Origin of the sequence: Stenotrophomonas sp. SPM (genome assembly GCF_003105135.1) — a bacterium.
In the GTDB taxonomy this organism is placed as follows: domain Bacteria; phylum Pseudomonadota; class Gammaproteobacteria; order Xanthomonadales; family Xanthomonadaceae; genus Stenotrophomonas.
Genome location: NZ_QETL01000014.1, coordinates 1 through 55,062 on the forward strand (window position 1 = coordinate 1; position 55,062 = coordinate 55,062).

Annotated in this window: 54 protein-coding genes, 1 tRNA gene and 1 pseudogene (1 of these 56 only partly in view); 29 read left to right on the forward strand and 27 right to left on the reverse strand. The window is 65.2% G+C overall.

The features are described 5' to 3' along the window. From DCO49_RS05405 to DCO49_RS05420, 4 genes and pseudogenes are all read left to right on the forward strand, one after another. A pseudogene (locus DCO49_RS05405) lies at positions 1 to 415 on the forward strand (SPOR domain-containing protein); the annotation flags it as partial. 40 nt (positions 416 to 455) lie between these two features. Beyond that, positions 456 to 531: transfer RNA gene (locus DCO49_RS05410), tRNA-Thr, on the forward strand. A 195-nt stretch (positions 532 to 726) separates the two neighbouring features. Continuing rightward, positions 727 to 1,035: an Arm DNA-binding domain-containing protein gene (locus DCO49_RS20495; protein ID WP_243402669.1), complete on the forward strand. Its 309-nt coding sequence runs from the start codon at positions 727 to 729 to the stop codon at positions 1,033 to 1,035. A gap of 473 nt (positions 1,036 to 1,508) precedes the next feature. Further along, positions 1,509 to 1,694, forward strand: coding sequence for a hypothetical protein (locus DCO49_RS05420; protein WP_116863149.1), 186 nt, complete (start codon positions 1,509 to 1,511; stop codon positions 1,692 to 1,694). 243 nt (positions 1,695 to 1,937) lie between these two features. On the opposite strand, the gene DCO49_RS05425 is transcribed toward DCO49_RS05420, so the two are convergent. From DCO49_RS05425 to DCO49_RS05440, 4 genes are all read right to left on the reverse strand, one after another. Further along, the gene (locus tag DCO49_RS05425; protein ID WP_116863150.1) at positions 1,938 to 2,372 is read right to left on the reverse strand and encodes a hypothetical protein; all 435 of its coding nucleotides are present in this window, start codon (positions 2,370 to 2,372) and stop codon (positions 1,938 to 1,940) included. Positions 2,373 to 3,323: 951 nt separating this feature from the next. Further along, positions 3,324 to 4,022, reverse strand: coding sequence for a hypothetical protein (locus tag DCO49_RS20110; RefSeq protein WP_133249390.1), 699 nt, complete (start codon positions 4,020 to 4,022; stop codon positions 3,324 to 3,326). Then, complete coding sequence (locus DCO49_RS20115) at positions 4,022 to 4,894, reverse strand: hypothetical protein (RefSeq protein ID WP_133249391.1); 873 nt, start codon at positions 4,892 to 4,894, stop codon at positions 4,022 to 4,024. The genes DCO49_RS20110 and DCO49_RS20115 overlap by 1 nt, the downstream gene beginning before the upstream one ends. Positions 4,895 to 4,931: 37 nt before the next feature. Next, positions 4,932 to 5,924: a Fic family protein gene (locus tag DCO49_RS05440; protein ID WP_116863153.1), complete on the reverse strand. Its 993-nt coding sequence runs from the start codon at positions 5,922 to 5,924 to the stop codon at positions 4,932 to 4,934. 1,204 nt (positions 5,925 to 7,128) lie between these two features. On the opposite strand from DCO49_RS05440, the gene DCO49_RS05445 reads away from it, so the two are divergent. The 4 genes from DCO49_RS05445 (at position 7,129) to DCO49_RS20120 (ending at position 11,643) form a co-directional block, all read left to right on the forward strand. Continuing rightward, positions 7,129 to 8,184 carry a radical SAM protein gene (locus DCO49_RS05445; RefSeq protein WP_116863154.1) on the forward strand — a complete coding sequence of 352 codons (1,056 nt, stop codon included), beginning with the start codon at positions 7,129 to 7,131 and terminating at the stop codon, positions 8,182 to 8,184. Further along, complete coding sequence (locus DCO49_RS05450) at positions 8,181 to 9,227, forward strand: hypothetical protein (protein ID WP_133249392.1); 1,047 nt, start codon at positions 8,181 to 8,183, stop codon at positions 9,225 to 9,227. Before DCO49_RS05445 ends, DCO49_RS05450 begins: the two co-directional genes overlap by 4 nt. A gap of 13 nt (positions 9,228 to 9,240) precedes the next feature. Then, positions 9,241 to 9,756: a hypothetical protein gene (locus DCO49_RS05455; RefSeq protein ID WP_116863156.1), complete on the forward strand. Its 516-nt coding sequence runs from the start codon at positions 9,241 to 9,243 to the stop codon at positions 9,754 to 9,756. Positions 9,757 to 11,415: 1,659 nt separating this feature from the next. Beyond that, positions 11,416 to 11,643, forward strand: a complete 228-nt coding sequence (locus DCO49_RS20120; RefSeq protein ID WP_133249393.1) for a hypothetical protein — start codon at positions 11,416 to 11,418, stop codon at positions 11,641 to 11,643. Positions 11,644 to 12,647: 1,004 nt separating this feature from the next. On the opposite strand, the gene DCO49_RS05485 is transcribed toward DCO49_RS20120, so the two are convergent. After that, a complete protein-coding gene (locus tag DCO49_RS05485) occupies positions 12,648 to 13,169 on the reverse strand; it encodes a hypothetical protein (RefSeq protein WP_116863162.1) in 522 nt (173 codons plus the stop codon). Further along, complete coding sequence (locus DCO49_RS05490) at positions 13,127 to 13,621, reverse strand: hypothetical protein (protein WP_133249394.1); 495 nt, start codon at positions 13,619 to 13,621, stop codon at positions 13,127 to 13,129. Before DCO49_RS05490 ends, DCO49_RS05485 begins: the two co-directional genes overlap by 43 nt. An 80-nt stretch (positions 13,622 to 13,701) precedes the next feature. Between DCO49_RS05490 and DCO49_RS05495 the strand changes: the two genes are divergently transcribed. The 4 genes from DCO49_RS05495 (at position 13,702) to DCO49_RS05515 (ending at position 17,300) form a co-directional block, all read left to right on the forward strand. Then, entirely contained in the window at positions 13,702 to 14,472 is a 771-nt protein-coding gene (locus DCO49_RS05495) for a DUF3011 domain-containing protein (RefSeq protein ID WP_116863164.1), read from the forward strand. 1,203 nt (positions 14,473 to 15,675) lie between these two features. Continuing rightward, positions 15,676 to 16,596: an arginase gene (rocF, locus tag DCO49_RS05505; protein ID WP_116863166.1), complete on the forward strand. Its 921-nt coding sequence runs from the start codon at positions 15,676 to 15,678 to the stop codon at positions 16,594 to 16,596. A 151-nt stretch (positions 16,597 to 16,747) separates the two neighbouring features. Then, a complete protein-coding gene (locus DCO49_RS05510) occupies positions 16,748 to 16,885 on the forward strand; it encodes an entericidin A/B family lipoprotein (RefSeq protein WP_079224917.1) in 138 nt (45 codons plus the stop codon). Positions 16,886 to 17,078: 193 nt separating this feature from the next. After that, a complete protein-coding gene (locus DCO49_RS05515; RefSeq protein WP_116863167.1) occupies positions 17,079 to 17,300 on the forward strand; it encodes a CsbD family protein in 222 nt (73 codons plus the stop codon). A gap of 79 nt (positions 17,301 to 17,379) precedes the next feature. Here the strand turns inward: DCO49_RS05515 and DCO49_RS05520 are convergent, their stop codons facing one another. After that, positions 17,380 to 18,192 carry a hypothetical protein gene (locus DCO49_RS05520; protein WP_116863168.1) on the reverse strand — a complete coding sequence of 271 codons (813 nt, stop codon included), beginning with the start codon at positions 18,190 to 18,192 and terminating at the stop codon, positions 17,380 to 17,382. Positions 18,193 to 18,300: 108 nt separating this feature from the next. Here DCO49_RS05520 and DCO49_RS05525 point away from each other — a divergent pair, with 108 nt between their 5' ends. The 4 genes from DCO49_RS05525 to DCO49_RS05540 all read left to right on the forward strand — a co-directional run bounded on the left by DCO49_RS05525 (position 18,301) and on the right by DCO49_RS05540 (position 22,916). Continuing rightward, positions 18,301 to 19,596, forward strand: coding sequence for a tryptophan--tRNA ligase (locus DCO49_RS05525; protein ID WP_099819623.1), 1,296 nt, complete (start codon positions 18,301 to 18,303; stop codon positions 19,594 to 19,596). A 172-nt stretch (positions 19,597 to 19,768) separates the two neighbouring features. Further along, entirely contained in the window at positions 19,769 to 20,065 is a 297-nt protein-coding gene (locus DCO49_RS05530) for a hypothetical protein (protein WP_099819624.1), read from the forward strand. 184 nt (positions 20,066 to 20,249) lie between these two features. After that, complete coding sequence (locus tag DCO49_RS05535; protein ID WP_116863169.1) at positions 20,250 to 21,182, forward strand: MBL fold metallo-hydrolase; 933 nt, start codon at positions 20,250 to 20,252, stop codon at positions 21,180 to 21,182. 81 nt (positions 21,183 to 21,263) lie between these two features. Next, positions 21,264 to 22,916, forward strand: a complete 1,653-nt coding sequence (locus DCO49_RS05540) for a M28 family metallopeptidase (RefSeq protein WP_116863170.1) — start codon at positions 21,264 to 21,266, stop codon at positions 22,914 to 22,916. Between the two features lie 89 nt (positions 22,917 to 23,005). On the opposite strand, the gene DCO49_RS05545 is transcribed toward DCO49_RS05540, so the two are convergent. Both DCO49_RS05545 and DCO49_RS05550 read right to left on the reverse strand, forming a co-directional pair. Further along, entirely contained in the window at positions 23,006 to 23,338 is a 333-nt protein-coding gene (locus DCO49_RS05545) for a hypothetical protein (RefSeq protein ID WP_243402670.1), read from the reverse strand. A 31-nt stretch (positions 23,339 to 23,369) separates the two neighbouring features. After that, on the reverse strand, positions 23,370 to 24,704 hold the full coding sequence (locus tag DCO49_RS05550; RefSeq protein WP_116863171.1) for an MFS transporter: 1,335 nt from the start codon (positions 24,702 to 24,704) through the stop codon (positions 23,370 to 23,372). A 312-nt stretch (positions 24,705 to 25,016) separates the two neighbouring features. Here DCO49_RS05550 and yedA point away from each other — a divergent pair, with 312 nt between their 5' ends. Both yedA and rarD read left to right on the forward strand, forming a co-directional pair. Further along, a complete protein-coding gene (gene yedA / locus DCO49_RS05555; RefSeq protein WP_116863172.1) occupies positions 25,017 to 25,922 on the forward strand; it encodes a drug/metabolite exporter YedA in 906 nt (301 codons plus the stop codon). A 10-nt stretch (positions 25,923 to 25,932) separates the two neighbouring features. Further along, positions 25,933 to 26,859, forward strand: a complete 927-nt coding sequence (gene rarD / locus DCO49_RS05560) for an EamA family transporter RarD (protein WP_116863173.1) — start codon at positions 25,933 to 25,935, stop codon at positions 26,857 to 26,859. 100 nt (positions 26,860 to 26,959) lie between these two features. Here rarD and DCO49_RS05565 read toward each other — a convergent pair whose 3' ends face one another. From DCO49_RS05565 to DCO49_RS05585, 5 genes are all read right to left on the reverse strand, one after another. After that, on the reverse strand, positions 26,960 to 29,785 hold the full coding sequence (locus DCO49_RS05565) for a TonB-dependent receptor (RefSeq protein WP_116863174.1): 2,826 nt from the start codon (positions 29,783 to 29,785) through the stop codon (positions 26,960 to 26,962). A gap of 358 nt (positions 29,786 to 30,143) precedes the next feature. Further along, on the reverse strand, positions 30,144 to 31,460 hold the full coding sequence (locus tag DCO49_RS05570; protein ID WP_116863175.1) for an ABC transporter permease: 1,317 nt from the start codon (positions 31,458 to 31,460) through the stop codon (positions 30,144 to 30,146). Between the two features lie 12 nt (positions 31,461 to 31,472). After that, complete coding sequence (locus tag DCO49_RS05575; protein WP_116863176.1) at positions 31,473 to 32,630, reverse strand: FtsX-like permease family protein; 1,158 nt, start codon at positions 32,628 to 32,630, stop codon at positions 31,473 to 31,475. Between the two features lie 14 nt (positions 32,631 to 32,644). Continuing rightward, complete coding sequence (locus tag DCO49_RS05580; RefSeq protein WP_049480023.1) at positions 32,645 to 33,334, reverse strand: ABC transporter ATP-binding protein; 690 nt, start codon at positions 33,332 to 33,334, stop codon at positions 32,645 to 32,647. 104 nt (positions 33,335 to 33,438) lie between these two features. Beyond that, entirely contained in the window at positions 33,439 to 34,689 is a 1,251-nt protein-coding gene (locus DCO49_RS05585) for an efflux RND transporter periplasmic adaptor subunit (RefSeq protein WP_116863177.1), read from the reverse strand. A gap of 203 nt (positions 34,690 to 34,892) precedes the next feature. On the opposite strand from DCO49_RS05585, the gene DCO49_RS05590 reads away from it, so the two are divergent. The 4 genes from DCO49_RS05590 to DCO49_RS05605 are packed head-to-tail and all read left to right on the forward strand — an operon-like array spanning position 34,893 to position 38,394. Next, positions 34,893 to 35,801, forward strand: a complete 909-nt coding sequence (locus DCO49_RS05590) for an ABC transporter ATP-binding protein (protein ID WP_116863178.1) — start codon at positions 34,893 to 34,895, stop codon at positions 35,799 to 35,801. Beyond that, on the forward strand, positions 35,798 to 36,574 hold the full coding sequence (locus tag DCO49_RS05595; protein WP_116863179.1) for an ABC transporter permease: 777 nt from the start codon (positions 35,798 to 35,800) through the stop codon (positions 36,572 to 36,574). Before DCO49_RS05590 ends, DCO49_RS05595 begins: the two co-directional genes overlap by 4 nt. 6 nt (positions 36,575 to 36,580) lie before the next feature. Continuing rightward, entirely contained in the window at positions 36,581 to 37,795 is a 1,215-nt protein-coding gene (locus DCO49_RS05600; protein ID WP_116863180.1) for a sensor histidine kinase, read from the forward strand. After that, entirely contained in the window at positions 37,792 to 38,394 is a 603-nt protein-coding gene (locus DCO49_RS05605; RefSeq protein ID WP_116863181.1) for a response regulator transcription factor, read from the forward strand. The genes DCO49_RS05600 and DCO49_RS05605 overlap by 4 nt, the downstream gene beginning before the upstream one ends. A gap of 84 nt (positions 38,395 to 38,478) precedes the next feature. On the opposite strand, the gene DCO49_RS05610 is transcribed toward DCO49_RS05605, so the two are convergent. The 9 genes from DCO49_RS05610 to DCO49_RS05650 form a co-directional block, all read right to left on the reverse strand. Further along, positions 38,479 to 39,015 (reverse strand): cytochrome b, encoded by a 537-nt coding sequence (locus DCO49_RS05610; RefSeq protein ID WP_116863182.1) that lies wholly within the window; start codon positions 39,013 to 39,015, stop codon positions 38,479 to 38,481. Beyond that, on the reverse strand, positions 39,012 to 40,118 hold the full coding sequence (locus tag DCO49_RS05615; protein WP_116863183.1) for a catalase family peroxidase: 1,107 nt from the start codon (positions 40,116 to 40,118) through the stop codon (positions 39,012 to 39,014). Before DCO49_RS05615 ends, DCO49_RS05610 begins: the two co-directional genes overlap by 4 nt. A 141-nt stretch (positions 40,119 to 40,259) precedes the next feature. Continuing rightward, positions 40,260 to 41,627: a M17 family metallopeptidase gene (locus tag DCO49_RS05620; RefSeq protein ID WP_116863184.1), complete on the reverse strand. Its 1,368-nt coding sequence runs from the start codon at positions 41,625 to 41,627 to the stop codon at positions 40,260 to 40,262. A gap of 3 nt (positions 41,628 to 41,630) precedes the next feature. After that, positions 41,631 to 42,353 (reverse strand): HAD family hydrolase, encoded by a 723-nt coding sequence (locus DCO49_RS05625; protein WP_116863185.1) that lies wholly within the window; start codon positions 42,351 to 42,353, stop codon positions 41,631 to 41,633. Between the two features lie 31 nt (positions 42,354 to 42,384). Further along, positions 42,385 to 43,491: an AI-2E family transporter gene (locus DCO49_RS05630; RefSeq protein WP_116863186.1), complete on the reverse strand. Its 1,107-nt coding sequence runs from the start codon at positions 43,489 to 43,491 to the stop codon at positions 42,385 to 42,387. A gap of 67 nt (positions 43,492 to 43,558) precedes the next feature. Next, complete coding sequence (locus DCO49_RS05635; RefSeq protein ID WP_116863187.1) at positions 43,559 to 44,005, reverse strand: protein sip-5; 447 nt, start codon at positions 44,003 to 44,005, stop codon at positions 43,559 to 43,561. Then, positions 44,002 to 44,472, reverse strand: coding sequence for a phage holin family protein (locus tag DCO49_RS05640; RefSeq protein WP_116863188.1), 471 nt, complete (start codon positions 44,470 to 44,472; stop codon positions 44,002 to 44,004). Before DCO49_RS05640 ends, DCO49_RS05635 begins: the two co-directional genes overlap by 4 nt. Before the next feature lie 8 nt (positions 44,473 to 44,480). Beyond that, positions 44,481 to 44,843, reverse strand: a complete 363-nt coding sequence (locus DCO49_RS05645) for a hypothetical protein (RefSeq protein ID WP_108767457.1) — start codon at positions 44,841 to 44,843, stop codon at positions 44,481 to 44,483. Positions 44,844 to 44,944: 101 nt separating this feature from the next. Then, positions 44,945 to 46,378 (reverse strand): Do family serine endopeptidase, encoded by a 1,434-nt coding sequence (locus tag DCO49_RS05650; protein WP_108767458.1) that lies wholly within the window; start codon positions 46,376 to 46,378, stop codon positions 44,945 to 44,947. 447 nt (positions 46,379 to 46,825) lie between these two features. Between DCO49_RS05650 and DCO49_RS05655 the strand changes: the two genes are divergently transcribed. Both DCO49_RS05655 and DCO49_RS05660 read left to right on the forward strand, forming a co-directional pair. After that, positions 46,826 to 47,743, forward strand: coding sequence for a histone (locus DCO49_RS05655; protein ID WP_116863189.1), 918 nt, complete (start codon positions 46,826 to 46,828; stop codon positions 47,741 to 47,743). 106 nt (positions 47,744 to 47,849) lie between these two features. Further along, the gene (locus DCO49_RS05660) at positions 47,850 to 48,530 is read left to right on the forward strand and encodes a hypothetical protein (RefSeq protein WP_116863190.1); all 681 of its coding nucleotides are present in this window, start codon (positions 47,850 to 47,852) and stop codon (positions 48,528 to 48,530) included. A gap of 28 nt (positions 48,531 to 48,558) precedes the next feature. Here the strand turns inward: DCO49_RS05660 and DCO49_RS05665 are convergent, their stop codons facing one another. After that, the gene (locus tag DCO49_RS05665) at positions 48,559 to 48,918 is read right to left on the reverse strand and encodes a DUF1428 domain-containing protein (protein WP_108767461.1); all 360 of its coding nucleotides are present in this window, start codon (positions 48,916 to 48,918) and stop codon (positions 48,559 to 48,561) included. A 286-nt stretch (positions 48,919 to 49,204) separates the two neighbouring features. Between DCO49_RS05665 and DCO49_RS05670 the strand changes: the two genes are divergently transcribed. Next, complete coding sequence (locus tag DCO49_RS05670) at positions 49,205 to 49,777, forward strand: Ax21 family protein (RefSeq protein WP_116863191.1); 573 nt, start codon at positions 49,205 to 49,207, stop codon at positions 49,775 to 49,777. 189 nt (positions 49,778 to 49,966) lie between these two features. Continuing rightward, positions 49,967 to 50,644, forward strand: a complete 678-nt coding sequence (locus DCO49_RS05675) for a response regulator transcription factor (RefSeq protein WP_116863192.1) — start codon at positions 49,967 to 49,969, stop codon at positions 50,642 to 50,644. Between the two features lie 9 nt (positions 50,645 to 50,653). Here DCO49_RS05675 and DCO49_RS05680 read toward each other — a convergent pair whose 3' ends face one another. Continuing rightward, positions 50,654 to 51,043, reverse strand: a complete 390-nt coding sequence (locus tag DCO49_RS05680) for a DUF6165 family protein (RefSeq protein WP_079224964.1) — start codon at positions 51,041 to 51,043, stop codon at positions 50,654 to 50,656. Between the two features lie 187 nt (positions 51,044 to 51,230). Here DCO49_RS05680 and DCO49_RS05685 point away from each other — a divergent pair, with 187 nt between their 5' ends. After that, on the forward strand, positions 51,231 to 51,929 hold the full coding sequence (locus DCO49_RS05685; RefSeq protein ID WP_116863193.1) for a TorF family putative porin: 699 nt from the start codon (positions 51,231 to 51,233) through the stop codon (positions 51,927 to 51,929). Here DCO49_RS05685 and DCO49_RS05690 read toward each other — a convergent pair. Then, positions 51,926 to 53,074: an MFS transporter gene (locus tag DCO49_RS05690; protein WP_343126020.1), complete on the reverse strand. Its 1,149-nt coding sequence runs from the start codon at positions 53,072 to 53,074 to the stop codon at positions 51,926 to 51,928. The genes DCO49_RS05685 and DCO49_RS05690 overlap by 4 nt on opposite strands. 157 nt (positions 53,075 to 53,231) lie before the next feature. Here DCO49_RS05690 and DCO49_RS05695 point away from each other — a divergent pair, with 157 nt between their 5' ends. Continuing rightward, entirely contained in the window at positions 53,232 to 54,119 is an 888-nt protein-coding gene (locus DCO49_RS05695) for a LysR family transcriptional regulator (RefSeq protein ID WP_116863195.1), read from the forward strand. Here the strand turns inward: DCO49_RS05695 and DCO49_RS05700 are convergent. Continuing rightward, a complete protein-coding gene (locus DCO49_RS05700; protein WP_079224971.1) occupies positions 54,088 to 54,555 on the reverse strand; it encodes a DUF1456 family protein in 468 nt (155 codons plus the stop codon). The two genes, DCO49_RS05695 and DCO49_RS05700, sit on opposite strands and share 32 nt — an antisense overlap. An 84-nt stretch (positions 54,556 to 54,639) precedes the next feature. Here DCO49_RS05700 and DCO49_RS05705 point away from each other — a divergent pair, with 84 nt between their 5' ends. Next, positions 54,640 to 55,062: the 5' portion of a hypothetical protein gene (locus tag DCO49_RS05705; protein ID WP_116863196.1), read on the forward strand. Its footprint extends 81 nt past the window's final position; 423 of the gene's 504 nt are visible here — the first part of the coding sequence; its start codon is at positions 54,640 to 54,642; the stop codon falls past the right edge of the window.

Consider the following 55,062-nt stretch of genomic DNA (forward strand, 5'->3'; position numbering starts at 1 on the left):
CGTGGCCGCACAGGGCCGTGCCGGCAAGCTGCTGGCCCCGGCGCGCCTGCGCGAACAGCCCGCCGCCAGCGGCAGCACCCGCTACCGCGTGCTACTGCCGGCCGCTGCCAGCCGCGAAGACGCCCAGGCCATGGTCAAGCGCATCGTCGCTGCCGGCCTCAGCGATTACTACATCATCAGCCAGGGTGAAGAGAGCAATGCCATCGCCCTGGGCCAGTACCGCAACCGCGAAGGCGCCGAGCGCCGCATCGCGGCCGTGCAGGCGGCCGGGTTCCAGCCGCGCCTGGTGGCCAGCGGCGATGCCGGGCAGTGGTGGCTGGAAGGGCAGCTGGCTGCCGGCAGCGAACCGGCGCAGGCGCAGCAGCGCAGCGGTGCCGCGCAGCAGCGGTCGCTGGAATGCACGCGACTGCGCTAGAATCGCCCCACCGCGGCGCTGCCGCCGGTGAAGCCCCCATGCCGCTTTAGCTCAGTTGGTAGAGCAACTGTCTTGTAAACAGTAGGTCATCCGTTCGATTCGGATAAGCGGCACCATCCTCCGATCCACTGGCATCCACGGATGTCCACGGTGCACAATCAACCCGCTGAAATAGCGGGTTTTTTTGCTTTTCTGTCCCCGGCCGTCCATGAGCATCCACCCAGACTGGGTCTGCAATTGGGGGTACATGGGGATTCAAGCAAGAGAGATAGGACGATGTACCCCCAACGGCCCATAAGTCGTTGACGGATATGGCTGCAAGGAACGCAAAGGGCAAAGAGAAGCCCTACAAGCTTGCGACAGGAGCAGGGCGCTACCTGCAGGTCATGTCCAATGGGAATCGCTACCGGCGAATGAAGTACCGCCATGCGGGCAAAGAGAACTTGCTCTCCATCGGGGTCTACTCGGAGGTGACTCTGAAAGAGGCGTGTGACAGGCGCGACGGCGCGCGTGCGCAGCTGCGAGACGGGAAGGATCCTTCTGAGGAGAAGCAGCTTGGAAAGCTGCGAGTGGATGCTCGAGACATACGCGTTCCCATGGCTGGGCAAGCGCGCAATTGAAGACATCAGCACTGCAGAGGTTCTGTCAGTTCTTCGCCGGCTTGAGGCTCAGGACAAGATTGAGTCGACCCAACGACTGCGCTGCGTAGGCTGGGCTACGGGACAGACGACATGACAGGTCACGGATTCCGGAGCATGGCGTCCACGCTTCTGCACGAAATGGGGGGGGGGGCGTCGGATGCGATTGAGCGGCAATTGGCTCATGCGGAGCGGAATCCAATCAAAGCAGCTTACAACTGTGCTGAGCATCTTCCGGAGCGGCGGCGAATGATGCAGGCATGGGCTGACTACCTGGACAAGCTGAAGAGTGGAAAAGCGAAGCCAGTGCTGCGAGCAGTTGCTTAAGTACGCCAGATGGTATGTGGCCCGTAGTCAAGAGCGTCCATCGCGCTTATCCGCCGGTCTACCGGTGGCTTTGCCGACCCGGACGTTCGCTTTCGGCCACACCCCAACATAGCCCAGGCCTTGTTCCCATGTCGGAGAAGCATGACCGCGGCCTCTCTGGCTTGGATGCCTACTACACCGGCATCCAGGCGCTTGACGAAAATCCTTGGCGTCGACGCAGCCGCCCGTATCTGGAAATGGAAGCATTGGGAGAGACTGTGCTGGAAAGAATCAGACTGTTCCTCAACCTGGAAAACATCTTCAACGTCCGCTAGAGCATCCACAACCCGACGCCTTGGCCTCGCCGCGCCGACGATGGCCAGTGGACCTTGGATGTATGACCGCTGGAAGAGGCTGTGGTGGATGGTGGTGTTGGGATGACGTCCTAGGGTGTGGCCCCGCCCGGAGCGGCGACGTCCGCTTTCGGCCAAAAGCAGACCTTGGTAACCGCCTGAAGCCAGTCGCGCCGCGAAGCGGCGTCCACTTGAAGGAATTGTCAGGCCCGCGCCAGAGGCCACCTACTCCGACACAAGAACCTTGAGTACAACTTTGGAGTGCGTTTCAAGCTCGCCGGTTGGACCAGGCGTGGGATTCTTGAAGGGATCGAACATCATTTCGAACTCGATGCGCTTCCCAACTTGATACGCGGAGAGATCCTTTCTCCGATTTGCTAAGCAGCCGTATGTGAAGAGCGTTCCGTCATCAAGGGACATCTCAAAACCCTGACTCTCATTGTGCATTCCCTCGCGATAGATTCGAGTAATTTCCCCCGCGAGGATTTGAACCGGCGCGACTCCTCGCTCGATGTTGGTCCACCACTCTGGTGAGCCAAAGAGTCCGTAGGTGCCATTGAGGCCGAATGGGCGGCGCTTGTCCAAAGTAAGCGCCTGCGTATCAGCCACCCGCTGCGGATGTGCGCCCAGGTCTTCTTGAAGTGAGTAGATAAGCCTCATTTTGGCATAATGTCCGAGGTATTTCGATTGGCGAAGCCGGTTCGGCTTTACTGAGTTGTCAGGTGGGCACAATCACTTGGCCCACGGCTTGGGTAAGGATTGACACAGCCGCGAGTACGGCACCAATGGCGTTCCACTTGGATTGAGCGGCCAAGGTCTCCCGAACCTCCCACACATCAAAAGTTACTCCAGAGAGATCAGGGGCGTTGCCACTTTTATCAGCAGCGCGACGGCGCCGCAATAGTGCTTCCTCGCGCGAAACCTTTACGCGGCTTGCATGGAGCCAAGCTCCGGCCGACGCAAATGCGACTCCGATTGATATGACCGTCAAGAGACTCATGAGCTTGATCTCACGCCCAACTACCTAATAGTCGCATTCCTGGATCCGGCTATGCGACTTGTCCATAGCGCACCGTATGGTGGGCTATCCCCTTGATACGACGCGATCTTAGTGCGACCTGGTCCGGCTAACAAGCCGACCTATGGCAAGACACATCAAGATGCAGAGCATGTGCGGCGGGGAAAGTCCGCTACGGGGCGGATGCTGCCATGTCGAGCCTACGACTGCTATCGGCCAGGAGCGGACGTCGCAACGAAGAGACAAGTATGGCCTGCCAGGTCACGTCACCCTTAAGACTCCGCGAGGCAAGCTACGTCGACGTTGATCGACGGAGGAACTGCCGGCTCCGCCTATTGGCACCAATCGTGCCTGGAGGGAAGGAGCTTGCTGCTGACTCAGGCATGAGTGCGCAGATACCGTAAATGCGATTTTCTGCATCTACAGCGCTCACTCAGAGCCGTGCTTAGGGTGTGTGGCACGCGGCGGCAACCGCGGCTTTACCGCTCCCAGCCGACGCGGGAAGACAAGAGCTGATTTTCATGCTAATGATTTTGCTCGACAGGAAAGAGGGGCGCCGAATAGGCGCCCCTCTGGATCGATCAATGGGATAATTAGCCTTGGGGTCTAGGATCGGGCACCTGGTCAGCAACAAATCCCTTGTACAGCAAGGTTGCTCTTCTATCAGCAGCGTCCAACTCAGCCGAACTCAGACCCATCTTTGCAATTTCAGTGGCTGCCGAGTAGTCACCCATGAAATGCGCCAGCCTCAGATAAGCAGCCCCATCCACGACACTCGGAACCTTCGATTCTCGGAAAGATTCGGAGATCGCATACAGGGCATAAGTATTCCCCGCCAGAACCTGATTGCGGAGCATTACCTGGCCATCCATAAAGTTCTTCTCAAGGGCAATCCGCTTACCCAGAACCACTGCAGCAGTGGAATCGCCCAATGAAACCTTCTGCTCCAGCGACTCAGTGGTATCTGCACGCAGTTTTTCTAGCTCCGCCTTCGAAGGATAGCGATGATGGATCAGCCATTCAGCCTCCTCTTGCGACCTTGCGTCCAGCGGGCCTGCATCACGGCACTGATCTTTACACATCCTCTCGGCTATGGATGTTGAATCTGCCGTAGCCTCCGAGCGTGCTACATCGCGCCTCACTGCAGTAGATGACTCCGGGCCAACAGACGGCTCGCTGACACCAGCGGCAGCTGCACCAGCGGAACTACCACCATCTGGCGGCGCGCTGTCTTGCGAGCACCCCGCCAGCGCACCCGAAAGCACCAAAGCCAGAATTATCTTCGAACTCATTACTGAACTCCGCACATGTTAGTCTGGACCTGAGTCCACCACTTCGAGCATGCAGCATCCTCTGTTACGGAGCGCCACTTCTCGCCAATCGAATTCCTCGTATCTACAAGAGATACTAAGCCATAAGGAACGTAGTTCTCAAGAGGAACCCCGATGGTGCGCTGGTGCTCGATAAACCAATAAACGAAATTCTGGTTATCGTTCGCTTCTGCATCAAAAGCCTTGAGCATCTGAATACAATACTGCTCCGGCTTCGTGAGCGTCCCGCCCACTCTGTAGTTACTTGATGCGCTGATTTGCATGTCGCAGGTCAGCCCGAGGTGAATTCGCATTCGCGCGTTGGTATCTACCAGGCTGGCCCCTCTAGCAAAGGCATCTACCTGATCTTGCAGGGCTGATTGCAAGAACCAAATCGCATTGGAATCCATCTGAATCGGAGTTCCTTCCCAATATGCTTTTCCGTTGACAAAATTGTGCGCCATGCGCATTGAGGATTTCTGCCCAGCCGGCACCCTATCATCGCCATATAGCGGATTGGTAGGAAGCGGAATGGGATTGGGGCACGCCGCGGGACGCGTGGCAATTAACAGAGCACATGTCTGCGCTTGATCACTACCTGGTGAGCCGCCACCGCCACCGCCAGCACCGCCGCCACCCGGGTCGTAAGCCCCCCAATCGGGCTGCTCTGGCGGCTCATACTCTATTGGCGGAACTGCATCCACGGTGGGAAGATTGCTTGTATCCGCCATGCCAGGCTGCACCGCAAAAAAAGTGCCCGACATAATCATTGAAATCTTCAGCACATGCTTGATTGATTCCTTGAGGTTGGCGCCCGCCACCATCTCCTCACCAAAAATACGTTTGAGCTTCATTTTACCGTCCTGGCATCATCCAATTTTTTTGTTTGATTTATTCCATTACCACGTCTTTAAGTGCTTCAATCGTTTTTGATATAGCCTCCCTGGCTCTAATTGCAAGTTCAGAAGCATCCCCGCTCGACGCAGTCGCCGCAATTTTTTTTGATAAGCCCGCCGATATCCGAGAATTTGCACGCATAATCGCGCTCTCGGTAGGCATGCCGTATGCTAGAAGTGCGTTAAGAGCCCTTCTGTCCAGGCCGCCACACAATAATTCTTGCGCTAACCGGCCAAAATCTCGCGCATGCGAGCACCATTTATGAAAATGCGTAGCATCTGGCTGCGGACGGCCAGTGGCCGCTAGCTCGCGCCACAACTCGGCTGTGCGTACTCGGTCAAACATTAACCGCCATGCGAAATACAGCGCATACAAAGAGCCCGTGCGCAGGGCGATTTGGATCATCAGCGTCCTCGTCAAACGACCATTTCCATCTGCAAGCGGATGAATTGTCAGAAGTTGATACGCAATTGCTTCGATGGTCTCAGGATCACCGCTCGACTGTTGCGCAAAGAGCACCTTAATAAAGTCGGACAATAGATCGGGAATATAGTGCCGATTTGGTAGGGCCAGAGATGATTCAAGAGGAGACTTCCCCCCGACCCACGCTTGACTAGACCTGATTCGGAAGCGAGGTATACCTGCTTGGCGCGCAAGGCCTTCAATAAAAGCGATTGGGTCAACACGCATAGTTATTGAAAGCGGCTTAAGTCCTAGCAGAGGAGGATCGCCCTGTGACGGCTGGAGATTCAGGCCGCTGTTCAGAGTTCCATGGTGCGTACGATTAACGCGTGCTGTGAGGAGGCAAAGGATCGCTATTAGATCCGGATCAAGGTTACCGTCAGGCAAAAACGGTTTGAACGAGCGCTCAGCGAGGGAAGCAGGCATTGCAACAACTACGTTGTTGGCCCCCCATGTGCTCTCATCTGCCAACTGTCGAATGTACGGGGCGGGCGCAAAGTAAGTGCCGACAGGACGTCTTTCCATGACAAAGCTTGTTCATGATCTTGAGCGAGGACTGAATGGTAGTTGTTCTAATCTGTCATGATTGGTCATGCATCACAGATTTGGCCCTTGCAATGGCGCAAGGCTCAGTTTAATAGTCGTACCCTCTCGGCCGGCGTCAGTCAACCAGCGCTTTTGGACCGCCTGACCAATGGAACGATGGATTTCGTTATCGTCTCATCGGCTCCAGCCCGCTTTCGTCACCCTCACGTGCCTTTTGTCCCAGCAACCTTCGTCGCGCCCCAGGTCGAGCGGAGCCAACGGAACGCTCCTTGGGATGCCGCGTTTCTCCAAGTCGGCCGCAGCAGAGCGGCGACCAGAGCCGCTTGTGCCGGATGGCTCAACTGCTCCCCAGCGGACACGGGCACCGGTGGAGACGAATCGCTCTCGCGAAGGCCTCGTCAGGAAGCTCAGAGCGAACAGCTGCTGCCAGGCACGACGAAATCCACACCAGACTCGAGGAGCCTGGAGCCGGTGCAGGGCGACACCCCCTAGGAGCACGAGAACTACCCTCAGGTCGGCGTTTTCAGCCAGTCGATACACCTGGCCTATCAGCAGAGGAGGTGGCATCCGCGCCGACTACGTCGGGACGTTGGCCAGAAGCACTAGGGGCCAAGCAGGATCAATCAGCGATTGCGACATCGGTATTTGATCGTAACGCGGACCGGTCACGGTCAAATCCAGCTGTTACAGTCCCGCGCACGAACTTATTAGGGGCTCGCCTGGTGCTACTGCGGTAGCCAACGATCGACATTGAGTGGCTCTAAGCCATCTCTACAAGTCCGGATCAAGATGGTTCGCCCCCAGACGTAATGCGCCGCTCGCGATCGACGTCCGCATTCGGCCAGAAGCGGACGTCCACCGGATCTGCCTGCCAGTCATCCTCGTCGCGCCGACTGGCGATGCTCGCGACTTTCGCGCCATAGCTGCACAGATGTGATACCACCCCGCAGCACGGTGCCGGCTGGATATGCCGCTTAAAACACGCCCCGCGAGTGCTTCACAGCTCTTGCGCAGCGGCCGGCCGAGCGCGAAGGCAGGAGTTATGAGTTGGGTTTGGCAGTGAGTTGCCATCGCCTGAATGCGTGTGGTAGAAACTGAACCGTAGCAGCCAGCAGTAGCGACGGAGCGATGATCTTATCTCGCTTTGAAATGGATCTTCGCTTTCTGAAAAGGAGGTTATGACGTGTCTCTGGATGAGCATCTTGCTCCTCGCACCATCACGATGATCACGACGTACGGCTGCACTGCGGAATGCCGGCAGTGCTGCTTCGAATCGAGCCCCCGCGTGAAGGGGCGCCTATCTCTCGAAGAGATGACGCAGTCAATCTCTGACGCGAAGCGCAATTTCCCCTCTCTTCTGGTTGCAGTCTTCAGCGGCGGCGAAGCCACTATGCTCAAGGCTGACCTTACCGCCGCCATTGCACATGCAACTAACGAAGGCCTTTCGACACGAATCGTCAGCAACGGTTCGTGGGGGAAAACAATGGCCAGCGCACGTAAAAAGGTCGCTGAACTGGCTGGCGCAGGACTCAAAGAACTGAACCTCAGCACCGGCAAGGACCATCAGGAATGGGTTCCTGCCAAGAGCATCATGCACTGCGCAGTTGCTGCTGCCGAGCATGGGCTTTTCTGCTTGATTACGGTTGAAGCGGACGTCGAGGGAAATCCTCACTTCCGCGCAGTAGTGGAGCAGCCGGAGGTCCGGGCATTGGTCCAGGACAGAAAGCTGGTCATTCAGTCCAACTCCTGGATGCCCTTCCAGGAGACTGGCGACGTGCGAGGTGGAACGGTTGCGAAGCAGACACTGCGCAAGGGGTGCGGCCAGATCTTCGACAACATCGTCGTGACGCCCTACAGAGAAGTCTCGGCGTGCTGCGGCCTGACGCTGGAACACATTCCAGAGATGAAGCTTGGCAGCATCAATGATGAAGCGGTATCAAAGATCTACCAGCGGCAGACTGATGACTTCCTCAAGTACTGGATTCATGCTGACGGTCCGTACCAGATCATCGAAAAGCTCTTACCAGAGCAATCCGCCAACGATCTTCTCAAAGACGTAGTCCACATCTGTCAAGCCTGCGTAATCCTTCACAAGAACCCTGATGTACGCAATCGCTTGCTCGAAAGGCATAAGGAGTTCATGCCGTCTGTCATGACGCGCTTCTTCCTGGCCAAGGCTATCAATGAAGTGGGCTTGAAGCGAGTTGCAAGTCAACCTGCCATGGAGGCAATTCAATGAAGCGTCGTCGTTTCATCCAGTCTACCCTCGTCGCTGCCACTGCAGCCCCTGCCGCGGCAGGTTTGGCTGCTTCCAACGCCGGCACGCGACTCTATGGTGAACCAGGGAGTTTGACCGGTGGCTCGCAGGGAGCCGCTCGCTTCATGTTGCCCATCTCCAGAGCGGGCGTTCCAGTAGAAGGCTGGCTGGAGTACTCAAGGTTCAGTGCCCTGATCGAGGATCTGTTGAAGGACCGTGCTGCCAGTACAGCATTCAATCAAGATCCTGCTGGCTTTCTGAAGAGTCGAGGCATGGACGGCTCGGAGCTCGTAAGGGGCGATGCGAATGTTGCATTGTTGATTGCAATGTCCCAGCCAGAGGTAAAGCAGGCGGTCTTGGACAAGGACTACCGAGCAGTTATCTCCTACCTGCAAGCAGCTGGCACTTTCTCGCCTGTGTCTACTGACGCTCTCACGAAGAGAGTTGGTAACGTTATCCAGCACAACCGGAATGAGATCGCCAGCGGCCTCAAGTTGGCTCCCGGCACCAAACTGGATCTCAAGACCTACAAAAAACTGCTCGCAAGTTCAAATGGTGGTGCCACTCCCCTGGACGCAGCCGCCTTGGCCGCGGTCGGAGATAACAACGACGCATCGCTATTACTCGGGGCTTTCGCCCTCGTTGTTGCAGCCGTTGGTGCTGCTGTGGGTGTGCATTCCGTGGTGGTTGCCTTCACTTGGCTGGCAATCGTGTCGAGCGTGACAGTTGAAGGTGGCGGCGAAGATGATGATGAGAAGAGTCGCTCAGCCCGAGCATATGGAGGCCTGCTGCAAATCTCGGATCCTGGTGCCCAGCAGAACATCGAAATCGCGGGTCGACTAGCCCAGCTTACTGGCTCACCTCGCGTATTCGAGCTGACCAAGGACGAGCTGGCCCGGGCAGAGTTAGGCGCGTTCTTTGCAGCGATGAAGGAACACAGCCTACTTGACTACGATGAAGCGGAGCTTCCCGATCTCGTAGAAGCAACGCTTGGTTTCACCGAGAAATCGATCGGAATGAGCTAGGAGATCCGGACGTATGCAATGCACCATCCCCGTCTCTCTGTTCAATCGCAGCATGCTCTTCCAAGAGCTTGCCCCCGCGGCCGTCCTCTTCATCTGTGCCATAGGCCTCGCATTCCATGGCGGTCTGGAGCCCAGAAAGAAGTTATTTGCGATCGCCATCCTTTGCGTCGTTGGAAGTGCGACCTCGGCATCCACAGCGATGCTGGCGCTGCGTTCGAAGATCGATATCAACGGCGGCACTGCGACCTTGCATGCGGGCTTCTGGAAGGCCGAGTTGCCTACGCCCGCGTTAGTAGGTGCAGGGGCAACTGAACAGGTCAGCGATTCGCTAAGGAAGCGAAAGAATGGCATGAGCTCGGGCGGCGTCAATGCAGGCTGGTTCGAGGATCCGAACGGCAAGCGTGTCTTCGCACTGTCCGCAGGACGAACTCCCGTTCTTCTGACCACCAGCAGCGGCTTCAGCCTGGTACTGGACCAGTCGACAGCTGATGCGATCACTGAGTGTATTCGCAGCGAATCCAGTCGCTAGCCATGCTTGCCCATCGGGTTCCATGGCGCAGCCATGGTGGAGGAACCACCACTTTCAAGCTGGCATTCGAGCGACCCCACTATCCCTTGCGTGCATCCAGCAGGCACGCGGCGCGCTGCGTGCCCACTGTGTCACGGACGTATCTTCACGAGCGGTTGCTGGCGTGAGCCGTGGGGTACATGGCTTGGGGTTGCGGCATCCAATTGATTACTGGAGGCAGGTGCTCCGCTTCATTGGCGCTTTGGCTGGCGTCTGCTCCCGGCCATTAGCGGGCGTCAAGTACGCTCTGCTGAGGTGAGCGTTGCGAGCGAGATTCGTGTCTCCGAGTCACTCGCAGGATCACAGGGCGCGCCCAAGGCTGCTTCGTTGATTTGCGCTCCAGCTGGCCTAAGTCCAAATTGAAGAGCAGTGTTGAAGTGAGCGTGCCCAGTTGAAGCGTGACAGTCCGAGGTATCCGGCAGTGTCCGCTCCCAAAGGAGCGATAGCACGTTCGCGGCAGGGAGCGTAGCGATTGCCATGAGCGGATGCCAAAAGCGTCAGCGAGGGAGGCTACGCGGGTACAGCCGCTGGAAGGCTGGATATCCTCGCACCGGAGGACGTGTTGGCAGCTGGTCAATCTCAGCCGGCTTGGTTGAGCGAGTGGCCCCGAGGTCCTGGTGGACGGCTCCTCGCTGCCACGTTACGATCGTCAGGCGCCGAGATATCAGATTCAGGGGCCATATAGATCGTCCGGGTTGATCCCTGCTCGGATCAAAATGCGATCACGCCGCAACTGTTCTTCCCATTGTGCTGAGAGCTGCGCTGTTGGCACGTCCGCAGAGTTGTGGCACGTCGGACACGTGAGCTGAACGCCGGTTTCGACTTCTTCAAGCCCCCGGCCTGCAGACAGTCGGCACTCTCTGCCGCAGAGCTGACAACTGCAGATGACAGTCTCGACGCTCTTGAGGCTGCCGTTGATGCGCAACAGAGCGCGGATCCTGAGGATCCGCAACGAAATTGACGTGGTCATGGGGTCCAGCCATATCAGGGCTGGACACGGGCGCGAAGAATGTCGCGCCGGAGAAGAGCCAAGAACGGTCACTCTATCGTCCATCCGATGAAAGACGCATCAAGCCGAACTGTGCCAACGACTCTCTCGTGATCATTTCTGGCGTGTGCAGCAAAGTGCGATTATTTTCGATAGTCCCTCGCGCCTGCTCGAGGTTACTGACGTATTCGTTGTCCTACAAAGGGGAAACGGAAATGAGCTTCCAGCAGCCTTCCGCGATCTCTTCAGCGCCGGGATTTCCTCGCAGACTAGGCCGCCTTGCCAAACGCTCCTGAAGGTCGTGTAGCCAGGCAACCTGGGTGCCATGCGGATTTCTGGTGTATATGTCGCAGGCCAGTCGAATTACGGGTGCAACCTCGTGACGGAAGTTCAGCGCAGGAAGAGCCCCGGCATTGAAGGCCAATTCCCAGTGAGCAAGCTCTCTGTCTATGTCGACGTAGTCCTTGTTTCTTGGGCTTTCCATGGCAGTTCTCCTTTCGGGGCTCCGACTCTACTCGCTTAGTCACTCTGCTGTTTGCGCCCTTGTTCATAAATGGGACGCTGAAGTACGCCCTCCTAACGGAGAAGAGAGGACTGTGAGTGGGCAGCACCTAGCTGCAGTGGAGTAACGTATGAACAATGTCAATCAGAGTCAGGATCCGCGTGCCAACGACAGTAGCGATGCCAAGCGAGCTGGGCAGAAGGGACAACAGGGCCAAGTGAATGGCGAAGAGCTCGGTGGCGGTTCCGATGGAAAGGGCGAGAGGAATCCGCAGAAGCAGCAGCAAGGCAGCCAGGAGGGCGGCAAACAGGCAAGTGGCAAGGAAACGCAAGGTGAGCAGCAAAACGCTCGCCGCTAGGGCATAACGAGGAGCCGCGCGTAGCGCGGCTTTCTTCTGGCTCAGCAGGAATCAGAGATCATGGCCTTGCATGAGAAAGCGGTTGGTTTGATGACCAAGATCATGTATCAGTCTCGCCCAGCGGTTACGACGACCATGGGGCTTTGTCGTTCTTGTCATTCCCCGAGCCCTGGTGGAATGGAGTGCGCACGTTGCCTTACTGAAGAGCTCGGACGGATCATCGAGAATCGCGGTGCCGCTGTCCGTTGGCTTGATTCATTTCTGAAGGTTCAGCAGGACGAGGCCCAGGTTTTCCTGTGCGCCAGTCGCGTCGCCCCGAGCGGGCATGCCTGAGCCTGCTACCGGGATTGGGTCCTCCACATGCCTTTCTTCATCAGCATCTACGATAGAAATGGGAGAGGGTTACGCCTTCCTGAAGGGTGGTGGATCGACTTGTCACGTGCTTCTCCGGCCCTGGTCAGGCGATCAACTCGCATTGATCTGCCCATGTCCTCTGTTGACGAGCATCCCCGGATAGATCCAGTGGTGTTGGACGATCTCCATCGCCGTATTGAAGGTGCCCAATGGCTGACCTAGAAAAGTACGACCCAGTAAGCGTACGTTGGCTTAGCTTTCGTCTGCGGAATGGGCAGTCCATTGGGCCAGAGAAGCTGAAGGCCGTTTGGTCAGATGCCGCCGAGATGAATAGCTGCAGCGTGCGCAGGGAACATGGCCCGGACGGTCATGTTGTCTATGTGCTGTATGCGCCGCGTGGTCTTCCTATGCCGCGGCGAGCAGAAATGCGGCTGCGATCAATGCTGGAAGACGCTGGATACGCCTTCACAATGGGAGCGATTGCGGGTCGTCACCCGGTCGGGGGCTAGTCCGATCTCTCGGTCTGGAGGTGGCGAAGGTCAATCGCAGGCCGCGTGATGCCGAGGCCTGAGCTGATTGGCAGGCTTTAGCAATTGCTGCATGGCGGGCTCGACCTCTGAATGAGCACGGGAGATGCCCGCGTAGTCTTTTTATCGCGTCACCTGAGTAACCTTGGCGTTACCGCCCATCTCCGCCTGGATGACCATGAACTGCAGACTCGGCCGCAGCGTCTGCAGCGCTTGCAACTGCGCTGGCGACAGCGCGCTGTTGCGCAGGCGGAAGCTGTGGACTGGTGCGAAAGCGTCACTAGCGAACAGACGCTCGTACGTCGCAAACGACGTCACCGCATCGGCCTCGCAGACATCGGCCCAGGTGAACTGCAGTTCGGTGGACTCGCTGAAATCCAGCAGGCCCAGTGCAGGCAGGTCGCGCGATACAGCCAGGTGTTGGATGAAGCGCTGGGTATCACTGCCAGCGCCGATCTGCAGGATGTTAAGATGCGGCAGCGGCACATCGAAGAAGCTGGTATCGGGCGCGTTGGGCACCACCAGCTCGGTCAAGTAGGGCGCACGGCTGGCGAAGCGGGCGATCTCTCCAGCCTCTTCCATGATCGAGCCTGCGCGCTGGATCAGCGACGCATGGTAGTGCTCCGGTGCGGTGGGCGTGACCACCAGTGAACGCAGACGCGGGAACTGGGCGTTGCTGTCCAGCAGGGTGGTGAACGCCCATTCGCGAGTGCCGTCGCGCCTTCATCCCCGCCCGTGAAGCGCAGCGACATGACAGCGTGGGCAAGGGCAGGATCAGACAGGCAGACCAGCCTCCATTCGAACGCCGCGTCCCACGGGTTGCCGAAAAATTCCACGTGCAGCCCGCCGTACAGCGGGGCCACCGTCGGACGTGTCTGCAGTGCCGACCACAGCGGCCCGGCGGGGTCGGTGATGTCCAGGTCGTACTCGTCGGCCGTCTCCAGGCTGAAGGCGTGGATGCGCTGCTGCAGTTCCAGCAGCCACTGCTGGGCGAGTTCGAAGTCAGGCGCGGCCGTGGCAGGTAACCAGTCATCCTTGGGTGAGCCGGGATGATAGCCTCGGCCCTGCAGGTTCGGCAGCGCCGTACCTGTCTTCACGACGCTCCTCACGAACCGCCATCCCGGTCCCGTCGCATACTGTCGCCATCCGCCCGTCCGGGCCACGTTGGGAATCGATCATGCGCCGCCACGCTGTTTCCCTTGCTGCTGCACTGCTGTGCTCCGCCTTCGCGGCCCCGGCCATGGCCGCCGTGCCGTTCTTCAATGCCAGCTGCCCCGGCGGCCTGGATGTGCACGCCGACGAGGGCGGCCCGGTGTACGTGCAGGGGCGGGAGGCGGCGCTGAAGCGCTTCAACGACCGCTATTTCGAAGCGCGCGACGCGCAGAGCGGGGTGACGCTGTCGATCACTACCGGTGACGACGGTGCGCCGCAGATCAGCTACACCGGCCGGGGCGGTGCCAACGGCATCTGCCAGGTCAGCGGTGGCGGCGCACCCGTGGCGGGCGAGCGACATGATCGCCGCCGCCACGATGACAGTGACGATGAAGGTGCGGCGCTGCCGCGCGAAGCCACCTGCGAGTCCACCGACCAGCGCCAGGTGTCGTGCGAGATGGACACGCGCGGCAACGTGGAAGTCGCCCGCCAGCTCAGCCGCACCCGCTGCGAGCAGGGCCAGAACTGGGGCCTGTCGCGGCATTCGGTGTGGGTGAACGGCGGCTGCCGCGCCGTGTTCCGCAACACCTCGCGCGCTGCGTACACCGCGCCGGGCGGCGGTACTGCACTGGGGTCATGCAACACGCGCAAGGGCGCACAGGGCACGCTGGTGACCCAGGTGCCGGTGGGCAGCGACTACCAGGAACTGATCATCGATTACCCGGATGGCCGCTTCCTGTGCATGCTGCGCAACAACGGCGAAGTGCAGAGTGTGACCCCGATGCGCCGCCGCTGAGCGCCGAACCGCCCCAGCGTGGTACGCCGGGGCCTGCAGGGAGGCGACACCATCGACTACTCGCCGCTGGCGGTCACTGAGTCTGCCGCCGGAGCAGATGCAGTGGCTGAGTCAATGCAGAGATGGGTGACCTGTAGACGAGTGCCTGGTCCGGGATCCCTCGGCATGGGGGAGCTTTCGCACCGACCGCTTCCGGTTTGCTGAACCTTGCATTCGCCCATTACGCAGGCCCACGTGGTACCAGTGGCCAAGGTCAGATCCACAACGCTGGTGCTGCGTCCGCTTTGAACGAGGGCGTACGACAGGCTCAACGGATCATTGCCATACCTTGAGTGCCCCCGGCCTGTGAGCAGAATCCACTTGCCCTTCCCACCTGTCGCTTGCTCTTCGGACGCCAATGCGGACAACGAGCTTGCGCCAAAGTCTTCCTTACCCGTTATCCGCCTGTCGAACCCAACAAGTCGAATGAATCCCTGCGATTCCAGTCGGACGAGGCGCTCGATCAGTTCCAGGTTCGCGGCACTTGATCGACCGTCCCTCGATCTGGCCCAGAAGACGTCCTTGAACACTTCCTGCCTCCCGCGTCCGGCTGAGTCTCTGACGGCTTTGATGGAAGAGGCGGGCATCTCCACGCCCACAAGGGGGGGGCGCGATTTCGATGCGAACTTACAGACAGCGTCGAAGAACCATTGCGGCGTCTGGACGTTCCCGTGAACCTCGCCAAAAACGATAGCGTCGAAGCCATCGGCAGCCACCGAGCTCAAGGTTGTATTTCCACCTGCAGTGCACTCAACCGGGGCGTCATCGGCCCCTGTGCAAGAGGCTGAAAGAGCACCCAGTGCCAACAGCGCGAACGTGCGGGCGATGTTCAATGTGCCTCCCAATCCATGGGGAGCCCTGACGCGTCCCTGCTGGACAGATTCTGCAAACCACTCTCCTTGGGTTCGAACAGCCGTTTCGCACGTTGCCTTCCCGCGAATACTCGGCACTCCCATTGTCGCGGTCAAGGGAACTGCATCATCCGATCTTGTTGTGGGACTGATCGCACGTCCCGGGGGAAGGCGGCTGGGAGGAGGGGGATTCCGGAGAACCTGAGAAGTGCTTGCCGCGCTCTGATCGTTGAATGTTCCTGCTGCACCGCCGCGAGTGGTGTCACATCCCTCTGGCTAGACTGTGCTTCTTTTTCGTCTGCAGGAGGCACCCATGGCCCACCCCATTTCCGTCACCCTGATCGGCGTGCCCACCGACGTGGGCGCGGGCCATCGTGGTGCGCGGCTTGGCCCGGAAGCCCTGCGCGTGGCCGGCCTGCCGGAGGCGCTGGCGGCGCGCGGCGTGGACGTGCGCGACCTGGGCAACCTGGATGGCCCGCGCAACCCGTGGACCTCGCCGGTGCAGGGTTACCGCCACTTGGACGAGGTGGTGGCCTGGAACCGAGCGCTGATGGACGCCAGCTACGCTGAACTGCAGGCCGGGCGCATGCCGATCATGCTGGGCGGCGACCATTGCCTGGGCATCGGTTCGATCACCGCCGTCGCCCGCTGGTGCCGCGAACAGGGCAAGACCCTGCGCGTGCTGTGGCTGGATGCGCATTCGGATTTCAACACCAGCGATGTTACCCCGTCGGGCAACATCCACGGCATGCCGGTGGCGTGCCTGTGCGGCCTCGGCCCGGACGCGCTGACCCAGCTGGGCGGCAGCAGCCCGGCCATCACCCCGGCGCAGATGCACCAGATCGGCATCCGTTCGGTGGACCCGGACGAGAAGCGCCTGATCAAGACCCACAAGGTCGATGTATACGACATGCGCTACATCGACGAGAACGGCATGAAGCGCACCGTGGAAGCGGCACTTGCCGGCATCGACCAGAACACCCACCTGCACGTCAGCTTCGACGTGGACTTCCTCGACCCGAGCATCGCCCCGGGCGTGGGCACCACGGTGCCGGGCGGGGTGAACTACCGCGAGGCGCAGCTGGTGATGGAGATGATCGCCGACAGCGGCCGCATGGGCTCGTTGGACATCGTTGAACTGAACCCGCTGCTGGACACGCAGAACGCGACCGCCGAGCTGGCCGTGGACCTGGTGGAAAGCCTGTTCGGCAAGTCCACGCTGATGCGCGGTTGAGGCCGGCGACCTTCGCCTGAATGGCGTGTGGGCCTGTTCACACTCGCTGCACGCGGCAGACGCCAGATTGCACGTCACGCAAGGCCATTCCACTGTGGGAATGGCCAAGCGCGATGAAAACCATGTAGTGGCGAACCCCAGGAGAAAACCCATGAAGCGTGTAGTTGCCCTGATGCTGTTGTCGATGTTCTCGGTGGCCATGCTGGCTGGCTGCAATACCGTTGCCGGCGCCGGCAAGGATGTGCAGAAGGCTGGCCAGTCGGTTGAGGACGCCGCCAAGGGCAACTGAGCCCGGGGTGGTGCCCAATCAAAAAGGCCGGGACACTGTCCCGGCCTTTTTCTTTTTGCGCAGGCAAGCCCGTCGGTAGTGAACCATTCAAGCAGGTGAGCATGCTTTTCATTGCGGGTTGACTGTTGTTCAACGCCGAGTGCGCCAAGCTGCTGCCACGGTAAGAACGCCGTTGCAACCGAGGACTCGAGCAATGAACAAAGACATCATTTCCGGCAAGTGGTCGCAGCTGAAGGGCAAGGCCCAAGCCAAGTGGGGCGATCTGACCAACGACGATTTCGATGTGGCCGAAGGCAACGCCGAGTACCTGTCAGGTCGCCTGCAGGAACGCTATGGCTGGGCCAAGGACCGCGCTGAGAAGGAAGTGAGCGAGTTCTCTGACAGCGTCCGCAAGGATTACCCGGACTTCAAGTAAGTCCGTCGCGCTTCCCCCACAGCGCGCCCGCACAGCCCCGCGCCCGTACCGTGATGGTGCGGGCGTCGTGCTGTCTGCCTCAGTGTGCCGGCGGGTCGGGCACGTAGCGGTTGGGGAAGGCCTGCGGCTCGCGCGGCAGGCGCGAGCGCGTATCCATCACGATGCCGCGTGCGCGCAGGTTGCGTGCGCTGTCGTAGCGCAGCTCCTGCACTTGGGCGGGGCTGCGGCTGGCGCGCTCGAACGCGGTGTCACGCACCTGCGAAGTCTCGCGGTCGCCGTGGCCGGTGCCCAGTGCCGGGGCCTGCGACCTGGCGGCGTAGCCCTCGGCACGGCTGGCGCTGCTGTCAGCGGCCGCTTCGGCCGCCGGGGCCGCGGGCGCCGGTGGCGGCAACTGCCGCAGGCGCGGTTCCGGGCGGGGCTGCGGACGCCAGCGGTACATCTCGTTGAACACCGCGATGCCGATCACGCCGACGTTGTCCGGCCGCCCGGTGCGGCTGGCATAGCTGCCGCCGGGGCTGCTGAACACGAACTGGGCCACCTCGTCCTGGCTCTTGCGCCAGCCGGTGATGTCCGCGCTCTGGCCGGGGTTGAGCACGTAGCCGGTCTGCGAGGGGTTGGCGTCTTCGCCGGAAATGGCATTGATGCCGTCCACTGACAGCACCACCAGCACGCGCCGCGGGCTGTCGTTGTGCAGGCGCACCGCATAACGATGGCCGCGCTCGCCGGCCACCCAGCGCTGGCCGTCGGCCGGGTAGCTGCGCAGTTCGGTGCCGCGGTCGCGGTCGACCAGGCTCATGCGGACCGGGCCGTCCGGCGCGACCGGCGGCGGCAGCGGGGCCGGTCGGAAGCCGGCCAAGGGCAGGATCAGCAGCAGGGGCAGCAGGCGTTTCATCGGGCGTCTCCAGCGGGGTTGGGTGAACAAACGCGCCGCAGGCCCTGACGGGGTTGGTCGCGGGCACGGTAAACTGGCCCCGTTCATCGAAGGTTACCCCACGCAGTCATGACGACCCGAGTCCTTACCGGCATCACCCCCTCCGGCACGCCCCACCTGGGCAACTACGTTGGCGCCATCCGTCCGGCCATCGCGGCCAGCCGCGCGCCGGACATCGAGAGCTTCTTCTTCCTGGCCGATCTGCACAGCCTGATCAAGTCGCAGGACCCGCAGCGCACCCAGCGCGCGACCCTGGAGATCGCCGCCAGCTGGCTGGCCTGTGGCCTGGACCCGGAACACGTGTGGTTCTACCGCCAGAGCGACATCCGCGAGACCACCGAGCTGATGTGGTTCCTCACCGCCATCGCCAGCAAGGGCATCCTCAACCGTGCCCATGCCTACAAGGCGGCGGTGGACAAGAACCGTGAGGAAGGCCAGGACGAGGACGCAGGTGTCAGCGCCGGCCTGTTCATGTACCCGGTGCTGATGGCGGCCGACATCCTGATCTTCAAGGCCAACCAGGTACCGGTGGGCCGTGACCAGATCCAGCACATCGAGATGGCGCGCGACTTCGCCCAGCGCTTCAACCACGTGTACGGCAAGGAGTATTTCCCGCTGCCGGACGTGGTGATCGACGAGCAGGTGGCAACCCTGGCGGGCCTGGATGGCCGCAAGATGAGCAAGAGTTACCACAACACCATTCCGCTGTTCGTGCCGCGCGAAGAGCTGAAGAAACTGGTGTTCTCGATCCTGACCGACTCGCGTGCACCGGGCGAGCCGAAGGACACCGAAGGTTCGGCGCTGTTCCAGATGTACCAGGCGTTCGCCACCCCTGAACAGACCGCCGCATTCGCCAAGGCTTTCGCCGACGGCATCAGCTGGGGCGATGCCAAGCAGCAGCTGTTCGAGCGCATCGACAGCGAACTGTCGCCGCTGCGCGAGCGCTACAACGCGCTGATGGCCGAGCCGGAGAAGATCGAGGCACTGCTCAAGCGCCGTGGCCAGCAGCTGCGTGAGCAGCTGGCGGCACCGCTGCTGGAAGAGCTGCGCCATGCGGTGGGCCTGCGAGATCTGTCCGATGCCGGCGACATCGCCAGCGAAGATGCCGGTGAAGCCCGCGCCGCGCCGCCGCTGTTCAAGCAGTACCGCGAGAAGGATGGCCGTTTCTACTTCAAGCTGACTGCAGGTGACGGCACGCTGCTGATCCAGAGCGAGGGCTTCGACTCGCCGCGTGATGCCGGCCAGTTGATCGCCGTGCTGAAGCAGGCCGAGCAGGGCGACCAGCTGCAGAGCGATCTGTTCAAGCTGGAAGCCGAGGTCGATGCGGTGCTGGCGGCGCTGGCCGTGCTGCGCGAAGCGGCCTGACCTGCACCACCTTTGTAGAGCCGAGCCCACGCTCGGCTTTGCTTTGCATATGTAGAGCCGAGCCCACGCTCGGCTTGGCGGAAAAGCAGCCGAGCATCGGCTCGGCTCTACAGTGCATTGCGGCCATGGCATGATGTCGGCGCGCCTCAGGCGCGATGACATGGAGTCTGCAATGGCCTGGTTGTCGCTGCTGCTGTTCCTGCCCTGGTTCATTCTGCTGGGCAGCCTGTATTGGCTGTTTCCGCGCCAGCCGCGTACCGCGCGGCGACGCTTGTTCGATGGCGCCACCCTGGCGCTGGCGCTCGCCCTGAGCATCGTGGCGATGCTGTGGGGCCACCACATCGGTCTGGTACAGCCGGGCGCCGGACCGATCTGGCCGCAGGTGCTGGCGGTGCTGTACGCCTATGGCGCGTTCCTGGCGGTGCTGGTGATGGCCCTGTTGCTGCGCCCGCGCTGGTTGCGCCTCTGATGTAGCGCCCCGCGTGTGCCCTCTGTAGAGCCGAGCCCACGCTCGGCTGATGTCTGGCAGAAAGGCTGCCGAGCGTGGGCTCCGGCTCTACAGAATTGCTCCCTCCGACCAAAGCCGCATCGATCACGCCATGCCGGCGCGCCTACCATGGGCCTCTGTTCCCGATCCTGCCAGGTGCGCGTCGATGACCGCCGATCCCAGCATCCACACCATCGATACCGGTTTCCAACGGCCTGATTTCGATGCCGCCTACCTGATCATCGAAAACGGCCGTGCCGCGTTCGTCGACTGCGGTACCGGCCTGTCGGTGCCGGCGATGCTGCAGGCCTTGACCGACAACGGGCTGGGCGTGGAGGCGGTGGACTGGCTGCTGCTGACCCACGTGCATCTGGATCATGCCGGCGGCGCTGGCCTGCTGATGCAGCAGCTGCCGAATGCGAAGGCCGTGCTGCACCCGCGCGGCGCGCCGCACATGATCGACCCGACCCGGCTGATTGCCGGTGCCACGGCGGTCTACGGCGCCGAGGAGATCGCCCGCAGCTACGGCCGCATCGAGGCGATTCCCGAGGCCCGCGTGGTGGTGGCCGAAGATGGCCACCGCATCGACCTGGCCGGCCGTGAACTGCTGTTGCTGCACACGCCGGGGCATGCGCTGCACCACTACTGCGTGTGGGACGCGCGCAGCCGCAGCTGGTTCACCGGCGATACCTTCGGCATCTCCTACCGCGAGCTGGACAGCGCGCAGGGTGCCTTCATCTTCCACACGTCCTCGCCGGTGCAGTTCGATCCGGAGGCGATGAAGGCGTCGATCCAGCGCATGCTGGGCTATGGCCCGCAGGCGATGTACCTCACCCACTATGGTCGCGTGCAGCAGGTGCAGAAGCTGGCCGACGACCTGTTCGAGCAGATCGACGCGATGGCGACGATCGGCCGCCAGTGCGATGGGCGCCCGGACCGCCACCGTTGCCTGCTGGCCGCGCTGCAGGCGCTGTACCTGGAACGTGCACATCAGCATGGTTGCGCGCTGGACCAGGCCGCGGTGGCCGAGGTGCTGGCGATGGACATCGAGCTGAACGCTCAGGGCTTGGCCTGCTGGCTGGACCGCGCATCACGCTGACCGGGAGGCCTGCGCGGCGGTGTCACGACCACGTTACACTCTGGTGACTCCCCTTCCTGCCGTGGTATTGCCGTGAATCCGATGCGTGTGTTGCTGCTGTCGTCCTGCCTCTTTGTCGGGGGCCTGGCCCATGCGGCCAACGACCTGCCCGGTGGCGGCATCGATCCGCAGGCACTGTCGCGCCACGTGCAGGTGCTCGCGTCGGACGAATTCGAAGGCCGCGCACCGGCCAGCGAAGGCGAAGAGCGTACCGTGCAGTACCTGATCGAGCAGTTCCGCAGCTACGGCCTGCAGCCCGGCGGCCCCGATGGCAGCTGGGTGCAGCAGGTGCCGCTGGTGCGTGCGCAGCTGGACGGCCCGGCCAAGGCCAGCCTGCAGCTGAAGAAGGGCAAGCGCACGCTGGCCAATGGCGTGGACGTGACCCTGCAGAGCCTGCAGCCGCGCAAGCGCGTGCAGATCAACAACGCACCGCTGGTGTTCGTCGGCTACGGCATCGACGCACCGGAGCGCCACTGGAACGATTACAAGGACGTGGACCTGCACGGCAAGATCGCCGTGGTGCTGATCAACGACGCCGACTTCGAGGCCGATGCACCGGGTGCATTCGATGGCAAGGCGGTGACCTACTACGGCCGCTGGACCTACAAGTTCGAGGAAGCCGCGCGCCGCGGTGCCGAGGGCGTGCTGATCGTGCACGAGACCGCGCCGGCCGCCTACGGCTGGGCCACGGTGAAGAGCTCGGGCACCTCGCCGCTGTTCGACATCGAGCGCGGCCAGGCCGAAGCGATGGCCCAGCACACGCCGCTGCGTGGCTGGATGCAGCGCGAGCTGGCCGAGGCGATCTTCGCCGACGCAGGCCTGGATTTCGACGCCGAGAAGCGCAAGGCCATGCAGGCCGACTTCCGTCCGGTGGTGCTGGACAACGCGAAGCTGAGCGTGGATTTCGCGATCAAGCGCGAGCCGGTGGTGACCCGCAACGTGGTGGCCAAGCTGCCCGGTGGCGAGCATGGCGATGAGGCCGTGATCTTCTCCGCGCACTGGGATGCCTTCGGTATCGGCCAGCCCGATGCCAAGGGTGACCGAATCCGCCATGGCGCCATCGACAACGCCACCGGCGTGGCCACCGTGCTGGAACTGGGCCGCGTGTTCGCCGCCGGCCCGCAGCCGCAGCGCAGCCTGTACTTCGTCGCCCTGACGGCCGAAGAGAAGGGCCTGCTGGGTGCCAGCTACTATGCCGCACACCCGCTGGCACCGCTGGAAAAGACCGCTGCCGTGCTGAACATCGAAATGTTCAGCCCGGATGGCGCGACCCGCGACATCGCCTCGTGGGGCAAGGGCCGGGTGTCGCTGGAAGGCGACCTGGAGCGCGTGGCCAAGGCCCGTGGCCGCAGCTACAGCCCCGACCCGAACCTGGAAGCGGGCTTCTTCTACCGCGCTGATCACTTCGCCTTCGCCCGCCTGGGCGTGCCGGCCATCACCATCGGCCCGGGCCTGGACAAGCTGGACGGCGGGGTCCAGGCCGGCCGCGCGCTGCGCGAGAAGTACTTCGCCGACTGCTACCACCAGGCCTGCGACGCCTGGACCCCGAGCTGGGACCCGGCCGGCCACGCCGCCGACACCCTGCTGGTCTACGACCTGGGCGCCGAACTGGCCAACAGCCGCCGCTGGCCGCAGTGGGAGAAGGAGTCGGAATTCCACGGCGCCCGCGAAAAGAGCGACGCCGCCCGCCGTTGAAGGTCGTGCCGGCCGCTGGCTGGCGACCTCATGAACCTTCGGAAGCAATGCGGAGTTGCCGGCCAGCGGCCGGCACGACCGTGTTTTCGTCAGCGCCGGCGCAGCAGCTTCCACGTGCCCCAGCCACTGGCGGCGAGCACGGCCAGATAGCACACCACCATCGTGCGCAGGCCCACCGGAGAGCCCGGACTGATGCCGCGATGCAGGCGCAGCTGCATCGAGCTGTGGCCACTGCCCAGATCCACTGTCATCTGTAGCGCCACCGCGGCACCGACCATCAGCAGCGCCACCCCGAAGCCGATGCGCGGCCACGACGCCTGCGCGCTGGGGCGGCGCAGCAGCCACGCCAGTGCTGTGGCTGCGGCGAGCACCACCGCGATCCACATCAGCGGCGACGCCGGAGACGCAGCAGCCACCGGCATTGCACCGGTGGCTGCGATCAGTACGACGCCCTTACTTGCGGGTGCCGTCGAGCCAGTTCGGGCCCTTGTTCGTGAGGAAGAAGACATAGACCACCAACGATACCGCGATCGTGGCGGTGACGTAGATGGCGAACCAGTCGACGTGGCCGGTCTTCAGCGCGCCTTGGTACAGCAGCGGGGCGGTACCGCCGAACAGCGAATTGGCCAGCGCATAGCCCAGGCCCACGCCCAGTGCACGGATATGGGTGGGGAACAGTTCTGCCTTCACCACCGCGTTGATGGACGTGTAGCCGGTGAGGATGACAAAGCCCAGCGCCAGGGTCAGGAAGGCGAGGGTGGCATCGTGCTGGTGCGGCAGCTGGGTGATCAGGTACCAGCTGTACAGCACGCCGCCCACGCCGAAGAACACCAGCAGGCTCTTGCGGCCGATGATGTCCGACAGCCAGCCGCCGACCGGCTGCAGCACCATCAGGAACGTCAGTACGCCGAGGTTGACCAGGGTGGCGGTCATCGGATCATCCGCGGCAAACGCGCTCTGGATCATCTTCGGGCCGTTCACCGAGTAGGTGTAGAAGGCAATCGTGCCGCCGGCGGTGATCAGGAAGCACAGCAGCAGCGGGCGCCACTGGTGCACGATCAGTTCGTACATCGAACCGGACTTCTTCGCCTTGCCTTCGCGCGCGGCCTCGATCGACGATTCTTCCATCGTCTCGTCCATGCCCCGGCGCAGCCAGAACACCACGACCGCGGCGACGCCACCGATGCCGAAGGCGATGCGCCAGCCGAACTCGGAAATTTCCGGCTTGCCCCAGACATTCAGCATCAGGAACAGGGTGAGCTGCGCCAGCACGTGGCCACCAACCAGGGTGACGTAGTGGAACGAGGACAGGAAGCCTCGGCGGCCGGGAATGGCGGCCTCGGACATGTAGGTGGCGCTGGCGCCGTACTCGCCGCCGGTGGCGAAGCCCTGCAGCAGGCGCGCGAACAGCAGGATGATCGCCGCCCAGATGCCGATGCTGGCCGCGGTGGGCGTGATGGCGATGAGGAAGGAGCAGACGGCCATCAGGGTGACCGACACGGTGAGCGCCAGGCGACGGCCGTGGCGATCGGCGAAGCGGCCGAAGAACCAGGCACCGATCGGGCGCATCAGGAACGTGGCGGCGAAGATCGCCCACACGTACATGGTGGAGTTCTTGTCTTCGGGCGAGAAGAACTGCGATTCGAAGTACACGGCGAACACCGAGTACACGTAGACGTCATACCACTCCACCAGGTTGCCGGCGGAGCCTTTGAGGGTATTGGAGATCGAGCGGCGCAGCGCGGCGCCGTTGGTGCTGGGGACAGCAGGTTGGGACGTGGTGCTCATCTGGGTGAGGATCCTCGATGCGGTGCTTCCATGCGGGAAAGATCGGTGCCAGGGGCGCGCGTGGGGCGCTGCCAGCCAGCCTCCTAGGTACTGCATCCCACGTCAACGCCGGGTGCCGGAGGGGCGGGCAGGGCATGGGGACCGCACAGGGTGACAGCGGCCTGCAGGGCAAACCATAGCTAGATCGTCGTACGCGATGTCGTGCGCTGCGTGTTCAGTAAAGCCCTGCAAGGCCTGCGCGACTGCCCAAAGCGGGGTTGCTCCGTCACCCGAACCTTCTAGAATCCCTTTTCCCCTGCCTGCTGGTGCGTCATGTCGGCTTCCCCTGTTCCTTCTGCGGCTGCCCCCCGGGGGGGCCTTGTCGCGCTGGCCTTGCTGCTGGTCTACGTGGTCTGGGGCTCGACCTACCTCGGCATCGCCAAGGCCCTGCACGGCGGCGCGCTGCCGCTCACCATGGTCTCCGGCAGCCGCTTCATCATCGCCGGCGGCCTGATGTACCTGGCCCTGCGCCTGTTCTGGAAGATGCCGCGGCCGAGCCTGCGGCAGTGGCGCAACCTGATCATCATGGGCGTGACCATGCTGGTGCTGGGCAACGGCATGGTGGTGCTGGCCGAGCGCGAAGTGTCTTCCGGCCTGGCCGCGACGGCGGTGGCTTCGGTGCCGTTGTGGATGGCGCTGTTCTCAGCGCTGCGCGGCCAGCACGCCAGCCGCGGCGAATGGCTGGGCATCGCGGTCGGTTTCATCGGCGTGGTCTGGCTCAATGCCGGCAGCAGCCTGACCGCCTCGCCCACCGGGCTGGTACTGCTGCTGATCGCACCGGTCGGCTGGGCGTTCGGTTCGGTGTGGGCGCGCGGCCTGGACCTGCCTGGTCCGTTCATGACCGCGGCCGGGCAGATGATCTGCGGTGGTGTGCTGCTGGTGCTGATCGGTCTCGCGGTGGGCGAACGTCCGACCACGCTGCCCGACACCGGCGGCCTGCTGGCCATGGCCTACCTGTGCGTGTTCGGTTCCATCGTGGCCTTCACCGCCTATGTCTGGCTGCTGCACAACGTGCGCCCGGCGCTGGCCGGCAGCTACGCCTACGTCAACCCGGTCATTGCGGTGCTGCTGGGCGCAGCTCTCAATGGCGAGCAGTTCGGCTGGCGCGATTTCCTGGCCATGGCGGTCATCCTGCTGGGCGTGGTGGTGCTGACCATGGCCAGGACGCGAAAGAAATGAGCATGAGGAAGTGAGCATGGACGAGCAGGAACAACGCCGCGGGCTGCTGGTCACCGCGTCCACCTTCGTGCTGTGGGGGCTGGTGCCGGTGTACTGGCATCTGCTCAACGAGGTGCCGTCGTTCCAGATCATTGCCCACCGCATCATCTGGTCCACGGTGCTGGTGGTGGCGTGGCTGCTGCTGAGTGCGCGCCTGGGCTGGTGGCGGAAGATCGCCGCGCAGCCGCGCGCGCTGCCGATCCTGGCGGTATCCAGCCTGACCATTGCCTTCAACTGGGGCCTGTACATCTGGGCGGTCAATGCCGGGCATGTGATCGAAACCAGCCTCGGCTACTTCATCAACCCGCTGGTGAACGTGCTGCTGGGCGTGCTGGTGCTGAAGGAGCGCCTGCGCCGCGTGCAGTGGATCGCGGTGGGCATGGCCGCGGTAGGCGTGGCCTGGTTGACCATCGATGCCGGCACGCCGCCGTGGATCGCGCTGGGCCTGGCGTGTTCGTTCGGCCTGTACGGGCTGCTGCGCAAGCTGGTGTCGGTCGATCCGGTGGCCGGGCTGGGTGTGGAGAGCCTGTACCTGTTCATGCCTGCGCTGGCATTTGCGGTGTGGGCCGAGAATGGCCATGGCGGTGCGTTCTTCCACGGCTGGGGCTGGCGCAACGATCTGCTGCTGGTGTTCGGTGGCGTGGTCACGGCCGTGCCGCTGATCGGCTTCGCGTACGGAGTGAAGCGCATTCCGCTGTCGCTGGTCGGCATCCTGCAGTACATCGCACCGAGTCTGCAGCTGCTGCTGGGCGTGTTCTTCTTCCACGAGGCGTTCGACACCGGCAAGGCGATTGGTTTTGCGGTGATCTGGGCCGCACTGGTCCTGTTCGTCGGCGAAAACGTGCGGGCGATGCGGGCGGCGAGGGGTCGGATCCCTCCGCAACGCGGAGGGCTCTGACCCCGGTTCCGGCAAAAAAGAACGGCGCCCCGGGGGGCGCCGTTCTGCTTCCATCTCCGGCCAGGAGAGAGTTGGCCGGAACGGGAACGCGGTTGCAGGCTTAGAAGCGCTGCTGGTACTTCATGTACATGAAACGACCGATGTCGAAGCCGCCGTAGTAGACGAAGCTGCTGTTCGGCTGGCTGTACATGATCGGACCCTGGTGGTCGAACACGTTGTTCAGGCCCAGCGAAACGGTGCCATCCCACGGCAGGGCGTAACGCACCTGCAGGTCGTGGAAGGTGTTCGAACCCACCTTGTTGGTCGGCGAGGCATCGGTGTAGGCCGAGCTGAAGCCCGGCAGGTTGCACTCGTCCATGTAGGAACACTTCTCCTTCATGCTGGAGTAGTAGCGCGCGGTCCAGCCGATGCCCAGGTTGCCGTACTGCCAGTCCAGGTTGAAGGTCGAGCGCACGCGGAAGTTGCCGCCCCAGCTGGTCAGCTGTTCCACCGGCGTGGTGACGGCGTTGTCGTTACGCTGCTCCAGGTAGTCGGTGTAGGTCGTGTTCCAGGTGACGGCGAACTTGCCGAACGTGGTTTCCGGCAGGCGGTAGCGCGCGCTGATGTCATAGCCGGCGGTTTCGCGGTAGCCGGCGTTGACCAGCGAGCGGTCCAGCGCGTTGACCTGGCCGTTGCTGCCGCGGGTGAAGCGACCGCAGGCCGCGTCCGAACCCTGCACGTAGCACTGTTCCAGGATGCTGGTGGCCGACTCGCCGACGATGGCGTTGTCGATGCGGATCTTCCACCAGTCCAGGCTGACGTCCAGGCCCTGCACGAAGTCCGGGCTATAGACCAGGCCGACGGTCCAGGTCTTGGCGGTTTCCGGCTTCAGCTCCGGGTTGGAACCCGAGCTGAAATCGGTGGTGGCCTGCTGGCCCGGCTTGCTGGCCACGCTGCCGTCGCTGTTGAGCTGGCGGAAGTTGGCCGGCACGTTCAGGGCCTTGCAGCGTGCGGCAACCGCGGCGCTGGTGGCGGCGGTGCCGAACGAGGTATCGCACGGGTCGGTGAACGAGTCACGGCTGCTGACGGTGCCGCCGTACAGGTCGTCCACGGTCGGCGCACGGAAGCCGGTGCCGTAGGTGGCGCGCACCAGCAGGCTGTCGATCGGCTTCCACTTCACGCCGAACTTGCTGTTGGTGGTCGACCCGAAGTTGTTGTAATCCGAGTAACGACCGGCCACGTCCAGCGACAGCTCACGGGCGAACGCCATGTCGGCCAGCAGCGGCACCTGCAGTTCCAGGTAGACCTCGTTGAGCGAGTAGTCGCCCTGGGTCGGCTTGCCGCTGGTGCCGGCGATCTGGCCGTTCTGCACCATCAGGTCCGGGGTGTAGCGTGCTTCTTCGGTGCGGTGCTCGAAGCCCATCGCGGCCAGCACGTCGCCGGCCGGCAGGGTGAACAGCGAGCCGGAGATGTTGGCGCTGGCCACCTTGGTGGTGGTCTGGCTCTTGTCCACGAAGCGGGCGAACAGGTAGTCCTGCACGTCCTGGTTGCTCAGCGAGCCCGGACCGGTGTAGCCCATCGGCGCCGCGGGATTCCACGGCACGCAGCCGGCGATCACCGCATCGGTGGTACCGCAGTAGGCCACGCCATCCTTGATGAAGGACGGGCCGACGGCGAGGTTGACGTTCGGCTGGTACATGCTGCCGGTGCCGATGCGCTCGCCTTCATTGCGGTTGTAGGTGTAGTTGACGTTCCAGTCCCAGTAGCGCGAACCGGTGTCGAAGCTGCCTTCCAGACCGAGGCTGCCGCGCTTGGTCTCCATGTTGTTCTCGGTGCCACGCAGCATTTCTTCGGTGCGGTGCGAGAACAGCACGTCCTGGCCCCACAGGTTGAATGCGCTGTCCCTGGAGAGGGCGGCGCGGGTCCCGTTGCGCGCCTGTGCGGCAGTCACCGAGTACGGGTAACCGGCCAGGTGCTTGCTCGATTCGCGCTTGCTGTACAGCGCATCGGCAACCAGACGCAGGTTGTCGGTGATCGAGAATCCACCGTTGGCGAACACCGAAGTGCGCTCCAGGCCGGTCAGCAGGCTCATGTTGGTCTTGGTGTTGGCACCATCGGCCGGGTTCAGCGTGTGGAAGTTGGCTGCATCGGTCGGGTCGCCGCCCGGGCCGACGGTCACCGGCTTGCCGCCGACGGTGACGCTGCCCCACGGCGTGGTGCCGTTGAGGCCATCGTTCGGATGACGCGGGCCGTTGACGTAGCGGGTGAACTCACGTGCGCCGCCCATCACTTCGTCTTCCTTGGTGCGCTCGGCACCCACGCTGAACCAGCCGCGGTCGAAGGTCTTGCCGAAGGTGGCGCTGTAGGAGCGCTTCTGGCCGTCACCTTCGCCGTACTGGCCGACGTAGACGCTGGCTTCGCCACCGTCGAAATTCTTGCGGGTGATGATGTTGACCACGCCGGCGATGGCGTCCGAGCCGTACAGCGCCGACGCACCGTCGGTCAGTACTTCGACGCGCTCGACGATGGCCGAGGGAATCGAGGCCAGGTCGGAATAACCACCGGCGCTGACGCCCATGCGGCGGCCGTCGATCAGCACCAGGCTGCGTTCCGGGCCCAGGTTGCGCAGGCTGACATACATGCCACCGAAGTCGCGCGAGGAGGTCAGCGACGAAGCGCGGCTCATGCTCGGCGAACCGGCAGCGGTCACGTCCTGCAGGATGTCGGCGACGTTGACGTAGCCCTTCTTCTCGATCTCGGCGCGGTTGAGCGCGACCACCGGCTGGGCGGTCTCGACACTGGCCTGGCGGATGCGCGAGCCGGTGATTTCGATGCGATCGAGGTTGGTGGTGTTGTCGCCCGCATCCTGTGCGAGGGCGGGGGTGGTGCAGCTGGCGGCCAGCGCGATGACGATCGCGTTGCGCAGCGGGGTGGTCTTCAGGGACATCCGTGAAATCTCGTGTTTCAGAAAAAAACATGCGCCCGTTCTATGGGCGCGTGGGGTACTGCAAACCAACGTGGGGGGCGGGATTCTAGAGTGTTTTCATTCGTAACTGTTTGTCCCGGCGTGTTACATCGCGCCGAACATGAATCGCAACCAACAATCCACAGGGGTGCTGTGCGCAGCGTCACGCTCGGGGTGTGTTCGATGCGCAGAGGCATCGATAACGGCGGTAGTCGCGCGATCTGTAATGCACGGAGTGTGCGAACGTTCATCCACGTGTGGCGTGGATGACGCGCCCAAAAAAAGGGCGAAGCCTTTGCTTCGCCCTCCACATGCATCACTCCACCCACCGGCGCGTTGATCAGGTCTCGCGCAACGCCGTGGTGATCGGCAGGCGCGCCGCGCGCAGTGCCGGGAACAGGCCACCGACCAGGCCGATGCCCAGTGCCCACTTCAGGCCATTCCACAGCAGCTCCGGCGACACGTGGAACTTGAACACCACCGCGCTGAAATTGCTGCCGATGGTGGACACGCTGTAACCGTTGAACAGCAGCCAGGCCACCGCGCAGCCCAGCAACCCGCCCAGCAGCGCCAGCAGCATGGTTTCCAGCATCACTGCAGTCACCACCGGCAGGCCGCGGAACCCGATCGCACGCATGGTGGCGATCTCGCGTGCACGCGTCGCGACCGCGGCGTACATGGTGTTGAGCGCACCAAACACCGCGCCCACCGCCATGATCGTGCCGATCACCTTGCCAAGGATGTCGATCAGCTTGGTCAGGCCGCCGCCCTGCTTGCTGTAGTACGCACGCGTGGTTTCCACGTCCAGCTTCAGGCGCGGATCGGCCGCCACGGCCGCCTTGAACTGTTCGAAGCCAGGCTTGCCATCGGTGCGCACGCTGATCGACTGCCACGCACTGCGCTGGTAGGTGGTGGCCAGCGTATCGGCATCGGTCCACATTTCCGAATCGTGCGCATCCCCCGAGGCGAACACACCGACCACGGTCCAGGCCTGGTTGCCCAGGGTCAGCGTCTTGCCGACATCCAGATTGCGGAACTGTCCCTGCGCACCCTGGCCGACCACGATCTCGCGCAGGCCGGTGCCGAACTTGCGGCCCTGCACGATCTTCACCTTGTCATGCACCGCCCACGCCTGTGGGCCGACGCCGCGGAACTGCGCGTTGACGTCGGTGCCGTCGGCCTTGGACACGAGGTTCACCACCTGTGACAGCTCCGGCGACAGCAGCGGCCGGCCTTCGCCATCGCGGCTGATGCCGGGCAGGGTGGACAGCATCGGCACCTGCTCGCGGGTGATGACCGAATTGGTCTCGGCCTGCGAACCGCCACGCAGCACGATGGCGGTGGTGTCATCGCCGGTGTTGTTGAGCGTGGCCTGGAAGCCCTCGCCCATGGCCAGCATCGCCACCAGCACGCCGACCACGCCGGCAATGCCCACCACGATCACCGAGGAGGCACCCCAGCGCTGCGGCAGGCTGGCGATGCCGATACGGGTGGCCGCCAGCGCCAGCCGCCCACTGCGGGTCAGCAGCAGCCACAGCGCCACCAGCAACGCCACGGCCAGCACACCCACCCACGGCAGGCCGATCCACAGCACCAGGCCCACCGCCAGCAGCAGCACGGTCAGCGCATTGCCCAACCACTTCTTGATCCTGTTCATCGGGAGTCCTCCTCAGCGGCCGGCCAGCGCATCGACGATCTTCAGGCGTTTGGCGCGCAGCGCGGGCAGCAGCCCGACCACGACGCCGATCACCACGATCAGGCCGATGCCCACCAGCCAGGTGGGGGTGGGTACGTGCGGTGGCAGCATGCCCAGGCTCTTCGGCGCGATCGCCGGCAGCACCAGTGCGGCCAGGCCCATGCCGATCAGGCCGCCGAGGCCGATCAGCAGCACCGACTCGACCATCACCAGCGTCAGCACGGTGCTGTCCTTGAAGCCCAGCGTCTTCAGCGTGGCCAGCTCGGGAATGCGCTCGCGCACGGCCTGGGCCATGGTGTTGCCGGTCAACAGCAGCAGGGTGAAGAACACCGCGCCCATGATCGAGGTGACGATCATGCCGATGTCCGCGAACTGCTTGACGAAGGCCTGCTGGAACGCCGATTCGGTCTGGGTCTTGGTCTCGTGGTCGGAGTTGGCCGAGATCGCATCGATGGCCTGCGCCACGCGGGAGGCATGGTCGGGGTTGTCCAGGGTGATCGTGTACCAGCTCACCTGGTTCTTGATGTAATCGTTGGATTCGTCGAAGTATTTCCAGTTCATCATCAGCTGGCGTTCTTCGTTGCTTGCCTGCGCGCGGTCCTTCGAGCGGAAGATGCCCTTCAGCTCCAGCGGCCAGTCATTGCTGCCGCCGCGCGGGAAGATCGTGGCCTGCAGCGGAATGGTGTCGCCGATCTTCCAGCCGAACTGGTTGGCCAGGGTCTCGCCGACGATGGCGCCGGTGCGGGTCTGCTTCCAGTCTTCCAGCTGCGCCGGGTCGATCTGCAGTTCGCGGTAGACGTCGAAGTAGTTGGGCGACACCGAGAAGTTCGGGAAGAAGTTCTTCGGGTCCTGGTAGATGCCGCCGAACCACATGCCATAGGCCACGTCGCGCACGCCATCGACCTGGCGGATCTGGGTTTCCAGGCGGATCGGCAGCGACTGGGTGATCGACAGGCGCGAGGCGGTGACCAGGCGGTTGGCACCTTCCACGCTGCCGCCGGAATTGAACGCCACGCGTACCGAATCGAGCATGCCGAACAGCAGGAACGCGGCGACCACCGAAAACAGGGTCAGCAGGGTCCGGGTGCGGCTGCGGAACAGCTGGGCCCAGACCAGGGAAAAGTATTTCATCGCCGGGGCCTCCGTCAGTGGGCCAGCGGGGCGTCGGCCAGCTCGCCCTTGTCCAGGTGCACCGTGTGGGTGGCGTACTCGGCGGCCTTCGGGTCATGGGTGACCATGATGATGGTCTTGCCGTGTTCGCGGTTGAGCTGCTGCAGCAGGCCCAGGATCTCCTCGGCCGATTGCCGGTCGAGGTCGCCGGTCGGTTCGTCGCAGATCAGGAAGGTCGGATCGGAGACGATGGCGCGGGCAATCGCCACGCGCTGCTGCTGGCCGCCGGACAGTTCGTTGGGGCGGTGGCTGCGGCGGTCGGCCAGGCCGACCAGGGTCAGCGCGATCTCGGCATTGCGCTTGCGCTGTGCGGCGCTGAGGTGGGTCAGCAGCAGCGGCAGCTCCACGTTCTTCTGCGCGGTCAGCATCGGCATCAGGTTATAGAACTGGAACACGAAGCCGACGTGGTGGCTGCGCCAGGTCGACAGCTGGCCGCCACTCATCTGGTCGATGCGCTCGCCTTCGATGCTGATCTCGCCGCCACTGGGGTTGTCCAGGCCGCCGATCAGGTTGAGCAGGGTGGTCTTGCCCGAACCGGACGGGCCCATCAGCGCGACGAAGTCGCCGCTGGCGATGTCCAGGTCGATGCCATGCAGCACCTTCACTTTTTCCGGGCCGCGTTGGTAGGTCTTGGTGATGTTGCGCAGTGAAACCAGGGTCGACATCGGGGCTCTCCACGAAAGGTGGGACACGGGAACGCGCGCCGGCCACGGGCCGGAGGGCATGCATCGAACGGTGCTGCCGGCGGCGCCACGCGGGCGCCAAGCCGTTACTGCGCTTGTTTCAGTCGAACCCTGGCGCCATCGCGCAGGGTGTCCGGTGGGCTGACCACCACGCTTTCACCCGCACTCACGCCCTTCAGCAGCTGGCGGTCCTTGCCCATTGCCTGGCCGGCCTGCACGGGGCGCTGCTGCACGCGGTCGGCATCGCCCAGCACGAAGGCCACGCTGGCACCGTCGCGCTCGACCACCGCCGTGGCTGGCACGCGCACGCCCTGCGGCGTGTTGGCGGTGGCCTGCGGCTGCGCCTGTTCCAGGAAACTGACCCGCACGCCCATCTCCGGCACGATGCGCGGGTCCTTCACCTTCAGCGCCACGCGCACCTTCACTGTGGCCTTGCCACGGTCGGCGGTGGGAATGATGGCGATCACCTCGCCGGGAATCTTCCACTCCGGGTAGGCGTTGAGCGTAGCTTCCACCGGCATCTTCGGCTGCACGCGGCCGATGAAGGCTTCGCCCACTTCCACTTCGATCTCCAGCGACTCCATGTCGACGATGGTGCCGATGCCGGTACGGGTGAAGCCGCCGCCGGCCGACAGCGGCGAGACGATCTCGCCCGGCTGCGCGGCCTTGGCGGTGACCACGCCGGAGAACGGCGCGCGCACGATGTTGTTGTCCACGCCGAGGTCGGCGATGGCGAGCTGGTCGCTGGCTACCTTGACGTTGCGTTGGGCGGTATCGAGCTGCGCGCGGATGCTGTCACGCTGGGCCACGGCCTGGTCGTACTGCGAACGCGAGACCAGCTGCTGGCCGACCAGCGCCTGCAGGCGGCTGGCTTCGGCGGCGGCCTGGCGCTGCTGCGCCTGCAGGCCGGCCACCTGTGCACGTGCGGCCTGCACCTGCGAGGCGGAGAGGCTGCGCTGTGCATCGGCATCGATCGGGTCCAGCGTGGCCATGACCTGGCCGGCCTCCACCCGCATGCCTTCCTCGATCATCACTTCGCGCACCTTGCCGGTGATTTTGGCCGACACCGTGGCCATGCGCCGGGCCACCACGTAGCCGCTGGCATCGAGCACCGAGCTGCTGGCACTGCCCTGCTGGATCGCCACTGCCGGTGCGGTTTCCACCTCCATCGTCGGCGTGCGGCCGAACAGGAAGAAGGCACCGCCGGCCAACAGCAGCACGATCACCACCAACGCGATCCACAGCCAGCGGCGGCCGCCCGGGCCATTCCCGGAGGACGGCGGCGGGTTCTTGCGGTCGATACGGAGTTCCTTCAACAGCTCGGCAGAAGCGTTCATTGCGTTCCATCACAGGCGTTCGGGCGGAGTGGCCGGAAGGGCGACAGCAGCGGTTCCGGTGGCAAAGCGTGCGGCACAGCATGCAGGTGGCACGGGGCGGGATGGCAGTGACAGCTGTCACCCGATGTAGCTGACGGCGGCCACTGCGAAACGTGACCGGGGCAGCACAGGATGGCAACGTCCCCGCTACCGGTACCGCACCCATGGATCCGACCGCAGCTCCCACTACGGCCCCGCTGGCCCGCCTGCACCAGGTGCAGGTGCATTACGCCGGCCATGCCGCACTGCAGGGCATCGACCTGCAGGTGCGTGCCGGCCAGGTCCTGGCCCTGCTGGGCCGCAACGGTGCTGGCAAGAGTACCGCGATCAGCGTGCTGCTGGGCCTGCGCCGCGCCGATGCCGGGCAGGTCGAACTGCTCGGCGGTGATCCGCAGCAGCGCGCCAGCCGCGTGGGGCTGGGCGTGATGCTGCAGAGCACCAGCCTGCCGCCGATGCTGCAGGTGGATGAACTGGTGGCGCAGGCCAGCGCCTGCTATCCCGATCCGATGCCGCTGGCCGAGGTCCTGCAGCGCGCCGGCCTGCAGGATCTGGCCCGCCGCCGCTATGGGCAGCTGTCCGGTGGCCAGCAGCGCACGGTGCAGTTCGCCATCGCGCTGTGTGGGCGCCCGCGTGTGCTGTTCCTCGATGAGCCCACCACCGGCCTGGACATCCAGGCGCGGCAGGTGATGTGGCAGGCGATCCGGCAGCTGGTGGCCGAAGGCTGCGGCGTGCTGCTGACCACCCACTACCTGGAGGAGGCCGAAGCCCTGGCGCAGCAGGTGGTGGTGTTGGAACAGGGCCGCGTGCTGGCCGATGCGCCGCTGGCCGAGCTGCGCCTGGCCGACCGGCCGCGGCGCATCCGCTGCCGCAGCAGCCTGGCGGTGGAAGAAGTGCAGCACTGGCCGGGCGTGCAGCAGGTGCAGCGCGACGGTGCGTACCTGCAGCTGCTGGCCAGCCCGGCCGAACCGGTGGTGGCGCGCCTGCTGGCCGCCGATGCACGACTGCAGGAACTGGAAGTACAGGGCGCGGCATTGGCCGACGCCTTCCTCGACATGACCCGGGAGGCCGCATGAACACCGTGACCCGTACCCTCGCCGCGCCGCGCGCCTCCGTGCGTGCCGCCCTGCGCCCCTACATCGCCGAGCAGCAGGCCGAGCTGCGCCGGGCCTGGCGCACTCCGGCCTTCGCGGTGCCCTCGCTGCTGTTCCCGGTGCTGTTCTACCTGTTGTTCGGCGTGCTGCTGGGGCGTGGCCACGCGCCGCTGTACCTGCTGGCCACCTACTGCGTGTTCGGCGCGATGGCGCCGGCCCTGTTCGGCTTCGGCGTGCAGCTGGCACTCGACCGCGAAGGCGGCCTGCTGACCCTCAAGCGCGCGCTGCCGATGCCGGCGGCGGCACCGTTGCTCGCACGGCTGGCGATGGCGGTGATGTTCGCGCTGCTGGTGGCGGGCCTGCTGGTCACCGCGGCCAGTACCCTGGGCGGCGTGCATCTGCAGGTGCAGCAGATCCTGCAGCTGCTGGCCGTGGCCGCACTGGCGGCCCTGCCGCTGGGCGCCATCGGCCAGCTGATCGGCAGCCATGTCAGTGCCAGCGCGGCCCCGGCAATGGTCAACCTGGTGTACCTGCCGCTGGCCCTGCTCTCGGGCCTGTGGCTGCCGCTGGCGGCGCTGCCCAAGCTGTTCTCGACGATGGCGCCGCTGTGGCCGACCTGGCACCTGGCGCAGCTGGCGCTGCCGGTGGTCGGGCTGCCTGCGGCAGGCAGCCTCGCCGGGCATCTGCTGGTGCTCCTGGGCGTGACCGTGGTGGCACTGCTGCTGGCGCGTCGCCGCCTGCGCCGGGTCGGCTGAACTGGCATGATCGGCAGCGAACGTCCCCGCCTGGATCCGCCCGTGCCGTCGAGCTGGCTTGCCTCCCTGCTGCGCCCCGCGCCGGATTCGGCCGTGGCCGACCAGTTGCGGCGCGGCAAATCCCCGTGGAGCGGTGCGATCCACCTGCTGTGGTCGGTGTGGATCTTCCTGACGCCCGCGCTGGGCAATGGCTTCACCCTGCGCTGGTTGTTCCTCACCCTGGCCAGCTATCCGCTGTTCCTGTTCCTGTATGCACGGGTGATGCTGGCGCCGCGCCACCACGGCCCGCGTTATGCGCTGGCGATGGTCGCGCTGTCGCTGGTGCTGCTGCCCTGGTACCCGTCCGGCCTGAGCTACTTCGTGTTCGGCTGCGTGCTGATGCGCATGAGCGGCCGCAGCGGCTGGTGGATGTACCTGCTGCAGCTGAGCGGATTGAACATCGTGTTCTGCTCGGCCGCGCTGTACTTCGGCTACCCGTGGCAGGCGCTGGTGTGGATGCCGGCGGTGTCCTTCATCGTCGGCCTCGTGGTGAACGTGGAGGCATTGAGCCAGCAGCGCGATGTGGCCCTGCAGCTGTCGCAGGAGGAAGTGCGGCGGCTGGCGACCACGGCCGAGCGCGAGCGCATCGGCCGTGACCTGCACGATCTGCTCGGCCACACGCTGTCGCTGATCACGCTGAAGCTGGAACTGGCGCGCAAGCTGTACGACCGCGATGACGCGCGTGCGCGGCAGGAGATCGGCGAGGTCGAGGCCATCGCCCGCGAGGCACTGGCGCAGGTGCGCAGTGCGGTCACCGGTATACGCGCCAGCGATCTGGCCGGCGAGCTGGCCTCGGCGCGGCTGCTGCTGGAATGCCAGCAGGTGCACCTGCACTACACGGTGCCACCACCGATGCCGGTGGAGGTGGAGCGCGGCCTGGCCCTGGTGCTGCGCGAGGCGGCCACCAATATCGTGCGCCATGCGCAGGCGACCCAGGCGCGGGTGGAATTCATGCAGGAAGGACGGCAGCTGGTGATGCAGATACGCGATGACGGACGGGGCGGCCTGCAGGCCGAAGGCAATGGCCTGTGCGGCATGCGCGAGCGCGTGGCCGCGCTGGGCGGCCAGCTGCAGGTGCAGTCGGGCAGGGGCGAGGGCACCGTGTTGAGCGTGCGCGTATCGTTGGCAGCCGCCACGACACCGGTCCCGTCGGCCTCGCTGGCACAGGACGGTGCGGCATGATCCGCATCCTGCTGGCCGAGGACCAGGCCATGGTGCGCGGCGCGCTGTCGGCGCTGCTAAGCCTGGAGCCGGACATCGAGGTGCTGGGCAGCGCCGCCGATGGCGAAACCGCCTGGCGCATGCTACAGCAGCTGCAGCCGGACATCCTGGTGACCGACATCGAGATGCCCGGCCTGACCGGCCTCGAGCTGGCCCAGCGCATCGCCCGCCACGAACTGCCGATCAAGGTCGTCATCGTGACCACCTTCGCCCGCGCCGGTTTCCTGCGCCGCGCGCTGGAAGCGGGGGTGCTGGGCTATCTGTTGAAGGATGCCCCGGCAGAGAATCTCGCCGAAGCGCTGCGCAAGGTGCAGCAGGGCATCCGTGCGATCGACCCGCAGCTGGCGATGGACGCCTGGTCGCAGGCCGATCCACTGACCGACCGCGAGCGCCGCGTGCTGCGCCTGGCCGGTGAGGGCCGCACTGCCAGCGAGATTGCCGAGCAGCTGGGGCTGTCGCACGGCACGGTGCGCAATTACCTGTCCGAATGCATCGGCAAGCTGGGCGTGGCCAACCGCATCGAGGCGTACCGGCTGGCCCGGCAGAAGGGCTGGTTGTAGAGCCGAGCCCATGCTCGGCTGCTGTTCGTCGCTGCGCGCCGCCGCCCGAGCATGGGCTCGGGCGCTACCGATTGCCGGCCCTGCTCAATCCTTCCCGCGCGCCATCGCCTGGAACACGCCATCGCGGCGCACCCACAGGTGGAACAGCGCCGCGCCCACGTGCATCAGCACCGTGGCGAACAACACATACGCCAGCAGGCTGTGCGCGTTGCGCAGGGCGGCATACAGCGCCGGGGTGTGCGGCACGATCGGCGGCAGGTGCAGGCCGCCCCACAGGGTGATCGGGTAGCCGCCGGCCGACAGCATCGCCCAGCCGATCAGCGGCATCGCCAGCATCAGCCCGTACAGCATCCAGTGCGATGCCTTCGCCGCCAGCGCCTGCCACACCGGCAGGTCGGCCGGCAGCGGTGGCGGGCGGTGGCGCAGGCGGTTGTACAGTCGCAGCAGCACCAGCACGAGGATGGCGATGCCCAGCGGGCGGTGCAGGTCGATCAGCATCGGCCGCAGGTGCAGCGAGGCGACCATGGTCACGCCGACGAACAGCATGGCCAGGATCATCACCGCCATGGTCCAGTGCAGGATGCGCGCGAGCAGGTTGAAGTGGCCGTTGCCGGTACTCATCGTGCGGCCTCCTTCTTCGGTTGTTCGACGTTGCCGGCGGCGCGCTCGCGTTCGCGGCGGTTGAAGGACTGCGAGTACACGGCCGAGCGTGCGGCCAGGATCGGGTCGTCACTGCCGTGCACGCCGCTGGGCAGGATCAACGGGTCGAAGTTGATCTGGCCGCAGGCGCCTTCCTCCTGCGACTGCATGCGGTCCAGGCTGAGCACGCCGGCCACTACCTGCTCGCGCGAGTCGGGCCACGGCGTCGACGGATCGTCGATGGCATCGCCGGGCGCGGCGGTGCTGACCATCAGGTTCCACTGCACCGGGCCCTTGGCCAGGCGCTGCTGCAGTTCCTGGCTGAGGAAATCGACGCTGGCCTGCTTGCGCGTTTCCGCATCCATCTCCACCACCGGCGCCAGCGGCTGCCAGCGCCAGCGCACCGCGCGCTTCTGTCCCTGCGCGTTGGTGAACCAGAAGCTGTTGACGCTGTTGTAGGTGGTATCGGCCCAGCTGCTGGTCCACGGCGCGGTCTTCGCCCATTGCTGGAAGGCCTGCGCACTGGGGTATCTGGCCAGCACGGCGGCCATCTTCTGCGGGTCGGGCTTGCCGGTGGCCGGATCGGGAATGGAGGCGCGGGTCTGCTCGTAGAACGCTTCGGCGTCGGGCACGGCGAAGAACGGGAAGCTGTTCATCGCCATGCGCCATTCCTGGCCGTCGTCGCTGACCATCTGCACCGCCATGCTGCGCACGCGCGCGGTGTTGTCGGCGCCGTACGGGTCGCCGCCACCGATCGACAGGCGGCCCATCACCGGCACGCGCGCCTGCGAGAACACCCGCGCGCTGGACAGGGTGGGCGCCTGCGCGCTGGGTTTGAACCAGCCGCTCACGCAGATGCCCTTGCTGTGCGCACGGCGGAAGCCTGGATGGGCCGGGCCGGTGGCTTCGATGGTGTCGGTGAAACGCTGCGCGGTAAGGCGGTTGCCGATCCAGCCGGCCAGCCAGGCGAAGGCCAGCGCGGCGCCGCCCAGGATCAGGGCGATCAGGGCGATCCAGGGCAACGGGGAATGCGTGCGCGGTGCGCCGGGCGTCTGGCCGGCGCGGGTGTAGCGGAAGAGCGACATGGTCGGGTTCCTGCCTTCACGGATCGTGTGGGTGGTCGACCCGCACATCCTCGCAGAACCCGACCGGGGCCGAAATTCAATTTTTCGTCAGATTTGCCGGCCCCGGCAGGAGGACGCGCCGGGCAGGGCCCGGCGTCTCCATCAGGCGTAACGCGCCTTCAGCATCGCCCAGGCCGAACGCAGGGCCAGGGCCTCGCCACCGGCCGGACGGCCGGGGCGCTCGCCGTCGTTCCAAGCGTAGACGTCCAGGTGCGCCCAGCGCTGGTCGTTTTCCAGGAAACGCTCCAGGTACAGCGCGGCGGTCACCGAGCCGGCCATGCGCGAGCCGGCGTTGGCCAGGTCGGCCACGCCGCTGCTCAGGTAACGCAGGTACGGGCGCCACAGCGGCATGCGCCACACCGGGTCGCGGGTTTCATCGCCGGCCTGCAGCCACTGCTGGGCGACGGTGTCGTCGTTGCTGAACAGGGCCGGCAGGTCCGGGCCCAGCGCGATGCGGGCGGCACCGGTCAGGGTGGCGAAGTCCAGCACCAGGTCGGGCTTCTGCTCGCCGGCGAAGGTCAGCGCGTCGCACAGGACCAGGCGGCCTTCGGCGTCGGTGTTGTCGATCTCGACGCTCAGGCCCTTGCGCGTGGCGATGATCTCGCCCGGGCGGAAGGCATCGGGGCCGATCGCATTTTCCACCGCCGAAATCAGCAGGGTCAGGCGCACCGGCAGCTGCTGGGCCATCACCAGCCCGGCCAGGGCCAGCGCGTGGGCGGCACCGCCCATGTCCTTCTTCATGTTGCGCATGCCGTCGGCCGGCTTGATGTCCAGGCCGCCGGTATCGAAGCACACGCCCTTGCCGACCAGCGCCAGCGCCGGGTCGCTGTCCTTGCCCCAGCGCAGCACGATCAGGCGCGGCGCACGGTGCGAGGCACGGCCCACCGCATGGATGGCCGGGAAGTTCTGCTTCAGCAGTTCATCGCCGGTGATCGCTTCGACCTGCGCACCGTGGGCGTCAGCCAGCGCACGCGCGGCGTCTTCCAGCTGCTGCGGGCCCATGTCTTCGGTCGGGGTGTTGACCCAGTCGCGCACGCGCAGGCTGGCGGCGATCAGGTCGGCCACTTCCGCCGACGGGCTGGCCAGCAGCTGCGCCGGTGCACGGTTGCGCTTGCGGTAACGGTCGAAGCGGTAGCTGCCCAGGCCCCAGCCCAGCTGCAGCAGCGCCTGTTCGGCGGCCGGCAGCTCGGTGGCCAGCTGCCACACGCTGCCTTCGGGCAGGGCGTGCGGGGCATGCGCATAGGCGTAGGCATCGGCACGGTCGCCGACCCCGATCACTGCACCGGCCAGGCCGTCGGCGCCCGGCAGCAGGGCCACGCTGTGGCCGGCGGCGGTGAAGCCCTGTGCGTCCAGCCATGCCTGCTGGGCGGCCGGCTGGGCGGCCCTCCAGCTGGCGTACTGCTCGCGGTCCAGCACGTGCAGCGGCAGTGCGGCGGTGGCGGTGGCGGTGAAGCCGGTGATCTCGCTCATGCGTCAGTTACTCCGGTGTTCGTCGGCGGCATCGAGGTTGGCGTCCAACCAGTCGGCCAGGCCGGTAAGGGTGTCGAACTGCAGGTCCGGCTGCAGCTGCGGATGGGTCCAGGTGGCAGCGTCGCGGTTGATCCAGCAGCCGCGCAGGCCGGCGGTGATCGCCCCGGCCACGTCCATCTCGATATGGTCGCCCACGTGCAGCACCTGCGCTGGCGCCACACCCAGGCGGTCGCAGGCGGCATGGAAGATGCTGGGCTCCGGCTTGGCCGCGCCATGTTCGCGCGCGCCCAGCTGGAAGGCGAAAAGATGCGACAGGCCGATCCGTTCCAGGTCGGCGTTGCCGTTGCTCAGCGCCGCCACCGGTACCCGCGCGGCGATGCGCGCCAGGGCCTCCAGTGCGTCGGGGTAGTACTCGACCTGGTTGCGCGCGGCATAGAACACTTCGTAGGCCGGCTCCAGCAGTTCCAGGCTGGCGCCGCTGTTCTGCAGCGCCTCCTGGATCGTCAGCCGGCGCAGCGCGCTCAGGTCGAAGTGCAGCTGCGGGTTGTCGCGGAAGGAGCGCTCGCGCAGTTCGCGCATGGCCGCCACCGGGTACATGGCGGCGGTGGCGGGGCTGTGCTCGCACATCCATTCGTGCAGGACCACGTCGATGCGGGCGCCGATCGGCGCGAACGGCCACAGCGTGTCGTCGAGGTCGAGGGTGATGGCTTGGACTGGAAATTTCACCCGGCCATTCTACGCCTGCCCGCCGGGGCTTTCATTCCAGCAGCCGCGCCCAGCCCTGCATGCCCTCCAGCCGCGCCAGCACCAGCTTGATGCAGACCAGCAGCGGCACCGACAGCAGCAGGCCGACCATGCCCCACGCCCAGCCGAACACCATCAGGGCCAGGATCAGCACCAGCGGCGACAGCTTCATCTGCCGGCCGAGCACGATCGGGGTCACCAACTGCCCTTCCAGCGTATGCAGGCCCAGGTAGGCGGCGGCCGGCAGCAGGGCCTGCAGCGGATCGCGGAACTCGACGAAGCCCATCAACAGCATCATCGCCACGCCGATCAGCGGGCCCACGTACGGCGCGAAATTCAGCAGCGCCGCCACCGTGCCCCACAGCAGCGCCTCCTGCAGGCCGATGCCGAGCAGCATCAGCACGCCGGCAAACACCAGCCCCACCAGTGTGTTGATGACGCTGATGGTGAGCACGTAACGGGAGACCTCGCGTTCGATAGAACGCAGGATGTCGGTGGTGAAGCGCTGCTGCTGGCGGTTGGGGAACAGGGCGATGGCCGCGCGCTGCAGGCTTTCGCCATAGATCATGAAGAACAGGGTGAGCAGCACCACCGCCAGCACCGAGGCGGCCAGCTTCGGCGCCCGGGTCAGCACACGATAAGGGTCGTCCAGCTGCGTGCGGATGACCTGGATCCTGCGGTTGCTCTCGCCACCGGCGACGCGCGCGAAATTCTCCGCCGCCTGGTTGGCCTGCTGCACGGGCTTGGTCAGGTCCTGCACCTGGCGGGCGACTTTACGCAGCTGCTGCGGTGCTTCCTGGGCCCAGTCCATCGCCGGGCCGATCAGCTGCACGCCGAGCGAGGCGGTCACCCCCAGGCCGGTGCCGAGGATCAGCAGCGCACCGATGGCGCGCGGGATCCACAGCCGGCGCAGGACGCGCAGGATCGGGTTGCCGACCAGGGCGAAGAACATCGCCAGCAGCACCGGCAGGATGATGTCCTGCGCGGCCCACAGGGTGAAGGCAACGGCCAGGGTGGCCAGCACCACCAGCGACATCGGCCCGCGCGGGCGCGAGGGCGGCGGCAGGGACGCCTTGCTTTCCGGTTCGGGGGCCACAGGGGACAGCAGAGACTCGCTCATCGACGCACCGACCGGGAAAGGAGGCCCATTATCCGCCCGCCGCGATCAACGCGGCGGGTGTGTGGAGTCAACGTTCGGAGACGTCAGTGGCCGCTTCGGCCGGCTGCGGTTCGCGCAGTTCCGGTTCGGGAGCGGCTGCCGGTCGCGGGGCCGGGCGGGCAGCCGCCTGCGGGGCCATCTGCTCGGCGGCTTCATCGGCCTGGTCGGCCGCTTCATCCGCCGTATCGACCGCGTGAGCGGCCATCGCGGCGGCAAATGCCGCCTGGCCGCTGGCAAACAGGTTGGATACCGAACCGATCATCTGCAGCCAGCGTGCACCGTTGACCTTGCCCGGTAATTCCAGCTTGCCGGCCAGGAAACCGCCGGCAAGGCCGACGGTGATGATGCGCAGCGGCGACCAGCCCTGCCGCCAGACCTGGCTGAGCACGGTCCAGCTGTCCTCGGTTTCGGCCATGCGCACGGCCATCACCTGTTCGCAGCGCTTGACCCGCCGCTGCAGCGCACCGAACTTCATGGCTTGCCCTCCGGAATCTGCACATCGGCATCAGGGTCGTCTTCGCTGGGCTCGTCGAACAGGCCCAGCTTCGACAGCTGGCGCCGCGTGGCGTGCATGCCGGTGTGGTGGAAGAAGTAGGACACCCGCCAGATGGCGTAGCCGGTGACGGCCAGGCTGAGCAGCGAAGTGATCAGCAGGGCCTGCAGCCAGCTCAGGCCCCAGCTCTGCAGCAGGGCGATGAGGGTGGCGGCCATCAACAACCAGGCCGAGGCACCGAACACGATGCCGACCCCGGCCCAGGCCAAGGCGCGGCCGAATGCGCTGCGGGCCAGCGCGAAGTCGGCCGAAGCCAACCGCCGCAGCGAACGCAGCGAATGCTTCGCCGAATCGGCGGCGGCCTTACCGGCCGCGCCGACCTGGCGGATGCTCTCGTCCAGCGGCGGGGTGGCCGCCGGATCGGGTGCTTGCGTGGTCTCTTCGCTCACGCCGCAGCTTACTTGTCGCTGCTGCTGGCCAGCTTGGCGATCAGCCAGCCGGCGGCGAAGGCCACGCCGAACGACGCCAGCGGACGCTCACGGATCAGCTCGGCGGCACTGTCGACCAGGTCCTTGCCCTTGTCCATCAGTGCATCGACCTGTTCCTTGGCAGCGGCACCACCGAATTCGGCGGCGGCCAGGCCGGACAGCGCGCTGTCGGACAGTTCGGCCTTGACGTTGGCCTTGCCGATGCGCAGTTCGTCGGTCGCAGCACCGGAAGCGCCCTTGATCGCACCGCCGGCAGCACTGGCGGCCTGCTTCAGGTGGGAACCGGCTTCACCCAGGTGTTCCTTCAGGTTCTCGGTATTGGTGGGGCTCATCGAATCACTCCTGTTGCGATGGGGGGACGAACGAGGCGTTCGGCCGATGGGGCGTACAGCAATAGCATCGGCCGGGTATAGGGGGTGTTACGGCGGGGCGATCAGCGCATCACCAGCTGGCCCTGCTGCTGGCCGTTGTTGCGCAGGATGCGCAGCACCAGATTGGCCGGGCGCTGCTGGAAGTTGGCCCGCCAGCTGGCCAGGTCGGCGAATTCGCCCACCGTGGCCTCGCTGATGATGTCGCCCTGCTGCAGGCCGTTGCTGGCCGCGCGGCTGCCGCGCTTGACCTCGCTGACCAGCACGCCGCCCACGCCGGATTGGCGCAGCGACTCGGGCAGGTCGGTGAAAGTGGCGCCGGTCAGGCGCGGGTCCAGGCTGTCGCCGGTCACCGAGCGTGCCTGTTCCTTCAGCGTGGCCTTGACCTGCACCGCCTTGCCTTCGCGGCGCACATCCAGCGCCAGCACGCTGCCGACCGCCGCCAGGCCTTCGACGTTGTGCAGGGCTTCGGCGCTGTCCACGCGCTGGCCATTGGCCGACACCACCACATCGCCCGGCTTCAGCCCCGCGGCAGCGGCGGCCGAACCGGCCAGCACGCGGGTGATCAGCGCACCGCGCGTTTCACCCAGGCCCAGGCCCTGCGCGATCTGCGCGCTCAGGTTCTGCGCTTCCACGCCCAGCGTGCCGCGCACCACCACGCCATGCTTGACCAGCTGGTCGACCACGCTGCGTGCCAGGTTGGAGGGAATGGCCAGGCCCAGGCCGATGTTGCCGGCCATGCTGCCCTGCGGATTGAAGCTGGCGGTATTGATGCCGACCAGCTGGCCCTGCAGGTTGACCAGCGCGCCGCCGGAATTGCCCGGGTTGATCGACGCATCGGTCTGGATGAAGTTCTGGTAGCCGAGCCCGCGGATGCCGGTGCGGCCCACCGCCGAGACGATGCCCGAGGTCACCGTCTGGCTGAAACCGAACGGGTTCCCGATGGCCACGACGAAGTCGCCCACCCGCAGTTGGTCGCTGTTGCCGAGCTTGATGTCGGTGAGGTTCTGCGCCGGGATGCGGATCAGGGCGATGTCGGTATCGCGGTCCGAGCCGAGGAACTCGGCCTTCACCGTGCGCCCGTCGGCCAGGGTCACCTGCACGTCGTCGGCGTTGTCGATGACGTGGTGGTTGGTCAGCACCAGGCCTTCGCTGGCGTCGATGATGACGCCCGAACCGAGCGACTCGTTGATGCGTTCCTGCGGCACGTCGGGGAACAGGCGGCGGAAGAACGGGTCGTTGAAGAACGGATTGCGGACCCGCACCACCTGTTTGGTGTTGACGCTGACCACGGCCGGCATGGCCTTTTCCAGCATCGGCGCCAGCGACGGCACGGCCTGCCCGGCCACCGCCGCCGGCAACGCGGCACTGGTCGGCAGCGCAGCGGGCAGCGGCGCCGCATCGGCGCGGTTGTCCAGATGGGCGTTGATGCCGGTGGCGACGAAGCCGCCGAAGGCAGCAGCGATTGCGAGCGTGAGCAGAGTGGGAAGCGGTCGCATGGGAGTCGGTTCGCAGGCGGTGGAGTGGGGCCGTAGGGCTATACGGTAGAACAAGCTGAATGAGTGTGTCGCGGTCCGGATAAATGGCCCATGAAAAAAGCCCGGCTCGCGACGCGCATGTCGACCCTGCAGGCGTGCCTCCGCCGCGTGCCGACACGTTCGGATACTTGCGCAGTTCGGCGCATCCTGGCGTTGCGATGCCGCTTGGCACGCAGCTTGTTGTTCTGCGATGCGCCGTGGCCCGCAGGCGGGGTGCGAACAAACACCCATCATCGCGTAGCACTTAAATAAAGGGGTTTTCTGAATGCAGCTCGGTCCGGCGCTGGTGTTCGCCTACACCAGGTCCGTCGCATCCGGTGCGATTGAATATGTGCGCCCCGTTCCACGATGGACAATGTCGGTATAGCATCGCCCCGTTTTGACAATCCAGGCCCCCAGGAGGGCAACATGAGCAACGGTAATGGTGTGTCGGTCGTGACCGACGCCGTCGAGAACGTTAAAGAAACCGCCGCCAACGTTGGCGAGACCATCGCCCACGCCGCCGAAGACGCCGTGAAGTCGGTCGAGAAGACCGTCAAGCGCGCCACCAAGGCTGCCGGTACCCGCGTTGCCAAGGCCAAGAAGGCCGTGGCCAAGGTCGAGAAGACCGTTGCCAAGAAGGCCGAGAAGGCTGCCAAGTCCGTCGGTAAGACCGTCGCCAAGGCGAAGCAGAAGCTGGAAACGGCCAAGAAGAACGCCAAGGCCGAAGCCGCTGCCCTGAAGAAGGAAGTGGCCAAGAAGAAGGCTGCTGCCGGCAAGGCTGTGACCAAGAAGGCTGCTGCGGCCAAGAAGACCACCAAGGCCGCCACCAAGGCTGCCGGCAAGAAGGTCGCCACCGTGAAGAAGGCCGCCACCAAGAAGGCTGCCGTCGCCAAGAAGACCGTTGCCAAGAAGACCGCGGCCGCCAAGAAGGTAGTCGGCAAGAAGGTCGCCACCGCCAAGAAGGCCGTGGCCAAGAAGACCGTTGCCGCCAAGAAGGTTGCCGGCAAGAAGGTTGCCGGCAAGAAGGCTGTGGCTGCGAAGAAGGTTGTCGGCAAGAAGGTTGCCGCCACCAAGAAGGTCGCCACCAAGAAGACCGCCGCTGCCAGGAAGGTCGTCGGCAAGAAGGTTGCAGCCACCAAGAAGGTTGCCACCAGGAAGACCGCCGCTGCCAGGAAGGTTGTCGGCAAGAAGGTCGCCGTCGCCAAGAAGGCCGTGGCCAAGAAGGCTGCGCCGCTGAAGAAGGTTGCCGCCAAGAAGGCACCGGCCAAGAAGGTCGTCGCCAAGAAGGCCGCTGCCAAGAAGACTCCGGCCAAGGCCGTGCGCAAGGCCGCCAAGCGCAAGTAATCGCGCGGTGACAGAAGGCCCTTCCGCCCCCGGGCGGGAGGGCCTTTCGCATTTCAGGGGCGCGCTTTGCGGCAGGATGCAGTTTCTTCCCGCTGGAGCCCCGGGCATGCGCGGTATCGATTTCAGTTCCTGGCAGGGCGTGCTCTCCACCCTGGCCGGCCTGGTCCTCATCACCCTGCTGGGCGTGGGCATCCGCCTGCTGGTAATGCAGACCCTGCAGCAGCGCCGCGAGCGCGAGAACCAGCAGATCAACGAACGCCTGCGCACGCTGATGGCGGCCTACAAGACCCTGGGCGGTTCGTTCACCGGTGAGTTGGGCGTGGACCCCACCCATCGCCGCGACCTGCGCCAGCGCGAAGCCGAACAAGGCATCGCCGAGCCCGGCTCGGACCGTGCCCGGCGCATCCGCGATGCCGTGGAGGCCGCCCTGTCGGACATCCTGCTGCTGGGCACCGACGAACAGGTGCGCTTGGCGGCTCGCGCGGCCGAGGAACTGGCACAGGGCCGACCGGTGCACACCCACGAACTGGTGGTGTCGCTGCGTGACTTCGTGCGCGAAGCCCTCGACCTCGCACCGATCCCAACCGATCTGCGCATTCCGCCGCAGGGGCCGACCCGGCCCAGTGGCAGCGGTGGTGCCAGCGGCAAGGCACGCAACGACGGCGATGCCAAGGGCGGCCGCGGCGGAGGTGGCATGGGCGGCGGCATGGGAGGCCTGGGCCTGGGGGCTGGCGCCGCGCTGGGCGCCGGCCACGCGGCGGGCAGTGAGGACACGGACGCGCGCTGAGCGCGCGCCCGGCCCGTGCCATCGGTACTCAGGCGGTCAGTTCGTAGATCGGAACGAAGCCGCCGTAGATCATCCGCGCACCGTCGAACGGCATCGGATTCTGTGCCGGATCCAGCCGCGGGTCTTCCATCATCTTCTTCATGCCGGCATCGCGGGTGGCCTTGTCCGGCCACTCGATCCAGGAGAACACCACCGTCTCATCCGGCGTGGCCTTCACCGCGCCGAAGAAGTCGGTGGTCTTGCCGTGCGGCACGTCATCGCCCCAGCACTCGACCACGCGCAGGGCACCGTACTCGATGAACACCACGTCGCCGCTGCGCGCGTGGGCGAGGAATTTTTCCTTGTTGGCAGTGGGCACCGCCAGGACGAAACCATCGATGTAACTCATCGCTTGCCTCCGAGGTGGGCCGTGGCACATGCGCGGCCTTCAATGACCCGACGAACCGGCGTGGGGGAAATCGACAACCATGCAGTGAATACGCGGCGATCACGCCACAGCTGCGTTCGCGACCGCGCGCGTATGCCTGAGGCTGCCTGAATCAAGCCAAAAAATTCAGCAATGCGAAGGTCGCTGTTTTCAGGGAGCGTTGTGGCGAATAACGGAGAATTTACATTCCCGATGCGATGGCGCCCTGGCGCTGCTGCACAACATAAGAAAGAAAAGGTTTACCCCCATGAAGAATTCGCTGATTGCCCTGGCGCTGGCCGCTGCCCTGCCGTTCACTGCCTCGGCCGCCGAGAACCTGTCCTACAACTACGCTGAAGCCGACTACGCCAAGACCGACGTTGATGGCGTCAAGGCCGACGGTTGGGGCGTCAAGGGTTCCTACGGCTTCCTGCCGAACTTCCATGCCTTCGGTGAGTACAGCCGCCAGGAAGTCGACCACACCAACATCAAGGTCGACCAGTGGAAGGTCGGTGCCGGCTACAACGTCGAGATCGCACCGTCGAGCGACTTCGTTGCCCGCGTCGCCTACCAGAAGTTCGACCAGAAGCACGGCCTGGATCTCAACGGCTATAGCGCTGAAGCCGGTGTCCGCACCGCCTTCGGTCCGCACGCCGAAGTCTACGGCCTGGTGGGTTACGAAGATTATTCGAAGAAGCACGGCGTGGATCTGGACGGCCAGTGGTACGGCCGCCTGGGTGGCCAGGTCAAGCTCAACCAGAACTGGGGCTTGAACGGCGAGCTGAAGATGAACCGCCACGGCGACAAGGAATACACCGTCGGTCCGCGCTTCAGCTGGTAACTGCTGCACGGCGCGTCCACGCGCTGGAGATGCACCAACAGGCCCGGCATTGCCGGGCCTGTTGCGTTCTGACAAAGCGGAACGACAGGTGACTGCGCACCGTGTCGTTTGCGGCATTGCAAGAAATTGGATTCCGCTGCTGCAGGTGCGGTCCCAGGATGAAGGTCCTGTCCAACAGGACCCGCCGCAATGTCACCTGCGCTTCCTCCCCTGCTTCCTGATCGGCCGCGCCGGCTGGCGTTGATGGATCCGCATCCGGTCCTGCGGTTGGGCCTGGAAGTGCTGTTGAGCCAGCACAGCGGCGTGCAGGTCTGTGCCAGCTTCGCTGACGAAGCGCCCCTGCTCATGCTGCTGCAGCAGGACCCGCACGCGGTGGATCTGCTGGTGATCGATGCGTTGCCGCTGGGCGACCTCGGCGATGGCCTGGCGCTGCTGCGCGAACTGACGCAGCGCTGGCCGCGCCTGCCGGTGCTGGTGCTGTCGGCCCACTGCAATGCCAGCACGGTGGCCACGGCCATGCAGGCCGGTGCGCGCGGCTTCCTGTCCAAGGCGACGTCGCCGGAGATGCTGCTGCGCGCGCTGGATACGGTGTCCCGCGGTGGCCGCTTCGTACCACCGGAGCTGCGCACCCAGCTCAGCCGCTCGCGCACCCGGCGCGCGCCTGCGCCCACGCTGACGCCGCTCAGCCGGCGCGAACGTGAAGTGCTGGGGCTGGTGCTGCAGGGCTGCAGCACCGGTGAAGTGGCGCGCCGCTTCCAGCGCTCGGCCAGCACCATCAGCACGCAGAAGAAAGCCGCCTACCAGAAGCTGGGCATCCACAGCGATGGCGAGCTGTTCCGCATCCGCCACCTGCTCGAATGCGGCTGACGCAGGGGCTTACTCGCCCTGGTACTGCTTTTCTTCCACCAGCGCCGAGCCGGCCACGCGGTTGATCTCGTTCTTCACCACGATGCGCTCGCCATTGGTGCCGTAGACACCGCGTGCCAGCTGGATGAACGCATCATCGAACACCTGCGCCGCTTCCTTGTCGCGCAGCTGGTCCTGGATGTCCCACATGCGTTCGTTGATGGCCTTGAGCTGGGTGCGCAGCGCGCCCAGCGCCGGCTGCGCCTGCAGCTGCTGCTGCAGCAACGGCAGCAGGCCGTCCAGTTCGGTGCGTACATTGGCCAGCTTGGCGGCATCGTCGATGCGCTCGGCCTTGATCTCGAGGATGGTGATCTTGTCGATCAGCTCGCCGATCGATACCGGGGTCAGGATGGCGTCCACGCAGGGCTCCTTTTAACAGGGCGCCATGATACCCCGGCAACCGTCGAGCCCCTTCGCTTTCGTCGAGCCCGGTCGCTTTACGTTGATTTTGCGCGAACGCTGCCGCTGCGCCATCGATCCGTTACGGCCCCGCCGCCGACACTGCCGTCCCGGCGGCACGACCGCCTTGTACGAGGAACACCACGCAGTGGACAGCAAGGGGATGAGCGCGGCCGTGGCCGCACTGGTGGCCGGCGTGCTCGGCATCGGCAGCGCGCAGGCGCAGGTGCAGGCCAACGGCAACATGGCGGTGACCAGCGATTACGTGTGGCGCGGCAGCTCGCAGACCGGGGGCGACCCGGCGGTGCAGGCCGGGGCGAAGCTGGCGCTGCCGTCGGGCCTGTATGCCAGCGTGTGGGGATCGAACGTGTCGTTTACCCCGGATATCGGTGCGCGCAGTGAATTCGATCTGGTGGCGGGCTGGTCCGGTGCGCTGGCGCAGGACTGGAGCCTGGATGCCAACGTCACCCGCTACCTGTACCCGGGCACCGGCCGCGCGCTGGACTGGACCGAACTGGGTGCCACCCTCAGCTGGAAGCAGCGGGCGTGGCTGCAGCTGGCCCATTCCAGCGATGCCCTGGCCGGTGGGCATCGCGGCACCTATGCGCAGCTGGGCGGACGCCTGCCCTTGAACGACCGCTTCCGCCTGGAAGCGGCGGTCGGCCACTACTGGCTGGCCGACGCCCAGGGCCCGGACTACCTGCATGGCCAGCTCAGCGCCATCGCCACCCTGGCACCGGCGTGGGAACTGCGTGCCACCGTGCACGACACCGACAATGCCGCGCGCCGGCTGTTCCCCGGCAATGCCGGCGGGCGCTGGGAGCTGGCTCTGCAGGGCAGTTTCTAGCGGGCCACCGCTGCCTGGCGCGCACGCCACGCGCCAGGCAGCCACAGGAGCAGGGCCAGCACGGCTACCGCCGCGCCGGCCACGCACACGCCGGTCCAGCCGAAGTGCTGGTAGACCTGCGCCGACAGCAACGATCCCAGCGAGCCACCGATGAAGTAGCCGGTCATGTAGCCGGCGTTGAGGCGGTTGCGGGCTTCCGGCTGCAGCGCATAGATCAGGTTCTGGTTGCTCACGTGCAGCAGCTGCGCGGCCAGGTCCAGCACCACCACGCCCACCAGCAGCGCCAGCAGCGAATGCGTCGACAGGCCCAGCGGCAGCCATGAGAGCAGCAGCATCGCCAGCGCGATGGCGGTGGCGCGGCCGGTCTGGCCACGGTCGGACATGCGCCCGGCCAGCCCCGCCGCCAGCGTGCCAGCGGCACCCACCAGCCCGAACAGCCCGATGGTGGCATCGCTGTATTCATACGGCGGCCGTGCCAGCAGGAAGGCCAGCGGTGTCCAGAAGATGGCGAACATGGCGAAGCTGCACGCGCCCAGCAGGGTGCGCTGGCGCAGCACCGGTTCCTGCACGAACAGCGTGCCGATCGAGCGCAGCAGGGCGAAATAGCCCAGGCCGGCGGTGTGGTGGAAGCGCGGCAGCCCGCGCTGCAGGGCCAGTGCGGTCAGCACCAGCACGGCAGCGGCGATGGCATAGACCAGGCGCCAGTCGCCCAGGCTGGACAGCAGGCCGGCCACGGTGCGCGCCAGCAGGATGCCCAGCAGCAGCCCGCTCATCAGCGTGCCGACCACGCGGCCCCGGTGTTCTGGCGCGGCCAGGGTCGCGGCAAACGGCACCAGCACCTGCGCCACCACCGAGAACAACCCGGTGATGGCCGTACCCACCAGCAGCCAGGCCAGCGACGGCGCGCAGGCACTGATGACCAGGCCACCGGCCGAGAGCAGGCTCATCACCACGATCAGGCGGCGGCGTTCAAACAGGTCACCCAACGGCACCAGCAGGATCAGGCCGGCGGCGTAGCTCAGCTGGGCAGCGGTCACCACCATCCCGATCTGGCCGAAGGGCACGCCGAAGGCATCGGCGATGGTGTGCAGCAGCGGCTGCGCGTAGTAGTTGCTGGCCACCGCCACGCCGGTGGCCACCGACATCAGCAGCACCTGCCAGCGGTGCAGAGGGGGGAGGGAAGGGCTCACAGGGCATTCCAGAACGTGGGGAGCACAGTGTCCTCCTGCTGCATTGATGATGGAAATGAATCATCATCATCCTTGGCATCTTAAATTCAGATGGTTGCCAGGGGCAGCCCGCATGAACCTCAAGCAGCTTGAATTCGCCGTCGCTCTGGTCGAAGAGGGCAACTTCACCCGTGCGGCCGCGCGCTGCCATGTGGTGCAGTCGGCGCTGAGCCACCAGATCGCGCACCTGGAAGCAGAACTGGGTACGCCGCTGTTCGAACGCCTGCCGCGGCAGGTGCGGATCACGCCGGCCGGCGAGGCGCTGCTGGTGCATGCACGGCAGGTGCTGGCCAGCCTGCGCCACCTGCGAGCCGATGTGGCGGCGGTGACCGGCGAGGTGCGCGGCACGCTGGCGATCGGGCAGATCTCCTCGCTCACCGACATCGACGTGGTGGCCATCCTCGCCACCTTCCGCCAGGCCTACCCGCAGGTGGAATTCCAGCTGCGCGTGGACAAGAGCGAAACCCTGATCGCGCAGGTGCAGGCGCGCGAACTGGATGTCGCCCTGGTCGGGCTGGCACCGTCGGCCAGCCTGGATGGTGTCTGCCAGCAGATGCTGCAGGAAGAGGACCTGGTGGCGGTGGTGGCGCCGACGCATCGGCTGTCCGGGCAGGCGCGGTTGCCGCTGGCCCTGCTGCAGGACGAGGCGCTGGTGGATTTCGCGCGCGGTACCGGCGCGCGCCGGCAGACCGACGATGCATTCGCCGCGGCGGGCCTGCCGCATCAGGTGCGTTTCGAGGTCAACCAGATGGAGCTGATCGAGCGCTTCGTCCGCCATGGCCTGGCGGTGGGCATCGTGCCTGTGCTGATCGCGCAGGGGTTCGAGGGGGTGGTGCGGATACCGCTGCAGCCCACCCCGACCCGGCGCGTGCACCTGGCCTGGCAACGCCTGCCCACGCCGGCGGCGCGGGCCTTCGTCGAGGCCGTGCTCAGCCGCGCACGCGCAGGCTCAGGCCCTTGAGGAAGTTGCGCAGCATCTGGTCCAGGCAGCGCCGGTAATTGGTGTGGCCGGGCTGGCGGAACAGCGCGCCGAGCTCGGACTTGGACACCTTGAAGCCGACGCTGGCGAAGATCTCCATCAGGTCCACGTCGCGCAGCTGGAAGGCCACGCGCAGCTTCTTCAGCACCAGATTGTTGTCGATGCGGGTTTCCACCGCGCGCAGCGGCTGGCTCTCATCGCGACCCCGCAGGTGCACGATCAGCCCATCCAGGAAGTGCGCCAGCGCGCCGTCGTTCATCGCTTCGAAGCCGGCCTCGTCGTCGCGCCGCAGCCAGGCCTTGACCTGCTCGGTATCGACCACGAAGGCGGGGTCGGCCATCTGGCACAGGGTCACCACGTGGTGGTCGCCCAGGTCCAGCGCGTAGCGCACGCTGCGCAGTACATCGTTGTTGATCATGGCCCATTGTACCGGCCCGGCGTGTGTCACCGGACTGTCATCCCGTCGTAGCAAAGTGTGCGCACTTCCGCTGAGACTTCGCCGATGCGCCGGTTCCTTCTGTCCGCCCTGCTGGTCGCCAGCAGCTTCGCCGCCACCGCCCAGGACCGCTTCGTGCCGGTCGAGCAGCGCCTCAACGCGGCCCAGCTGGCCGAAGTAGGGCTGAGCCCGGCACAGCTGCAGGCACTGAACCGGGTGCTGCGCGAGGCGGAACGCGCAGCGCCAGCATCGGCGGCCCTGGCAGCCCAGCCGGCGGCAGCGGTGCCCGCAGCACCCTTGCCAGCCAACGTGCCGGCCCCGGCCGCCATGCACCTGGGCCTGGAAGAAGGCCCGGTCACGGCACGGGTGGTGGGCGATGTCGCCGGCTGGGAGCCGGGCACCGTCTTCACCCTCGACAATGGCCAGCAGTGGCAGGTGATGAAGGGCCAGATGAAGCTGCGCAAGACCGTGCAGGCGCCGCAGATCGAA

Excerpts from the sequence above, each read along its gene's own strand:
- DCO49_RS20495 (WP_243402669.1), top strand. The coding sequence starts at position 727 with ATGGCTGCAAGGAACGCAAAGGGCAAAGAGAAGCCCTACAAGCTTGCG.
- DCO49_RS05420 (WP_116863149.1), top strand. The coding sequence starts at position 1,509 with ATGTCGGAGAAGCATGACCGCGGCCTCTCTGGCTTGGATGCCTACTAC.
- DCO49_RS05425 (WP_116863150.1), bottom strand. The coding sequence starts at position 2,372 with ATGAGGCTTATCTACTCACTTCAAGAAGACCTGGGCGCACATCCGCAG.
- DCO49_RS20110 (WP_133249390.1), bottom strand. The coding sequence starts at position 4,022 with ATGAGTTCGAAGATAATTCTGGCTTTGGTGCTTTCGGGTGCGCTGGCG.
- DCO49_RS20115 (WP_133249391.1), bottom strand. The coding sequence starts at position 4,894 with ATGAAGCTCAAACGTATTTTTGGTGAGGAGATGGTGGCGGGCGCCAAC.
- DCO49_RS05440 (WP_116863153.1), bottom strand. The coding sequence starts at position 5,924 with ATGGAAAGACGTCCTGTCGGCACTTACTTTGCGCCCGCCCCGTACATT.
- DCO49_RS05450 (WP_133249392.1), top strand. The coding sequence starts at position 8,181 with ATGAAGCGTCGTCGTTTCATCCAGTCTACCCTCGTCGCTGCCACTGCA.
- DCO49_RS05455 (WP_116863156.1), top strand. The coding sequence starts at position 9,241 with ATGCAATGCACCATCCCCGTCTCTCTGTTCAATCGCAGCATGCTCTTC.
- DCO49_RS20120 (WP_133249393.1), top strand. The coding sequence starts at position 11,416 with ATGAACAATGTCAATCAGAGTCAGGATCCGCGTGCCAACGACAGTAGC.
- DCO49_RS05495 (WP_116863164.1), top strand. The coding sequence starts at position 13,702 with ATGCGCCGCCACGCTGTTTCCCTTGCTGCTGCACTGCTGTGCTCCGCC.
- rocF (WP_116863166.1), top strand. The coding sequence starts at position 15,676 with ATGGCCCACCCCATTTCCGTCACCCTGATCGGCGTGCCCACCGACGTG.
- DCO49_RS05510 (WP_079224917.1), top strand. The coding sequence starts at position 16,748 with ATGAAGCGTGTAGTTGCCCTGATGCTGTTGTCGATGTTCTCGGTGGCC.
- DCO49_RS05515 (WP_116863167.1), top strand. The coding sequence starts at position 17,079 with ATGAACAAAGACATCATTTCCGGCAAGTGGTCGCAGCTGAAGGGCAAG.
- DCO49_RS05520 (WP_116863168.1), bottom strand. The coding sequence starts at position 18,192 with ATGAAACGCCTGCTGCCCCTGCTGCTGATCCTGCCCTTGGCCGGCTTC.
- DCO49_RS05525 (WP_099819623.1), top strand. The coding sequence starts at position 18,301 with ATGACGACCCGAGTCCTTACCGGCATCACCCCCTCCGGCACGCCCCAC.
- DCO49_RS05530 (WP_099819624.1), top strand. The coding sequence starts at position 19,769 with ATGGCCTGGTTGTCGCTGCTGCTGTTCCTGCCCTGGTTCATTCTGCTG.
- DCO49_RS05535 (WP_116863169.1), top strand. The coding sequence starts at position 20,250 with ATGACCGCCGATCCCAGCATCCACACCATCGATACCGGTTTCCAACGG.
- DCO49_RS05540 (WP_116863170.1), top strand. The coding sequence starts at position 21,264 with ATGCGTGTGTTGCTGCTGTCGTCCTGCCTCTTTGTCGGGGGCCTGGCC.
- DCO49_RS05545 (WP_243402670.1), bottom strand. The coding sequence starts at position 23,338 with ATGCCGGTGGCTGCTGCGTCTCCGGCGTCGCCGCTGATGTGGATCGCG.
- DCO49_RS05550 (WP_116863171.1), bottom strand. The coding sequence starts at position 24,704 with ATGAGCACCACGTCCCAACCTGCTGTCCCCAGCACCAACGGCGCCGCG.
- yedA (WP_116863172.1), top strand. The coding sequence starts at position 25,017 with ATGTCGGCTTCCCCTGTTCCTTCTGCGGCTGCCCCCCGGGGGGGCCTT.
- DCO49_RS05565 (WP_116863174.1), bottom strand. The coding sequence starts at position 29,785 with ATGTCCCTGAAGACCACCCCGCTGCGCAACGCGATCGTCATCGCGCTG.
- DCO49_RS05570 (WP_116863175.1), bottom strand. The coding sequence starts at position 31,460 with ATGAACAGGATCAAGAAGTGGTTGGGCAATGCGCTGACCGTGCTGCTG.
- DCO49_RS05575 (WP_116863176.1), bottom strand. The coding sequence starts at position 32,630 with ATGAAATACTTTTCCCTGGTCTGGGCCCAGCTGTTCCGCAGCCGCACC.
- DCO49_RS05580 (WP_049480023.1), bottom strand. The coding sequence starts at position 33,334 with ATGTCGACCCTGGTTTCACTGCGCAACATCACCAAGACCTACCAACGC.
- DCO49_RS05585 (WP_116863177.1), bottom strand. The coding sequence starts at position 34,689 with ATGAACGCTTCTGCCGAGCTGTTGAAGGAACTCCGTATCGACCGCAAG.
- DCO49_RS05590 (WP_116863178.1), top strand. The coding sequence starts at position 34,893 with ATGGATCCGACCGCAGCTCCCACTACGGCCCCGCTGGCCCGCCTGCAC.
- DCO49_RS05595 (WP_116863179.1), top strand. The coding sequence starts at position 35,798 with ATGAACACCGTGACCCGTACCCTCGCCGCGCCGCGCGCCTCCGTGCGT.
- DCO49_RS05600 (WP_116863180.1), top strand. The coding sequence starts at position 36,581 with ATGATCGGCAGCGAACGTCCCCGCCTGGATCCGCCCGTGCCGTCGAGC.
- DCO49_RS05605 (WP_116863181.1), top strand. The coding sequence starts at position 37,792 with ATGATCCGCATCCTGCTGGCCGAGGACCAGGCCATGGTGCGCGGCGCG.
- DCO49_RS05610 (WP_116863182.1), bottom strand. The coding sequence starts at position 39,015 with ATGAGTACCGGCAACGGCCACTTCAACCTGCTCGCGCGCATCCTGCAC.
- DCO49_RS05615 (WP_116863183.1), bottom strand. The coding sequence starts at position 40,118 with ATGTCGCTCTTCCGCTACACCCGCGCCGGCCAGACGCCCGGCGCACCG.
- DCO49_RS05620 (WP_116863184.1), bottom strand. The coding sequence starts at position 41,627 with ATGAGCGAGATCACCGGCTTCACCGCCACCGCCACCGCCGCACTGCCG.
- DCO49_RS05630 (WP_116863186.1), bottom strand. The coding sequence starts at position 43,491 with ATGAGCGAGTCTCTGCTGTCCCCTGTGGCCCCCGAACCGGAAAGCAAG.
- DCO49_RS05635 (WP_116863187.1), bottom strand. The coding sequence starts at position 44,005 with ATGAAGTTCGGTGCGCTGCAGCGGCGGGTCAAGCGCTGCGAACAGGTG.
- DCO49_RS05645 (WP_108767457.1), bottom strand. The coding sequence starts at position 44,843 with ATGAGCCCCACCAATACCGAGAACCTGAAGGAACACCTGGGTGAAGCC.
- DCO49_RS05650 (WP_108767458.1), bottom strand. The coding sequence starts at position 46,378 with ATGCGACCGCTTCCCACTCTGCTCACGCTCGCAATCGCTGCTGCCTTC.
- DCO49_RS05655 (WP_116863189.1), top strand. The coding sequence starts at position 46,826 with ATGAGCAACGGTAATGGTGTGTCGGTCGTGACCGACGCCGTCGAGAAC.
- DCO49_RS05660 (WP_116863190.1), top strand. The coding sequence starts at position 47,850 with ATGCGCGGTATCGATTTCAGTTCCTGGCAGGGCGTGCTCTCCACCCTG.
- DCO49_RS05665 (WP_108767461.1), bottom strand. The coding sequence starts at position 48,918 with ATGAGTTACATCGATGGTTTCGTCCTGGCGGTGCCCACTGCCAACAAG.
- DCO49_RS05670 (WP_116863191.1), top strand. The coding sequence starts at position 49,205 with ATGAAGAATTCGCTGATTGCCCTGGCGCTGGCCGCTGCCCTGCCGTTC.
- DCO49_RS05675 (WP_116863192.1), top strand. The coding sequence starts at position 49,967 with ATGTCACCTGCGCTTCCTCCCCTGCTTCCTGATCGGCCGCGCCGGCTG.
- DCO49_RS05690 (WP_343126020.1), bottom strand. The coding sequence starts at position 53,074 with ATGTCGGTGGCCACCGGCGTGGCGGTGGCCAGCAACTACTACGCGCAG.
- DCO49_RS05695 (WP_116863195.1), top strand. The coding sequence starts at position 53,232 with ATGAACCTCAAGCAGCTTGAATTCGCCGTCGCTCTGGTCGAAGAGGGC.
- DCO49_RS05700 (WP_079224971.1), bottom strand. The coding sequence starts at position 54,555 with ATGATCAACAACGATGTACTGCGCAGCGTGCGCTACGCGCTGGACCTG.